Origin of the sequence: Methylocaldum sp. GT1BB (assembly GCF_051027545.1) — a bacterium.
In the GTDB taxonomy this organism is placed as follows: Bacteria; Pseudomonadota; Gammaproteobacteria; order Methylococcales; family Methylococcaceae; genus Methylocaldum.
This window is the reverse complement of sequence record NZ_CP194902.1, coordinates 3671401-3727736: the sequence shown is the minus strand read 5'-3', so window position 1 is coordinate 3727736 and position 56336 is coordinate 3671401. Positions and strand designations below refer to the sequence as shown.

Genomic DNA, 56336 nt, shown 5'->3' with positions numbered 1-56336 from the left:
CAGGAAGGACTGGGAGAACGCATCCTATGGATGACCGATAAAGGTCTGCAGACGGCCGAAATCAGGCTCAATCCTGCACACTTAGGACCTCTGGAAATCCGTATCCAGATCGATCAAGACCAAGCGACGGTCCATTTCGCGACCCATCACGCTTCAGTTCGGGAGGCCATCGAGGCCGCTGTACCCAAGCTACGCGAAATGCTCGGCGCTCAGGAGATTGCGCTGGCCGACATCAATGTAACGGCTCCGTCGGGATTGTCCGATGAAAGAGGGCAGCCCTTCGATTTCAATCAACAGTCAAGTTTTGGCGATCGGAGCCAGCCTTTTTCGGAGCATGTTTCGACTCAAGAGGAAAATGGCCCCACAGACTCAGATCGAGCCACGGCGGTTAACGGCTTACTCAACTTATACGCATGAATCTTATTGTGCCTTTGCCGTTACGCAACAAAGAAGGCCGAGTGTCGGTTGTGGGGACGTCGGCTCGGCTCAGAAAAATGTCGAGAATCCGATCCGCGATGCCGATCGATTCAAAGTATATTCACGGCTATCGTTCTCTCTCACAGCAATTCATTGACTTGTAAGCTCACGGCGATCGCATTACAATCGCTGATTCTGGTTGGCAGCTCAAAAGGCCGCCACTCCTTGCCTTACCGTCGTGTGCGGAAGGCTGTTTAACCCATAAGGAGCATACATGCGACATTATGAGATCGTTTTTATGGTTCATCCGGACCAAAGCGCGCAAGTCCCCGCCATGCTGGATCGTTATCGCACCATGATCGAGTCCAGTGATGGAAAAATCCATCGCCTGGAAGACTGGGGGCGTCGCCAATTGGCCTATCCCATCAATAAGGTTCATAAAGCACACTATGTGTTGATGAACATCGAATGCGACCAGCAGACCCTTGATGAACTGGAGAGCGGGTTCCGCTTTAATGATGCCGTTTTGCGCAGCTTGACGGTTCGTCGTGAAGAGCCGGTAACCGAACCCTCGCCGATGGCAAAAGCCGGCCAGTCCGAACCCGAAGCGGAACGAGGCGAAGAAGTCGCCGCGAACGCCGACGAAGAGGGTGGCGACGAAGCCGAGGCTTCATCGGATACCTGAGGCTGCAAGCCAGTTTCAGGTCGCGTACGACAACCTTAATCAAGAAATAGGTCTTCTATGGTTCGCCAATTCAAGCGTAAGAAATATTGCAGATTTACCGCCGAGGGCGTTAAAGAGATCGATTACAAAGATCTCGACGTACTGAGGGAATATATCTCGGAGACAGGCAAAATCGTCCCGAGTCGGATTACGGGAACAAAGGGAAAATACCAAAGGCAACTCGCCACTGCTATCAAGCGGGCTCGTTTTTTGGCGCTGTTGCCGTATACCGACGCCCACAAATAAGTGAGTTTAGTTCCGGCGGAAGCGCGGCCTGATTATGCGCACGTTGGCCGCTTTTATCATGAGAGGAAGGGTGCAAGCCGTATTTGCGGCCTGCACCCTGGCTCTCGTATCTTGGGTCGTTCCGTTTCTTAGCCTATTAGCTGCGGCAGCCGTAGGCCTCCCCACACTGCGAAAAGGCGTATACGAGGGTGGCCTTATAATGGCGGCATCCATCGTGGTTTTGGGTGCTCTAGGCGGGGCTCTTATCGGCAGCATGGCCGATGCGGTTGGTTACGGGCTTCTCCTTTGGGTTCCGATGTGGCTAACAGCAGCGATTCTCCGAGAATCGGGCAAGCTATCGACCGCTTTGGGATTTGTGTCGATCATGGGCATTCTCATGGTGACCGCGGTCTATTGGCTTCATCCGGATCCTTCGTCCATTTGGATGGAAGGTTTGGAACGGTTTTTCAAACCGTTGATGGATGGCGCTTCTCCGGACTTGGATGCGGATCAGCTCTGGAACGACTTCTCGGCGGTGGCCGCACGTTACATGACCGGGATCGTGTCCGCTAGCCTGGTGATTAGCCTGATGCTGGGTTTATTGATCGCCCGATGGTGGCAATCAGCGCTTTTTAATCCGGGCGGATTCCGTTCAGAATTCATAGAACTCCGTATGCACGCGGCATTTCCCTATTCCGGGATAGGGGCGCTGATAGTCGCTGTTACGGCGAATGGAGGAATGGCGGAGCTCGCTTTGAATTTGAGCCTTCCGCTTTTCGCGCTATTTCTGTTGGTTGGCTTTTCGGTGCTTCACGCATTGGTATCCCGCAGCAAATCGTGGAAAGCTTGGCTAGTCGGAACTTATGTAGCGCTGTTATTCATTCCTTATATTATCGTGCCAATCGCATTAGTCGGGTTGAGCGACCTTTGGTTTGATTGGCGAGAAAGGCTATCGCCAAGCTGAGCTGAACTATTGCTGTCATTATTAGAACGCTAAAAACTATCGAGGCATTCGACGATGGAAATTATTCTTTTAGAAAAGATTGCGGGTCTAGGGAATCTCGGCGACAAAGTTGCCGTCAGACCCGGTTATGGCCGGAATTATTTGATTCCACAGGGCAAGGCGGTCGCGGCTACTGCCGAAAAATTGGCTGAGTTCGAGAAAAGACGTGCCGAGCTCGAGAAGAAAGCCGCTGCGGACTTGGCTGCGGCTCAAGCTCGAGCCGAGGCTATTGGTAAACTAGCCGTAAAGATCGCTCAGAAAGCGGGCGAAGAAGGACGGCTATATGGCTCCGTCGGCACAAAAGATATCGCCGAAGCAGTGACGGCCGCCGGCGTGAGCATTCAGAAACACGAAGTACGCTTACCGTCGGGCCCTATCCGCCAAGCGGGCGATTACGAGATCACCGTGCAGCTGCACGGCGATGTCGTAGCCAGTGTGGCGCTCTCGATTGTCCCTGAATAAAGCCGAAGCGCGTCCACATGGCCTGTAAAGCCATGTGGACCCTCGCCCCCTGCTAGCCTAGTGAGGCTAATCTACTCAGCGCTGTTCTATTTCCTTGCGCCAGCCATCCTTGCGCGCCTCTTCTGGCGGGCCCGTAAGGAGTCAACTTACTCCCAGCGCTGGCTCGAAAGGCTGGCCGTCTATGATTCCGAGCCGGAATCCGGCGTGATTTGGTTCCACGCCGTTTCCGTCGGCGAGGCCGAAGCCGCGTTTCCTCTGATTCGTGCGGTTAAAGATCGTTTTCCGGCAAGTACCATACTCGTTACGGCGACAACACCGACGGGTTCCGCGCGAATAAAAGATGTTTTAGGCGAAACAGCAAAGCATGTTTATTTGCCTTATGACTTACCCGATTGCGTAAATCGGTTTATCCGGCATTACAGTCCGATACTCGCGGTCGTGTTGGAGACGGAAATCTGGCCGAATCTATATCGCGTCTGCGGACTGCGAGACATACCCCTCGCCATTGTTAACGGTCGCCTATCCGAAAAGTCGGCGCGCGGTTACCTCAGGCTTCGTTCCCTAACGCGCGAAAGTTTATCTCACGTCCGGTTGATCGCCGCTCAGACACCGGAGGACGCCAGACGATACGTGGCGATCGGTGCCGATCCGAATTCCGTTGCCGTAACCGGCAACATCAAATTCGACACGGAACTCCCGACCGAAGCGCAAGATCGAGCCAAAGCTCTGCGAGACACGCTTTTCGGTAAACGCCCGATTTTTATCGCGGGTAGTACACACCCCGGCGAAGAAAGCCAAATTCTAAGCGCTTTCGACAGGCTTCGTAGCCAATTCCCTGAACTGTTACTGGTGCTCGCGCCACGACATCCCCACCGCATCGCCGATGTCGTTGCGGAGTGTGAAAAGATGGGCCTGGGGATCCGGCTCAGGAGTGAGAGTGAGCCTTGTGACGAATCCATCGACGTCTTCTTGCTCGACACACTGGGGGAATTGCGCGTTTTTTACGCCGCTTCCGATGTTGCCTTCGTCGGTGGCAGCTTGGCGCCCATCGGTGGCCACAATGTGCTCGAACCGGCCATTGCAGGGGTGCCGGTCTTGTTCGGCCCACACATGTTTAATTTCGCCGATATCGCTTGCAAGCTCAAAGAGAGCGGCGGAGGAATCGAAGTGAAGAACATTGAAGAGTTAGCCCTTTGGACAGAGCGCCTGCTAACTGACGAATGTCTTCGTAGCGAGGTCGGCGAAAATGGGAAACGCTTCGTTTCGTCGAATCAGGGAGCTGTGGATCGAATAGTCGAACAACTCGGTTTGTTGATCAGCAATCCTTAGTTCAATCGCCCGCCAGCGGTGCCGGGCGCCCGATAAAATAGCCCTGTGCCATATCGACGCCCAACTCGCCGAGTGCAACAAGAGTAGCTTCGTTCTCCACGCCTTCGGCGATCACCTCGATATCGTTCCCATGGGCAAGTGTCGTGATAGCCGAGACGAAGGCTCGATCCTGCGGGTTATCGATTAGGTTGGTCACATAACTCTTGTCGATCTTCACGAATTTCACCGGTAGATGTCTCAAATAAGAGAAAGAAGCGAACCCCGCGCCGAAGTCGTCTATCGCGAAACGGAAGCCCAGAGTGGCGAGATCTTCCATGATTTCTTTTGCTGTACCGAAGTCGGCGATGGCGGCCGTCTCGGTGATCTCGAAGATTAATTGCTCGGGCTTTAACACATTGTTTTTTAGGGCCGATTTTAAAGCCACAGTCCAATCGCGATTGGTCAACGCGGAGCCTGAAAGATTCACATGGACAGCTCCTGCGGGAGCCCGTTCAGCAAATTCGGTTAGCAATCGTATGTTTGCTTCAACGGCATAGCGGTCGATTTCGTTGATTAGACCCGTAAGCTGAGCGAATTCGAGAAACTCTGCTGGCGCGACCAATGAGCCGTCAATCCGTTTCAGACGTATTAATGATTCGAAAAAACGGATTTCACGCCCCTTGATGACGGCAATCGGTTGATAATGAAATACGAGCCGGCGCGCCGTAAGCGCTTCCTGGATGGCCTGTTTCCACAACGTCCGTTCGCTGATACGCTGCTTGGATTGATCGTCATAAGAAAATAAATGGACCCGGCCGCGACCGCGATCTTTCGCTTGATACATCGCGAGATCGGCATTCGCCATGACCTCGTCCATCACGGTTCCATGCTCGGGAATCATGGCGATACCGATGCTTGCCGAAATCCGGAAGATTTTTTGCTGGATTTTGAGCGGTTGTTCGGTGAGTCTTTGATTCAGAAGATTGGCGAATGCCAATGCACCTTCCGCGGTCTGACTAGGCATGAGAATGGCGAACTCATCGCCTCCCAGTCTCGCTGCGATATCAGTCTTGCGCACGCGATTTTTCAGTTCCTGCGCGATTTTTCGAAGTAGGGCGTCACCGGCGAGATGCCCGCTGGTGTCATTGATGTCCTTGAAGTGGTCAAGATCAAAAAGAAGGATGGCGGCTCGCGTGCTGTTTCTATCCGCTTCGATAAATTGACGCTCTAATTCCTGTTGGAAACGGTGACGATTATATAGGCCGGTCAACGGGTCATGGTTCGCGAGCCAAATCATACGGTTTTCCGCTTCGACTCTATCCGTAACGTCGAGACCGACCGACAGAATCGCAATGCCCTCCGGGTTATTTTCATGGAGCCGGGTGTGCACCCAGACCACGAAGCGGCGCGTCCCGTCTTTACACAGTAATTCCGCCTCGTGCTGCAGACGTTTCCGTTGCCCATTCCATAATCCGAGCAGTGCCTGCTCCAAATCGTCCCCGATTTTGCTTTCCAAAATTAAGGAAAGAAAATCCTTGCCGCTAAGGTCGCTTTGGCTATAACCGGTAATCTGTATGACAAAGTCGTTAGCAGTAAGAATTCGCCCTTGACTTGTTTGGGTCAGGATAATGACCTGCGCAGTGTCCAATAGCCCTTGAACGAAATCGCGCTCGGCGGCCAGTTCGGTGGTCTTGTGCGTTATTGCCTGTGCTTGCTCCTCAAGTTGGTGGGACAGAGTCAATGCTGTTGCACTCAGAATCGTGATTTCATCGTTGAGTCCGGATGCCCGATGGGCAAGCCGCTGTCGAGCTTCCTTATAGGCGCCTTGTGCCAACATCGGTAGGGTGTCGGCCAGCCGGCGAAGCTGACGGATCGGCAGGCGCATTAATAGAAGCAACAGCAGCTCAGCCGTTAAGAGGCTCAAACCGCTCAGCAAAATACCGTCACGGGCAGCTCGCCTAATGTGACTCACCTGAGCGGTGACGTCGCTTATCATCAGAACCGATCCTTCCGCTTGAAGCAGATTCTTCAACGGCATGACATCGATCGCATAGTAGCGTCCTTTCCAAGTATGAATGTCCTCACTCGCCATAACCGGATTAGGTAAACGCTCGGACAGCTGCTTCAGAAATGGAGCGAGGAGGTCCAAGTGGGTGAGGGCGGCTATCCTCATAGACCACTTAGGGATAGAGTAGGCATTGTCTTCCGTGCCATTCGCGATCAAGATCCCCAGGTCTGAACCGGTCAATGAGCGGTGTTCGACTACGAGCTGCGCGATAGATTGGGTAAGACTGAACACGCCAACGACCTGTCCCTGGGACAAAACCGGTTGGTATGCGTTTAGAGTGCAATGTTGGGCGCACGACAACAACGACAAGGGCTTTTCTTCCTTGAATACCTGTAAAACCGTAGCTTGCTCTTCTGGACGCGGCGCCTGCGCCGGCGCAGGAGTACCCCCCCATTGCCAGAATCGCTGTGCATTCGGCTTAAACAATGCAAGACGCTCGATGTCCAGATCGTACTGAAAATCGTTGAAAACGTTAGCGGCTTGCCGTAATCCCGCATAGTCCTCTCCGGTCAAAGCAGAAGCAAAGCCGCCGACCGAGGCTAGCAAAGAGCCGATTTGCTGCAAACGGGAAGTCGAACGGTCCAGCAAGTCTTGAACTTGTCTGCTTAGCAAACGTCTATCGAGTTGGCGCTGCTCCTGAAATTGGTACTCGAGATAGAAATAATTCAGAATGGCGAAGGCGCTGCCAATTCCGACGATCATGATGCTGAGAAACAAAAAACCTTTCCAAAAAAGGCTCAGGAAGGGTGATCGTGGTTTGGAACTAGCCCGAGCCTGCCCAGCCGAAAGACGCGCCGGATATGATTTCGGTCTGGCAGTACTACCGAATTCGGGTCCGTTGAAAATTTTTCGAAGTGCCAAGATTTTGAACTGAATTGAGAGAACGGGCTTAGGCGTTTATCCGGATAACCTTTTTTCAGTATAACCCATGTAATGATAATCAATCGTTTGCCGCCTCGCTCTTTCGTGACGAATGGAAGTACAAGTCACCTGTGAGCAACTGGGATGGCTAGGATTCAGCCGCCTCGTTTATACTCTTGTACTGATCAGACGATTTTTACGGAAAGCTCATGAAGATATCTGTTCAGGCTGTGGTTTTATCTGGAGGGGCCGGTACTCGATTATGGCCATTTTCACGGGAAGCTTACCCAAAACAATTCCTCCCGCTTGTCGGAGATAAAAGTCTCTTTCAGGAAACGATTTATCGGGTCATTAGCATGGGCGCTCAGGAGGGCCAGTTAGAGTTACTGTCGCCCTTGGTCGTCTGCAACGAAATGCACCGGTTTATCGTGGCAGAGCAGCTTAGACAGATGGGCTTGGACCGAAGCGCTATTCTTCTTGAGCCTATCGGAAAAAATACCGCGCCGGCAGTGACTCTTGCAGCTTTGTACGCTTTAGAGGATGAGTGCGATCCCGTTTTGGTGGTATTACCCTCCGATCATCACGTAGAAAATGTCGCAGAATTTCAGGCGCGAATGTCGAAAGCCGTGGAACTGGCTGCCAAAGGTGACATCGTCACGTTCGGCATAGTGGCTCAAAAGCCGGAAACAGGCTTTGGTTATATTCGGCGCGGGGCTGACATTGAGCAGGGCGTATTCGTTCTAGATGGGTTTACGGAAAAACCGGATGCCAAAACGGCTGCCGATTATCTCGCGTCCGGCCGCTATTTCTGGAACAGTGGGATATTTATCATGCGGGCCGGAATCTGGCTTGACCAAATTAGTCGTTGCCAGCCTGCAATCTTTGACGCTTGCAAGGCGGCATTGTCGGCCAGCAAACGTGACGGTGATTTCATACGTGTCGACAAGGACGCATTTGCACAATGTCCTAGTGACTCGATCGATTACGCTGTCATGGAAAAGCTGAACACCGCGGCGGAGGAGGTGCCTAGAGGCGTCGTATTGGCGCTGGACGCGGGTTGGTCGGATCTTGGATCGTGGCCGGCGCTCAGCGAAGTGAAGCCTGCGGATGATTCCGGCAACGTCGCGATCGGCGATGTCTTTCTCAAAGATACGAGAAACTCGTTGCTGTATTCGCAGAACCGTTTTTTGGCCACGGTCGGTATAGAAGACGTTGTAGTGATCGAAACCACGGATGCCGTTTTAGTGGCCCACAAAGATAGAGCTCAGGATGTTAAGTCGATCACGGAGTATCTCAAGAAAGCCAATAGATCGGAGCACGTGTTCCACGCGAAAGTTCACAGGCCCTGGGGTGATTATGAGTCGATCGATAACGGCTCTCGTTATCAGGTAAAACGCCTTACGATTAAGCCTGGCGCGACTCTCTCGCTACAGATGCATCACCATCGCGCGGAACATTGGATCGTCGTCAAAGGCACGGCGCAAGTGACGCGCGGTGAAGATACCTTTCTTCTCACCGAAAACGAGTCCACTTATATCCCGCTCGGCATTAGGCATCGCCTTGAAAATCCGGGCACAATTCCTTTGGAAATCATTGAAGTACAATCCGGAAGTTATCTCGGCGAGGACGATATCGTTCGGTTCGAAGACCGATACCATCGCCTCGAATCTTAAATACTACAGACTCTATAAATTATTCACGTATGACGCTTCACTGCGGAATCGTGGGTTTGCCGAACGTCGGCAAATCCACCTTGTTTAATGCACTGACAAAAGCAGCCATTGCGGCGGAAAATTATCCTTTTTGTACCATCGACCCAAACGTCGGCGTGGTTCCCGTACCGGATCCCCGATTGGACGCACTGGCCGAAATTGTAAAGCCGGAGCGCGTTGTACCGACGACCATCGAATTTGTCGATATTGCAGGCCTGGTAGCCGGCGCGTCTAAAGGGGAGGGGTTGGGAAACCAATTCCTCGCGCACATTCGAGAGACCGATGCCATTGCCCATGTCGTCCGCTGCTTCGAAGACGAAGATGTTGTGCATGTGGCAGGAAAAGTCGACCCCATTTCGGATATCGAAATCATCAACACAGAGCTGACTTTGGCCGATCTAGCTACGGCCGATAAAGCTTTGCAGCGTGTATCGAAATCGGCGAAATCCGGAAGCAAGGAAGATTTAGCAAAGAAGCAGCTGATTGAGAAATTGCTGGAACATCTCGATTCCGGTCAACCGGCACGAACTCTGCCGATGGAGGAAGAGGCCAGAGCGTTTGTTCGCGACCTGCATCTTCTTACGATGAAGCCGACGATGTACATCGCCAATGTACGCGAGGATGGATTCGAAAATAATCCCTACTTAGACCAAGTACGCGCCTTCGCAGAAAAGGAGGGGGCTGTGGTCGTGCCGGTTTGTGCAGCTTTCGAAGCTGAAATAGCGCAACTGGAAGATGATGAGAAAGGAGACTTTTTAAAGGAAATGGGATTGGAAGAACCGGGCTTGAACCGTGTCATTAGAGCCGCGTATCGACTGCTCAACCTGGCGACTTACTTTACGGCCGGAGTTAAGGAGGTACGGGCTTGGACCATCCCGATCGGAGCGACGGCTCCCCAAGCTGCGGGTGTAATTCACACGGATTTCGAACGCGGCTTCATTCGCGCCGAAGTCATTGCATACGATGACTTCATCGGCCATCGAGGCGAACAAGGCGCCAAAGATGCTGGAAAGTGGCGCCTCGAGGGAAAGGACTACGTCATGCACGATGGTGATGTAGTTCATTTCCGCTTCAACGTTTGAGTCTTAATTTAGTAAACGGCATTAGTCATCGAGGCACGCGATAGCAGTGTCGATCGATCTGTTTGTTGGAAGCGGTTCAGAAATGGGAGCCGCTTTCAACACTATGTATTTAGCCCGTGGTTTCTGATTTAACATAATATACATTATGCGCTATTGCCGTCATTTCATGGCCAGGCCAGCGTTACCACAATCCGCGCCGCGAAGCAGTGAGCTAGTTCACTGCGCCACCCAAAGCACACCTTCATATCTCGCATGCTCCTTCAATCCAGGAGCATGCATTCCAATGAGAAGAAAAAGAAACTCCGAGTTCTACCGGCTGCGCGGGTATTTGTTTTTGGACATCCCAACCGCCGCACGCTGGTTCGAGGTCACGGAACGGACCATCCGCAATTGGGACCAGAAAGGTGCACCGCGTCTGGTCATGCGGCTATTACAGGAACAGGACCGCCGGCTATCGAGCTGGCATCCCGATTGCGAGGTTTCCGGATCCGCCCGGGACGGGAAACTCTAACCCGAAAAAACGGCTGAAACCAATTTTGTCGGGCTTTGTCCGAAACTGAATCGCCTGCACAGCGATCTTGTGCAACTAGCTTTTCCAGTTTTTTGGCCCAGAGAGCCAATTGACACCTAACGCTGGAATGATTTGTTCAGCGTCAAAATGGCGGTAACGTAGTATGAGCACCGAGTCATTGAGTAATCGGCGGTTAGCACTCTCTAAGGAATGTGCTAAGACCTTCCACAAACAACAATGCCAGGCTATAGAGTTCATATATTTCCTCCAGTGTCTTCTCTAGAGAAAATGATGCGAAGTCCTGATGCACAAGCTTATTTCGCTCGTTGCCAACCTCAAGAAAGGCGCGAACGGATCTCTTAAGTTCTTCAGATTCCTTGATCCGATCGACCATCTTCTGCTTAAAGTCGCTACCGAACAGGCCGAAAAATTGGTTCGCATTTGTGTCATCCCATTTGAACCACGTATGGTACTGACGGGATACAGCTTTATTCTTCACAAAGGCCACCACAAGGCCTGATCCATTCGCACGCTCATCCACAAACTCCAACACGCATGACGAAACACGATGCTCGAAGTAGCTAGCGGCAGCCAGGATAAGAGCTTTTCGAAAGCTATCTCCTGCAGCAACGGCGAGCGATGGCTCACTTATCCCAAGGGTGTGGATAACAGAAACCGACTCGTCGTAAAGACGATCAACAGGCGTCGAAGAACCCATAAATTAAAATTCCCCAAGAATCTGGGAAGCCCGATCAAGTCTGGCTTTTACATTCTTGGTTTGCGTCGTTCCTTCGATCATTGCGTCAAGGAATGCTTTATCACTCTCTAAATTCGCCAATCGATCTGGCGACAGCTTTTCCGAAAGCATCCTGTTTTCCGAAAAGGCTTTACTACAAACTGCAGCGAAGGTTGCCTCATAAAGTGCGACATTGAACCGTCCGCTTTTCTTGTTTAAGAAAGCGTTATCTGATAGATCAGCGCAAGCGCCAATAGACGATACCAAGAGGTCAGAAAGGAACTTATTTTGCGTCTCATTATAGCTTCTTGCCTTCCGAGAGAACTGGTTTAGAAATTTGACCATGGAAGGTGCATAGTTATGGCGGTCTATCAGGAACGCGAAACCTCGCAGCAAAACTTCAACATCTTTCATGTGAAGATCTGGGTTTTTGTTACCAAGCAGGCGTCGCCACTCAGAAAGTGAGTTTGAGCGATAAAGCATCTCGAAGCGATTCGCTCAATTTCAATCGGAAGTTTTCAAAGTAATTGTCATCATGGATGATGCTTTCCGGTATTTTCCCGTGCTCATCAAAGATCACTCGAAGCTCTGCCCGTCTATCCTTTCTTGGAAATCGCTGCTTGATGAAATAATAAATCGACATAGTGATTCAATCAGCTTAGAGGCTCGGCCGATATCCCATACATAGTTGCGCTGAAAGCCGGGTATACGGACGGCCCCAGACTCAAGGAAGCTTTGTATGGTTAGGACATTGAAGTCATTTGGTGCGGCTGTAATGTCATATTCCTCCACTTGCAGATCATCCGCATCCTCCACGTAGTCTTCAAACCAAGTGGAATTGTTCATGTCCGACATTTAGTTCTCCTGGTGTAGTAAACGACATAATCATATCCGGGCTGCGTAATAGTTTATCCGCGAAATTATTACCAGCTGAGTTTCTTGACGCCCAACATCAAGTCGATATCGAAAACGCGGTCGAATCCAGATCAAAAATAGGCAGCATCTTTCATGGCGTCAAATTATGCCCAAAGGAAGACATTCCTCATTTATCGCCGCCGCGGTGACCAACCACCACCCTCATCCAAAACCTAAAAAGTCCCCCCATGGGACAAAGTGCCCGTGTTACAAGCATGGGCACTTCAAAAATGGTTCACGGGCATCCGGGGCGATCGATACTAAATAAAGGTAAGCCGTAGCAGGCGACGTCACCTATCGGCTCATCGGAAAGGCGGGGCTGGGAGGTGGCTCTTCAAACATTTTCGGTCGGACTTGTCGGCGGGTCCCAATTCCACGCTGATGTAAATCTCGTCGCCGGTTGGATCTTTAGTCCATGGAACATCGTCGGCCAGGTCTTTCTGACCAGATTCCATACGAAATCAACTGAACCGACAGAGGAAACTGACCAAGCCCGCCAATCGATCCCGTCATGGAGTAAATTCTTGGTCGCCAACGGAAGTTCGTCATAACCAACGATCGGCCGTTAATTTTGAGTTACGTAACGATTCGACTTCAGGTTGGAAATCTCAAGTCCCGCATCATTCAACAGCTTAATTACATCCGCCAACTCGCTTTGAACCTGGATCAGTTCCCGCTGCACCGATTCAAGCTCGGCTTTCATCCGCTCAACTTCATGCCCACCAGTCCCCTTCCCTTTTTCGTCACGTAACGCCTGTAATTCGGCCTGCCTCTTGGCTCGCCATTCCGCCTGTCGCTGCGCATTGGTTTTTGCTTGACCAGTTGCAGGACGCCCCCGTCGACGTTGCAAGGGGGCACTTTTAACGGGCTGCTTATCAGTCTGGTCTTTCATTTCTCGTTACTAACGGCATTTAGCGAAGGCAGTTCTATTATAGTTACGTAACGACTAATTTCAAATATTTTTCATTACGTAACACCTATCGTTTACCGCAGTTGCGACGTCGGACAGGAAGAGACGAAATGCGCCGATATCCAGCCCGAGCAGTAGAACTCGGAGCGTGAAGCCTTGTTGTGACAGCAAGAAAATCGGAGAAACTCCAATGCCAGGAAAAATCCGATCGGGAGCGGAGGAGGCGCCGGTTAAAACGTTTTTTAGTGAGAGGGACAGCTTGGATGCTCGAAGCGCGGAACTCCCCCGCAAATCGAGTGGGCGTTCGTTATCGGCAAATCCCGATGACGCCACGCTCCGAAAGCGATCGCAGGATCTCAGCGCCATGGCAGGCTAAAGCTTGAGGATCTGAATGCCCGATTTCCGCTGCCAACTTGAAGAGGCAATCGATCCCCCGCATCTCTTCTTCTTGTTGAAGAATCTGCAGGAGCCGGCACGTTACGGGGCTAATTTCCAAGAATTTCACCGTATCGGCACGGTCGCGATACACGACAAGACAAGTGGGCTGGTCCGGAGGTTCGCTCGGCTGCTGCCCCGGGCCGATTTTGTGTACGGGGAATTGGTAAACCAAGGGCCAGGCAAGTTCCGACAGGTGGAACGTTTGCTCCAGCGGGTCATCAGCCGAGTCGATATTTCCTTGTGGCACCTCGCCTTCAGCGATGACTAAAGCCAACTCGGTCCACTCGTAATGCGCGAGTTCCAGCAAATATGGCGGATCGCTAGGGCGGCTTATGTATTCATTCTGGAGATAATCCAGAAATTCTTCGGCTATTTCGGCAAAGTATGGCGTTTTACTTCGATGCCTTGCATAGAACGCCTGAACTAAAGCAAGCCAATCAGTCTTGCTCAAGATACTCTTGAGCACCGGAAAACCAGTTGCGAGAAAGTTCTCGATGTTGTTGAAGAACAGTTCTCGGTAAACCTTCATCCGTTCCGGCGCGGGTCCGCACGGAGGTGGATTTTGATGTGGTTCACGAATATATGCGGCAAACGCATATTGTATCTGTTGGAATGGAGCGATCTCGTTAGCCATAACGCCGAACAGGTTGCGACGATGCAGCCGTCTGAAGCGCTCGAATCCGTTGAACTTCAGAAAGAAGTTCGGATAAAGCAGGAATGTTGAAATCCCGCTCTAAAAGAGTCGGAAACACGCCGAATTTCTCATAAGCCATGCTCAGCAATCGCCAAACCGGGTCTATAACGGTCGCGCCGTGGGTGTCGACCAGAAAATCAACCGCCTCGACGTAGTGCCCCGCTACATGGGCATAGGCGATACGATGCGCCGGTATCGCGCTCAAAAACGCTTCCGCATCGTAGCCGTGGTTAACGCTGTTGACATAAATATTATTGATGTCGAGCAGCAGGTCGCAGTCAGCTTCTTCAAGCACCGCGTTGAGGAAATCGATTTCTTCGAGCTCTTTGCCCGGTGCGGCGTAATAGGAAATGTTTTCGATCGCTATCCGCCGCTCGAGAATCTCTTGAGTTCTGATGATGCGCTCAGCTGTGTATTTGACCGCTTCTTCCGTAAATGGAATCGGCATGAGGTCGTACAGATGGCCGTCATCTCCACAGTAACTCAGATGTTCGCTGTACAGGCGAATATGATGCCGGTCGAGGAAAGTCTTGAGCTCGGTGAGAAATTCTTCGTCAAGCGGCGCAGGACCACCCAGCGACAGGGATAATCCGTGACAGACGAAGGGAAACCGCTCGGTTAAGGTTCGTAGCTGTTTTCCGAGCTTCCCCCCTATTCTCATCCAATTTTCCGGTGCGATTTCGTAAAAATCGACCGATTCCGGCAGATGCTCGGTAAGCGGGCCAATGAAGGCCCGCCTAAGACCGAGCCCGGCGCCTTGGATGGCGAAATTCTTCATGTTCCCCGGAGGGTGGCAACACGAAGTCGCTTATTGTGGTTTCGTTTCCGTGCTGGGAGGCTGCGCTTGATCCGTTTTCATACCTGCACATTTGCCTTCCATTGCTTTTTTCTCCTGCTCCTGGCTTTGTTTTTTCATGGCGCCGCAATTCATTTCCTGGGATTTCATCATTTGCCCGCCGCATTTCCCCTCGCCGCATACCATTTCTTTTTGCTCCTTGCCGGCCTCTGCCACCTGCAGATAGCCACTATCCAAGTCTTTAATTCCAAATGGGTTTTCGGACGCATTAGCGACAGCGGACAAGGATGTTACGACAGCGGCTCCCATTACGGTTTTTAATACTCTTTTGCTCATTGCCTCTTATTCCTCTCAATCGATTTCGAATTGTCGAGCGCCACGCGCGCCAAACTGTTAGACATCAGGATTCAACAAAGCGGCAGGTCATTCTCCAGGACGGCACGTGCCGGGACGATATCTCCGTGTCAGACTTTGTTAAGTCCGTTATTCTCACACAATAAGCGAAAATTGTGCACTCTATCAGCCCTGAACCGCCGCCTTTTTCCTAAGCTGACGGTGCCAATTGGCCATCACGTTTCTCAGTTGCTGATGAAAATCTCGAAGTAATAAAGGGAACTGTGGCCGGAATGATATGGTCAGCAACTGAGCATTGAGCTATTCTCTCGATTCCATAATTCTCGATAAAGCAGACGCCTTAAAGAAGTTAAAGGCGCTTTCTGACAGGTAGACATAAAGACAAGTTCTGGGGCATGTATGTATTGTCAACATTGCGGAAAAGAGATTAAAGACAAAGCAGTGGTTTGTACGGGGTGTGGCCATCCGGTCGACAGCGTCGGAGACGTCGAAGGCAAAACCGTGGCAGGCGAGCCTTGGAATCTCTTGATGATGAGCGGTTTGATTGTTGCCACCTTGTTTGTGCCTCCGGTTGGCCTCGTCTTTGGGATAATGGGCCTGATGGATGAGGCGAAGAAGGTTCAAGGGGCGATTCTCACGACTATAGGCGTTTTCATGACCCTCCTTATGGTCGCGATCATTCTCGGTTTGTAGGTGTTCGGTAAGCCGCGAAAATAATTTCGCCAGATTATCTCGGCGCTTTTAATTCAATACATCGATTTTCGATCCGTCTGCCAGAACTCATTCGACCGGCTAACTTATTCTTGAACCCTGCTTTGATTATCCTGTCATAAATCTACGCGAAGGGCCTTGGGGTGTTCCGCCAAAAGAACTTCCTGGTTGTCGATGATAATGAGATCAACCGCATTCTCCTGACAACGCAGCTTTCCGATTTGGGCGCGCATGTCATCGAAGCAGGCAGCGGCATCAAGGCAGTCGAGAAAATCCGGACACACTATTTCGACTTGATTTTTCTCGATCTGCGCATGCCGGGAGTAAGTGGCTTCGACGTAATACAAGCCATTCGGATGGACGCTGAGTTTTTTAATCGAAATACGCCGATAATCGCAGTTACCGCCCATGCGCTTCCTCAACAGCGAAAGGAGATTCTCGAAGCTGGATTTTGCGACTGTCTGATCAAACCCATCTTGGAAGACCAGCTTTTGAGAGTCATCGACACCTGGCTGGGCGTCAGTGCAGGCCCATCACCTCGCACCACCCTACCCTCTGCCGATTCGTATGATCTTTATCTCGATGCGATCATCGAAAAAACCGGTGGTGACCGGGCACTAGCCGAAAAGCTCATGCTTAGACTGGCTCAAGAACTGCCTGAACAGCTAGCCGACGTGGAAAAAGCACTCTGTGATGATAATTACCGCCAAGCCAGAGAAATTACCCACAAGATCAACGGATCAGCGAGCTTCTGTGGTTTGTTTGGCATCAGAAAGGCAGCTAGCGAATTAGAAACCGCTCTGGTGGCATCACCGTCGCGTGACACCCTTCGCGAGTATCTCCGGGCAATGGAATGCGAGATCGGAGCGTTTCTCTCAAAGAAAATGGGTCTCGTAGGTGCATTGAATAATTCGTGAAGAGATTTTTCTCGGCACAAGCATTTGTAAATCCAACGGCGGGGAATATGCCTCAAAGCTTAAAGAGGTATTTCCGGTAGTATTGGAGTTCTGCAATCGATTCCAAAATATCGTCGAGAGCCCGATGCGAATTCTTTTTTCTAAATCCTTCTTTGAGATGTGGTGCCCAGCGCCCCGCCAACTCCTTCAGAGTCGATACATCGAGATTACGATAATGGAAATAAGCTTCCAATTCCGGCATCCATCGTGCGAGGAACCGCCGGTCCTGACAGATACTGTTGCCGCACATCGGCGATGCTCCGGCGGGTACCCACTGTTGCAGAAATGAGAGCGTAAGCTTTTCGGCATCCGATTCGGCCGTGCGGCTCTCCCGGACCCGATCGATTAATCCGGATTCCCCATGGTGTTTCTTGTTCCAATCGTCCATGCGAGCAAGCGCTTCATCGCTTTGAAAAATCGCCAATACCGGCCCCTCAGCCAAAACATTCAAATCTTTGTCGGTCACCACCGTCGCAATCTCGATAATATGGTCAGTTTGAGTGTCGAGGCCGGTCATCTCCAAGTCTACCCAGATGAGGTTTTGTGAATCTTGTGCCATGAACGTTCCTTTATTATGGAGGGAATGATGGTGATGGGACTCATCGCAGTTATGCTCTAAGCTCCGCGTGAAAACGGCGAGCTAAGGGAGTCATTAACCGAGAAATCTTGTCAGGGATTTTACCAAAGGCTAAGCTGTAAAGCCGATATAGAGAAACCAAGCCCCTAATCCGATGAACATGTTCACTGTCCTATTTCTCGTGACGCTCGCCCTTGCCTTTGCTATCGAGTGGTGGCTGTCGCATCGGCAGTTGGCTTACGTCCGCACTCATAGGGATGCGGTTCCCGACGCGTTCAAAGACACCATTTCGCTAGAGGCGCATCGGAAAGCGGCAGATTACACGATAGATAAAGCGCGCTTGGCAAACGTCGATCGAATAGTCGGCTTGGTGATCTTGTTGCTGTTTACACTCGGTGGCGGCATCGACGTCGTGAATCGATTTTGGGCAGGCTTCGAGTTGTCCCCCCTCGTTACGGGGATCGCCGTGATTCTCTCAACGATGCTTTTGATCAACCTGTTCGAGCTGCCCATAAGCCTCTATCAAACTTTCGTGATCGAGGAGCGCTACGGCTTTAACCGCAATACGCCCAAACAGTTCATCACCGATCTATTGCTCCAAACCGGGTTAAGTTTGGCTATCGGCGGACCTTTGCTCGCTTTGATACTGTGGATCATGCAGAGCGTGGGAAATTATTGGTGGCTCTTGGCGTGGTCGATCGTGATGGGGTTTTCCATTCTGATGAGTTGGGCCTTTCCTACTTTCATCGCACCTTTGTTTAACAAGTTCACGCCGCTCGAAGATGAGACGCTGAAAAAGCGCATCGAAACTTTGCTGGACCGGTGCGGCTTTCAAAGCAAGGGTATCTTTGTAATGGACGGCTCACGTCGGTCCGGGCATGGAAACGCCTATTTCACTGGAATTGGAGACAGCAAGCGTATCGTTTTCTTCGACACCCTGATCAATTCTCTAAATCATGATGAGTTGGAGGCGGTATTGGCTCACGAGTTAGGCCATTTTCGGCGTAAGCACGTATTGAAAATGCTTGTTGCGAGCGCGCTGATTACACTTACCGGCTTCGCCCTGCTGGGGTGGCTAAGTGGACAGGACTGGTTTTACAGTGGCCTTGGGGTAAGCAGCCAATCGAATGCTCTTGCGCTTCTTCTATTTATGCTGATCGCACCGGTATTCGCCACGTTTTTGCAACCGATCATCGCTTATTTTCAACGACGCCATGAGTTCGAAGCAGACGACTTCGCGGCTTATTACACCAGGCCGATCTATCTCATCAATGCCCTCGTCAAGCTCTATCGCGACAACGCCAGTACCTTGACGCCGGACCCCTTGTATTCTGCCTTCCATTACAGCCATCCCCCCGCGTCGATTCGTATCGCTAACTTGTCGGCCAAGTCTTCATAAGACTGCAGATGAATAGAGGGCGGAATAGCAGAACCGTTACGTCAAAATCTGCTGCTCCGGGCTCTCCGTTCCGTGAGGGGCTCGTGATCGCTCACCTAGGCCAAGGCTTGGCCGTCGAAGGATCACCGGGTGACATAATCCTTTGCCACACCCGGAGGCGCTTGGGCTTCGCCACAGTGGGAGATCGTGTGTTGTGGGAGCCGAGCGAAGGGAATCTAGGGCGGGTTGTGGAAATTCTACCCCGCCGAAACGTACTGACCCGCCCTGGCCATAACGAAACCATACGTCCGGTGGCCGCCAATCTCGATCGGGTTTTCGTGGTCGTTGCCGCCGAACCGGAACCCGATTGGTTATTGGTCGATCAATATCTGGCCGCTTGCGAGCGCCGAGATCTCCGCGCAGCATTTATCTTCAATAAAGTCGACCTACTCCCGAGCCAGGCGGTGGGGGAAGGCTTATTGGCTGATTATCACGGAATCGGCTATGACTCCTTTCTAGTCAGCGTCAGGACCGGCGAAAGGCTCTCCGAGTTGCGAAAAGAGCTTATCGGACAATGCAGCATGCTGGTCGGACAATCGGGCGTAGGCAAATCATCGCTCACGAATGCGCTATTACCGGATAAGCAACTCCAGACACGAACGCTTTCGGAAAAGACGAGTTTGGGTCGGCACACGACGACCACGGCAACCCTTTACCATCTTCCAGATGGGGGAGACCTCATCGATAGTCCGGGAGTCTCGGTCTTCGGTCTGGCTGAAATGAGCATTCGTGACCTGGCATCGGGCTTTCGGGAGTTTCGTCCGTGGATACCCCGTTGCCGGTTCAACGATTGCAGGCATATCAATGATAAAGGCTGCGCCGTGCGGGAAGCAGCGGAGACCGGCGCCCTGCCCTATGCTCGCTATGAGCGCTATCTAAAGCTCATTGAAAAGCTTCCGCCATCGCAAAGACCATAGCGGAAGTCGAAAACTGCCTGTAACTTGGGGCTCTTACGCGTTCGGATGTTCAGGCATTTTTTGAGGGGTATCGTCGATCGATTAGCCGCAAGGCCTTTACTGTGCCGCGTGGAAGCGTGACCGAGTCCAAAACGACAATTATCCTTGCTGGAGGAGACTGCGCAAGTCGATAGTCGCGGCGTTGGCTCTAGCAATGTAGTTAGCCAAAGTGAGTGAATAATTGGCGAATAAGCCAAAACCGCCACCGTTTAGAATGACCGGGCTCAAATATGTGGCTTGGCCATCCTCGAGTTCATGAGTAATTTGCTGCAGCGTCACCGAAGCGGTTTTATTGCCGAGAATGTCCCTGAAATCGAACTCGATGGCTTTGAGAATATGCATCGCCGCCCAAGTATAGCCGCGTGCTTCGAAGAAAACGTCGTCGATAATCAGCCAAGGCGTCCTGGTGACGACGGTACGACGCTCATCGGCACTGACTTGCCTGGTGTCGCCCGCACTGGCACTTAAACGATTGGAAAGGCTACCCAACCGTTTTTCCAACACCTCTAAATATTGGCGCAGATTGTCGGCACGGGAATAAAAGTTCGCGTCACGTTTCATCAAACGCAAGCGGTAACTTTCAAGTGCCTCGATTCCTTTTTCGTATTCCGACTCGGATGAAGGCAGCTGCCACGATTTGTGATCGAAATAGAAAAAAGGCTCGGCTCTTGCCAGATCCGGATCTTCTCGTGACTGGGTTTGAGCCCGTGCGATATGGTTACGGAGTGCCGTGGTCGCGTCGCGCAACGCCGTAAGAGCGCCGTACTCCCAGGAAGGAATGTTGTCCAACAAAACCCCGGGTGGAAAGACGTCGTTAACCAAAAGACCGCCCGGTTTCCTTAGCAACGTGTCCCCGATTTGCACAAGAGCGGAGGCATACGTGTATCCGAGAGGCAATTCTTTTGGATTCTTGACATTCCCGTGCCTTGCGGCTATTTCGAGTACGTCGAACTTACTGGGTTCTTTACTCCAGTACCATGAAACGGCGACGAAAATCAGCACGACCACAACCGCTAACGCACCGATTACCCAAATGAGCCCTTTTTCGGTCGTCGTTTTGGGGGTGAATACTCCCTTAATTCGCGAACCGAGTGATTCCGGCCGACTTTCGGTTTGTTCTGGCACTGACATGAATAAAGCCCTTTAGCGGTTCCCCGAATCAAACCATTATAGCGTAAAGGTTCTGCTTAAGTCACAGAAGAACCCGGACGCCGCCTTTTCGCACGAGGATGTGACTGATCGTATACGGCCGCCAAATGCTGAAAATCGAGATGGGTGTATATCTGCGTGGTACTGAGATTGGCATGTCCAAGTAATTCCTGCACGGCCCGCAAGTCTCCGCTGGACTCCAGTATGTGGCTCGCGAACGAATGTCTGAGCATGTGCGGATGCACGTGTTCAGGCAAGCCCAGCTTGCGTTGCCAGCGTTCAAGGCGCAACTGAACCGTTCGACCGGCGATTCGGTTCCCTCTCTTGCTGACGAACAACGCCTTCTCTCCGGCGTGCGCGTAGCGAGATCGCAAGACCAGCCAGCGCTCGATGGCTTGGCAAGCGCATTGACCGACCGGTAGGATGCGAGACTTCTGTCCCTTACCGTGCCTAACCAGCATGGATCCAGCGTTCAAATCCAGATCTTGAATTTCGAGCGAAACCAGTTCGCTCAATCGTAGGCCCGAGGAGTAGAAAAGCTCCCACATGGCCACATCGCGAATCTCCAGTTCGTCATCTTGCTCACCTTCCAAGAGCCCCGTCATTTGATCGGCATCCAATAGCGCCGGCAGTTTCCGCGGCGATTTGGGAGGACGTATTCCGCGTGCGACGTTGTCCGGAACTTGGCGTCGTTTCACCAAAAAATTGAGGAAGCTGCGGATCGCCGACAGTTCTCGTTGAAGGCTCCGGCTGCTCAGCCCCTCGATATGACGGGAAGCGATATGGTCCCGAACATGCCGAGGGATTAAAGCGTCCCAGCACGGTATGCCATGAACGTCGCAGTATCGCTTTAGCTGCACTAGGTCGCGTGAATAATTGGCCAAAGTATGTGGGGATACCCGCTGCTGAAATCGCAGAACATCGAGAAAATCGGTAACCTGCTGTTCCGCGTCTTTTTGCATCAAGATTACGTCGCTTCGCTAAGCAAAGATGCCAGTCGGGCGGAAACGACCTCCCCCAACTGCCCGAGAAAATGTAGTCCCATACCGGTTTGGAATCGGCTTGCGTCACGGCTGCCGATAGCGAGCAATCCCTTAAGTCCTGCATGTTGCAGGGGTATCAGTGCGTATGAGAGCACGCCGGAGGCGTTGTTGCCGAACATGTATTTGGCATGAACCGGGTCCGGCTTTCCGCAGTAGGGTTTTCCAGTCTCCAAGACCGATGCGAAAAGAACTAGCCCAACGTCGTCGGAGGGCACGTAAAGGCCGGCGATTGGGCTTTCGATGGATGGCTGCACAATTTTTACCGTGACGAAGTCGGCTTGAAAATACTCGTGCAGGCACCACGTCAGACTGCCTAAAGTGTCGTCTAGAGTCGCAGCATCGAGTAACGTCAGCGTCAATTGATGAATCCGCTGATGCAAGGCATCGTTATCGCGGGCGATTTGCAAGATATCGTTCAACTGTGATTGAAGTTGCCGATTGCTGTCCCGCAATAGCGAAATTTGGCGCGCCACCAGGGAAACTGCCTCCCCGCAGGGATGCGGCACCTTCAGCATTTCCAGCAAATCCAATTGATCGTAAAAAAAATCGGGATGTTGGCGCAAATAGGCCTCCACTTCGTCAGCGGAGATAGTCGTTTCTTTATGACGCTTTGGCGCCTTTGGAGTAATCAAGCTCATAATTCGATTTCGCCCTCGAACACGCGAACGGCCGGTCCAGTCATGAACACCGGCCTCCCCCGTCCTTCCCAAGTTATATTAAGGGACCCGCCAGGGAGATCAACTTGCACCGGACTGCTCAAATCTCCCTGCTCTATGCCAACAACTGTTGCGGCGCAAGCTCCACTGCCGCAAGCCAAGGTTTCTCCGGAACCGCGCTCAAAAACTCGGAGCCTAATGTGATGTCGGTTGATGATCTGGACAAAGCCGATGTTTGCGCGTTGCGGAAAAATCGGATGGTTTTCCAATAGCGGTCCTACGGTTTCGACCGGCGCACGATCTACATCACCGACCTTGAGCACGGCGTGCGGATTGCCCATCGATACAGCGCCGAACAGCCGCGGGTTTCCACCCACCATCACCTCATAAAGAACGGCCTCATCCGGAATGTCCAGCGGGATTTCGGCAGGAGCATGCCTGGGAACTCCCATGTTAACGGTCACGAGTCCATTATCTCGAAGGAGCAAGCACAATTGACCGGCGTCCGTATCGACTACGATTTCGCTTTTGTCGCACATGCCGTGATCGTGAACGAATTGTGCAAAGCAGCGGGCACCGTTTCCGCATTGCGCTACTTCGGAGCCATCCGCATTGAAGATTCGATAGCGAAAATCGGCGTTTGAATTGATCGGGGCTTCAACGACCAACACCTGATCGCAGCCGATTCCAAAGTGTCGGTCTGCAATATGACGGACCTTTTCCGGCGTCAATGAAACGCTCTGCCGCACGCCATCGATAACAACGAAGTCGTTGCCTAGCCCATGCATTTTGGTGAATTTCAGTGCCATCAGTCTACTACGTGCTCGCCCTGAAAAAGTTGCGCGGTGGTCTCCCGCTCTCGGATCAGGTGAGTCCGGCCTCCATCCACCATGACTTCGGCGGGCCGGGGGCGGGAATTGTAATTTGAACTCATGCTGAATCCGTACGCGCCTGCGGAACGGACTGCCAGCAGATCGCCCTCGGCGATCGAAAGCTCGCGCTCTTTGCCGAGAAAATCGCCGGTTTCGCAAACGGGTCCGACGATATCGTAGCGTTTTTTGTCCACGCTGCTTGCCGTTCGGACCGGCACGACTTCCTGCCACGAATCGTAGAGCGCTGGTCTAATGAGGTCATTCATAGCGGCATCGACGATGGCGAAGTTTTTCTCCTGATTGGATTTCAGGTATTCCACGCGGGTCAGCAAAACGCCGGCATTGCCGATAATCGCGCGGCCGGGTTCGATGAGAATCTCGTAATCCGTTTGCGCGAGCCGTCCCAACAGCGCAGACGCGTATTCGCGAGGCTCGGGCGGCTGCTCATCGCGGTAGCGTATGCCTAGACCTCCCCCTAAATCCAAGTGATGGAGGTTGATCCCCTGCTCTTTCAAGGTATCGACAAGCGCCAGAACTCGATCGAGAGCATCGAGGAAGGGCCTGACAGACGTCAGCTGAGAACCAATGTGGCAGTCGATGCCGGTAATTTCGAGATGCGGCATATCGGCTGCACGCCGATATTGATGCAGTGCTTCGCTGACGTCGATGCCGAATTTGTTTTCCCGAAGCCCGGTAGAAATGTACGGATGCGTAAGAGCGTCCACGTCCGGATTCACGCGCAGCGAGATCGGAGCTTTTACACCGAGTTCTCCGGCGATTCGATTTAACCGATCCAGTTCGCCCGGAACTTCAACGTTGAAGCAACGGATACCGACTTCCAGAGCGCGGCGTAGTTCATCTTCGCGCTTGCCCACTCCGGAAAAAACGATCTTCGCCGGCTCGCCGCCCGCCGCCAGTACCCGCTCCAATTCGCCGACGGATACGATATCGAAACCCGAGCCCAGGCGCGCTAAGACGTTCAGCACCGCCAGATTGGAATTGGCTTTCACCGCATAGCAGACCAAATGTGGCTCACCGGCGAAAGCGTCGTCGAAAGCCCGCCAGTGGCGTTCGATCGTGGCACGCGAATAGACGTAGCAGGGGGTCCCGTAACGCTCTGCGATGGCAGGCAGGGACACATCCTCGGCGTACAACGTACCGTCGTGATAATTGAAATAATCCATCAGCGCTGTTCTTCTTTCGAAGCAGGATCTTCGCTGGGTAGGTAAAGTGGTCCTTTCTGGCCGCAAGCGGAGAGGACGAGACTGAAAAAAATCAGCGGGAGGAGTGTTCGAAACGAAAGAGACATGATTTTTCGGTTTGCTGCGTCTTGTCGACAATAATCTTGCTTATTCTAATGGAAAAATGGGGGCGGCCCAATGCACGGACCGCCTTATATCGTTTATGCAAAGGAAGACTGACCGAAGCTTCAAGCGTCCGTTCCGGAAAAATCTGCGGACGCCTGAAATTTGAAACCAGCCGTTCAATCACTCGTCTTACACGCGTATGCAAAATGAACTATTCCGGGCGACCGTACTTGCCTGGTTCGATCGATACGGGCGCAAGCAACTGCCCTGGCAAGTCGACCGAACACCTTATCGGGTTTGGATCTCGGAAATCATGCTCCAACAGACCCAAGTCGTAACGGTCATCCCGTACTTCGAGCGTTTTGTAGGCCATTTTCCTGTTGTCGACGCGCTCGCCCAGGCATCCTTGGACGAGGTTATCGCACTTTGGGCCGGGCTCGGCTACTATGCGCGCGCTCGTAACCTACACCGGGCGGCGCGGATAATCGTGGAACAGCACGACGCACAGTTGCCCGTCACTCTCGAGGAATTGAGCGCTCTGCCCGGCATCGGACGCTCTACGGCTGGAGCGATCCTGAGTCTCGGATCGGGTATTCGTGCACCCATCCTGGATGGCAACGTCAAACGGGTTTTATGCCGATATCAGGGTATCGAAGGCTGGCCTGGAGACACCCAGATTCTCGCGAGATTATGGCAACTCAGCGAAGAATTGACGCCTTCGCTCCGTATCGCCGACTACAACCAAGCCATGATGGATCTGGGAGCAACCGTGTGCACCAAACGGAAACCGGTTTGTTCCGCCTGTCCGATCAGCGCGAACTGCGTGGCACTTCAGTCGGGGCGAGTCGACGCCATCCCAGCGCCGAAACCAAAACAAACCCTACCTGTCCGACAATGTTTTATGTTGGTGTTAAGAAACGCCTGTGGCGAGCTTTACCTGGAAAAGCGCCCGAATACCGGCATTTGGGGAGGTCTTTGGAGCTTGCCGGAGTTCGATAGCGAAGAGGACGTATATGCTTGGTGCACGAAACAGCATATCGATTGTTTTGAGCTTGAGCGTCTCCCGCAGCGCCGGCATACTTTTTCCCATTATCACCTTGATTTTGTTCCGCTGGTGGCTCGCACACATTCCGAGTACTACGGAATCAGCGAACCATCGCTCTATCGATGGCTTACACCGGATAAAACGATCGGGCTCCCGGCGCCGGTACTGAAACTGGTAAACGAGATTGCCGGCCAGGATCGATAGCTGCGAATTCAAGCGAATTCAATGGGCGCGGATGGTGCGGAACGAGTCGAATTGGGTTTCTATAGTGCTGATCATTACGAGGTAACTGATGACGCGACGAGTTAAATGTGCACGTTTGGGAGTCGAGGCCGAAGGCTTGGAGAAACCGCCCTTCCCTGGAGTAGAAGGGCAGCGGATTTTCGACCATATCTCCGCTCAGGCATGGCAGGATTGGCTCAAACTCCAGACCATGCTGATCAATGAGCACCGGCTCACACCATTCGAGCCCGAAGCACGACGATTCCTGGCGAAGGAGCGCGAGAAATTTCTATTCGGCGGCGGAGCTCAGATGCCTGAAGGCTACGTGCCGCCCAAAGTCTGAATCGGCTCCGGAATCGGCTCAGACGGTTTGGAGATAGCGACCGGAATACCAGTTGGCTGCTGCAGCGCTTGCTTTAGCGCTGCGCCATCGAGAATGATCTCGCGGCCCTTCGTTTTCTTCTCAATCAAATCCATAGCCGAGTCGAGCAACTGTTCGTAAGTCATGCGGTCTTCGTCCAACGGCTGATGGACTTCCATATATAAAATCCCTGCCGACCAGCCCAGCTTGACCGGCTGGTTGACCAGATGGACCGGGGTACCGACATTGACGAGCGGAAAAAGCCGCTCGATATCTTCTGGATACATTCGAATGCATCCGTGAGTGACTCGCATTCCGATGCCGTAGGCCTTGTCAGTGCCGGTGCCGTGGATAAGGTAGCCCGGAACGCCAAGCCGCATGGCGAAGCGGCCGAGCGGATTCAGAGGTCCCGCTGGGACCACGTCCGGTAAAATATCCCCGTCCCGGGCGTGTTCTTGCTTGATGGTTTCCGGAGGTACCCAAACCGGGTCCTTTACTTTCTGCGCGATTTTGGTGGCGCCCAAGGGAGTGCGCCAATCCATTCGGCCGATGCTCACCGGATAGCTAACGACTTGTGTCGCTTTCGCTTTCCGCTGAGCCGGATAGTAGTAAAGGCGCATTTCCGGAATATTGATGACAACGCCGGAACGTGGCGCATCGGGAAGGATAAATTGGCGTGGGATCAATACATCCTTACCGTCACCAGGCAACCAGCGGTCGACGGTCGGATTGGCCATGACGATTTCGTCCTGACCGACGCTGAACTCCCGCGCAATATCGATGAGCGTATCTTCATGCTTCGCCTTCGTATACCGAATCTCGCCGATTAGATCGCTACCGTCCGTCGGAAGTGCGAACACCTCCGCTGTAGAATTGAGCGGGGCAGCAAGCATGAGCGCGATCGCTAGCCAGGCCGCCCCCCGTCTCTTGATGCGCGCCAATTCGATTGTTTTCAGCAACATTGCGTTTTTCCTACACCACAGGTTGTTTCGTTTGAAGGTTTTCGCCGCCAAAGAGCTCGATGAAGCGTGGCAAGAATGTCGCTAACTCGAGGCTCATGATTGCAAAATCCGCGTCGAAGCGTTCTACCGGATCGGACGTTTCGATATCCGCCGCCTCTTCCTGTACCAGGTCCAGAAAACGGAGTTTCTTGATGCCAAACGCCTCGTCGAGAACAAAGCTTAGACGGTCATTCCAAGTGATAGCCAATTTGATGACCTCTTTACCGGCCTCAATGTGATTTTGAATCTCCGGTGCGCTCAGATCGTGGCGGCGGCAGCGCACGATACCGCCGTCTTCTTCCGGAGATCGCAACTCGCATTCGCTTTCCAGAGTGATATCCGACGGCAAGTCGGCATCCATAACCCAGTGGGTCATGATAGCACTGGGCCGCTCACGGGTCGCAGGAGGAACCACTGGCAAAGAACCAAGACACTGACGCAGCAGCGAAGCAATTTCCTCGGTTTTCTTAGCGCTGGCGCTATCTGCAACAAGCCAGCCGCCCTTCGGGTCAATGTAGGCATAGGTGCGCCGGCTGTGGCTAAAGGCGCGAGGCAGTAAATCCTGCATCACCTCATCGCGTAGCGCGTCCCGCTCTTTCCGTCGCATCGGCCGGCCTTGCCGGTCTTCGACTTCGGCTACCCGCTCCGAGAGGATTTCGTTAACTACCGAGGCAGGAACGATTTTTTCCTCCTTTTGAACACACACCATCGCAAATCCGTTGGTGACGTGGACCAGGGGAAAAGTATCCTTGCCGAGCGGTGCGCACCAGCCGTAACTGACGGGCTCTAGACTCCCGCAAGGACGAAAGCGGCGTTGATCGAGCTTTTGCTCGAACTCTGCGACGTCAAGATCGAAAGGTTCTGTAAAACGTAATAAAGATAAGTTCTTAAACCACATAATTCGGAAGCGGCAACCAAAAGGGGCGAATTATGGCGATTGGCGCGTTTTTTGTCATCAATACCGTTTAATCGCCATTTAAATCAGTCTGAAAACTCGACCTAAAGTATATTCGCTACATGTAGAGCGGAAGATCAGGCCTGTCATTGGATGTCAGAATCTTCATTATCATTCGTCGCACTACATTATGATTGATGAAAATGTCCTCGGAATCGGCTTGTCAAATTCGGGAATTAATTGACGCCATCCAGTCCTAACTATTTTGTGAGTTCCATGCTGATCTTTGTTCGAGAATTCTAGCTTTCCGGAATCAGTTGGAAAAATCGGCATTTAAATCATCTCGGATTCATGCTGAGCCATGAGTGATTGCCGGCCTTATTGAAATATCCGACTATTTTTTCGACCATCCTTTTGAAGAGTTGAGTAATTCTATGGGCTACTACCGACAGTCTCTTCCAGCGAGCGTTCTCTACAAAGCGTGCGATCCACAGGAATTCGACTTCTCCACCACTGACGAGTTGGCCGATATCGGTGTCGTGATAGGCCAAGAGCGAGCGCTGGATGCAATTCAGTTCGGCATTTCCATCGTCCAGAAGGGCTACAACATTTTCGCTCTAGGTCCGAGCGGATCCGGGAAGCTGGCGGCGGTTAAGGAAATCGTCGGCCGCGAAGCTGAAAACCGGCCGGTACCCGACGACTGGTGCTACGTCAACAACTTCGGCGAAGCTTCGAAGCCCAAGGCCTTGAGATTGCCGGCCGGTCAGGGGCGCCGCTTCGCCCGGGACATGGAGCAAGTCATCGAGGAACTCAGTACCGTCATTCCGGCGACGTTCGAGGGTGAAGAATACCGCGGTCGCGCAGAAGAAATCGAGGAGGAAGCGAAGGAGCGCGAGATCAATGCTCTAAATGAGTTACGCCGAAAATCTTTGCAGCACGGCATCGCTTTAATCGAAACGCCTACCGGATTTGCGTTTGCTCCGGTGGACGAAAAAGGCGAAGTGCTCGGACCCGAGCAATTTCAAAAGCTTTCGGAGCATCAGCAGGAACAGATTCAGGAGGCGGTAACGGATTTGCGTCAGCAGTTGCAAAAGCTGTTGAAGCAATTTCCGGTGTGGCGCAAGGAAGCAAAGGAAAAGCTGAAAACGCTGAATCGAGAAATTGCCGAGTTTGCCGTCAACCATTTGATGGACGATTTGAAAGCCCGTTACGAAGCCATTCCCGGAGTCGTTCAGTATCTGAATGAAGCTCAACGGGAAATCATCGATCACGCGGAAGATTTTTTCCCGAAGCAGGAAGGTGGCATAGCGACGTTGATCGGGCATGCGCCGCGGCCAAGTCCTTTTCTGCGCTATAAGGTGAACCTATTGGTCGACAATAGCGAGTGCAAATATGCCCCAGTCGTCTTCGAGAGCTTGCCGAGTCACAACAATCTGGTGGGACGGGTTGAATACCAAGCCTACATGGGCGCTCTGGTCACCGATTTCACAATGATCAAACCAGGCGCCTTGCATATCGCCAACGGCGGCTATTTGATCCTGGACGCTCGCAAAGTGCTGATGCAGCCGTTCGCTTGGGACAGCCTGAAACGCATTCTTCAGTCGCGCGAAATCCGTATCGAATCTTTGGAGCGTGCGCTAAGCGTAATCAGTACCTCGAGCCTGGAGCCGGAACCGATTCCGCTGGATATCAAGATCATTTTGATCGGGGATCGCGTTCTTTATTATTTGCTCAATGTTTACGATCCTGAATTTCGCGAGCTTTTCAAAGTTTCGGCGGATTTCGAAGAAACGATCGATCGAGATGCCGACGGCAATGCACTATACGCTCGGCTTATCGCCAGCCTGGCGCGGAGAAACCAGTTGCGCCCGCTGGACAAGGAAGCGGTAATCCGGGTAGTGGAACATGCGGCTCGCTTGGTGGAAGATTCGGAGAAATTATCCACCCATTTGCGCAGCCTGGACGATCTTCTCAAGGAAGCCGACCACTGGGCGGCACAGGTACAGCGCGCGATCATCACTCGGGACGACGTGCAGGCCGCCATCGATCACCAGATCCGTAGGGCTGACCGGCTCCGCGAGCGAGTTTATGAAAACATTCGACGCGGAACGATTTTCATCGACACTGAAGGCGCGGTGGTTGGCCAGGTCAACGGCTTGTCCGTAATCAGCTTGGGTGATTTTTCATTCGGCCAGCCGTCCCGCATTACCGCCACCACTCGGTTGGGCAGCGGCAAAATTCTTGACATCGAGCGGGAAAGCGAACTGGGCGGCGCCATTCACAGCAAAGGTGTGATGATTTTGTCCGGTTTCCTAGCACATCGTTATGCTAAGACCCGGCCGTTTTCAGTGACCGCCAGCCTCGTCTTCGAACAATCCTACGGCCAGGTCGAGGGCGACAGTGCGTCCTTGGCGGAACTCAGTGCGATTTTATCGTCACTGGCCGATTTACCGATTCGCCAGTCGCTGGCGGTAACCGGTTCGGTCAATCAAAATGGACAAGTTCAACCTATTGGCGGGGTCAACGAAAAGATCGAAGGCTTTTTTGACATTTGCGCCTCGATTGGCCTAAGCGGAAAACAGGGAGTGATCATTCCCCGTGCCAACGTCAAACACCTCATGCTGCGGCAGGATGTAGTCAAAGCCGCGGAATCGGGCAAATTTCACGTCTACGCGGTGGACACGGTAGATCAGGCTTTAGAGCTGCTCATGGATAAGCCGGCCGGCGAACGTGACGTGACAGGCGCATTCCCGCCAGATAGCATTAACGGGCGTATCGAACAACGCCTCAGGGAGTGGATCGATATCCAGAAGGAGTTCAGGAGTCAAGAAAGAGCCGGAGAGAATCAAAGCTATGGCTGAAGACGCTCCCATCTCCGAACGAGTCGTGGTTGCTTTGAACGTGCTGCGCCATGATATCGGTATTCTCGAATTGGCGGCGCATCTCGCCGCACGAAAGCAGGCGCAGTTGATTGCAGTTTATGTGGAAGAGACGAACTTAATCAATTTGGCCGAGCTTCCGTTCGCGATAGAGATTGATCGCATCTGCGCGGCCGAGCGTAAAGTCGATTTGCCACGCCTGATGCGCACCCTGCGCTCCAGCACCGAACAAATTCAGCAAACGTTGTACCGGCTGAATCAACGCCTGCGAATTGACGTAAGTTTCCGGACAGTGCGCGGACATCTCGTTTCCGCCGTCATGTCACAGATCGAGCAGGTTGACGTCGTTTTCCTTCCCAAGAGAACCGAGCCGTATAAAAGCGGCGTTAAGAAGAAGATCTCTACATTCCCTATCTGGGTTGTATTCGACGGATCTATGGAAGCTAAGCGCGCCTTACGGATGGCTGTCGAGTTGGCCGAGCTCGAATCAAGCCGACTTAATGTTGCCCTTCCGGCAGAGACTGAGGCCGAATCCGAGGCATTAAAAAGGTTGGCGTTGGAAAGCTGTGTTCAAAGCGCAGCCGCGCAGTTTGTTTCCGTCCGCCCGCTTGATGCTCCAAATTTACTGCGTTCGATGCAGCGCACTGGCTGCCGCTTATTGGTAGTCAAACGTCAAAACGGCGATTTCAGCAAAGCCATTTCGGAGATCGTCGCTTGCCCCGTCGTCCTGGTTTGAATCGCGGCTATGCCGGTAGTATAAAGATGCAAATTACGAGCGGTCGCGATTCCATTTCGCGACCGCTCGTTCAGTGATTGCCCGTTACGATTCACTATCCAAGCTTCACGTATGCCAAGCATGTACCCGTGCTGCACCGGCAAATCCAAAATACGCGGCTACCGCTGCGCTCAATAGGTGCAACCAGGCGTCGATACCGTATATTGGAGCCAACCCGAACAGTGTGTTCGTTGCCGGAATAATCCCCAACAGGAATAACACACCGAAGAGGATCGCATTGGCTCGCGCGAAGGTCACGGCCCTAGGAATACTCCGGGCGGCAAGAATACCCCAGACTCCAACGCCGATATGTACCAAGTTGTGAATCAGATTAACCGGAAAGAGGCCAAACAATCTGCCGTAGCCAGCTTCTATAGCCAATGGAGGACCTCCTACTATCGGCTGTACAAGGCCCGGGATAAAGCCAAGAATACCGATTATCAGGTACACAATGCCAAACACTTTCGCGAAAGTCTGAACCATGACACATCTCCTTCAATATCAGGATAAAACACTCGCTACCTTACTTATCCTCGGACATAAAATATTGCCTCTCTGAAAGGCGGCAGCGCGGTATTTTTCATTTCGCACTGCTAGTCCGAGAAAAGCTTATGTTGTCAATTAGAGCCTTCGAAAAATCGCTAGTTCAGGCTTTAAGGCGTGTCTTTTGACCATTTGAAGACCGAGACGGCAGCTTGCGTACTCTTACCTATTCAAAAGTGAATCTCATGGCAGCATCCTATTTTGAACTACACCGTTAACTCGAAGTTTGAGAGGTGCCGATATGCTGACTCAAGAAGCATCTTCAACTGGCTCCATGCAAGCATGTATCGAGCAGTGTCTGGATTGCCATTCTATATGCCTGGAAACGGTAACCCACTGTCTGGAAAAAGGAGGGCCGCATGCGGAAGCCGATCATATTCGACTCCTCCTGGATTGTGCCGAAATTTGCCAAACCAGTGCGAACTTCATGCTCCGCGGTTCAGAGCTTCACACGTTAACCTGCGAAGTCTGCGCAGAAACATGCGAACAGTGCGGGGACAGTTGTGAGCAATTCGAGAATGACCCCCAAATGCAGGCATGCGCGCAAACTTGCCGAAGCTGTGCTGACGCCTGTCAGGCTATGGCCGAAGAAGCAGGTGTTGAATGATGGGTTTTGGGTTTTAGATAGTCCGACTGAAATTACACCATCGGAGCCCGCATTTCCGGAGCATGCCGCTCGTCAAGCGCAATTTGTCATCATCACCGTACGAGAGCGGTAGCTAAGCGTGTGCGTAAATTGGAGAGCTTAGGCTCCTCAGCTTATGGCTCGGAGCGATTACTCTCATGCCGCTCTCGACCGACCACTGAGAAAATTCACGACCACTCACCGGTTCCTGGACGCCTATTCATGGAGGCTGACGCGTAGCGATCGTGTGTCAAGGGAGCGTCGAAAAGGAATGGACTACAACACCCGACCGATTATGAAAAAAGCCGCGCCAGGAAACAGCAACGCGGCTCCCCACCAGGTACCGGCCATCATCGCAAGAATGCTGACTGCAACCAGAATGGTGCCGATCGCCTGCAATTTTCCGCTCAAGCTGCGTATTGGAGCTGCTTTTAAAGCCCGCCCGCAATGTGGACAAGCATTGGCTTGATCGGGAATCTCCGAGTCGCACGCGGGACATTTCATGGGGGCCATAGCTATAAACTCCGTTACCTTAACAGCGTGAGATTAGCGGAGATTCAGCATGCCTACAACAGTTCGTACTATCGAAATTCGAATGTGACTCTCGGCAATTTCGAACAATGCCTGGATTGGGATAGATCAGGAAAACCTTGCTCCTAAAGCTGGAGATGCTCCAAATTACCGGTAGGACACGGCGGAGAGGTTTCAAAAATGAGGCCCGGTTAAATTCCGACAAGAGATGAGTTTTGGGAATTTTTGAAAACCCGAAAACAAAAAGGCCTGCATTACTGCAAGCCTTTGTTTTAATTGGTGGGCCATGTAGGGATCGAACCTACGACAAACGGATTAAGAGTCCGCTGCTCTACCAGCTGAGCTAATGGCCCGATATGGAGTGCTTGACGAGCTAGAAGTGGGGTGACCGATGGGGCTCGAACCCACGACAACCGGAATCACAATCCGGGGCTCTACCAACTGAGCTACGGCCACCGTCGGAAAATTACAAATAGATGGCGCGCTTGGCAGGACTCGAACCTGCGACCCTCGGCTTAGAAGGCCGATGCTCTATCCGGCTGAGCTACAAGCGCTTGGTCGGGGTAGAGGGATTCGAACCCCCGACATTCTGCTCCCAAAGCAGACGCGCTACCAGACTGCGCTATACCCCGGACGACCTTCTTTAACGAGAAGCCGTTCGGCTAACCATCAAGACTCACAATAATACCCATGTCGTTACAGATCGTCAATCGGTATGCTGCATACCTCTGTCGTCAATGATAACAAGCGCTTGCTTTACAGCTTGCTCTTGACGGTCTGGAAAATTTCCTCATTCAGGAGATCCATTCCGCTCAAAATCCCGTTCAATTCCGCTAAGCGGGAAGATACGAATTTTTCATCCTTTATAGCACCGGCGTTCACATAAACATTTAGCGCGGCGCTTTTCAGCGCAGCGTAACCTGCCACGACGGCAACGCCGGCATCACTGACTACGTTTCGATTCCCTTTTTCCGCTACGATTTTGCTCAACCTGATCACTTCGGCACAGGCTTTCGCGCACGCGATCGGTACATCGGTCGCCTCCTGCAAAGCCGATTGTATCTGCTGGCTTCTGGCGGTCTTCTGTTCTTGCGTTTCTTTTGGTAAACCGTAGGCGCCCATGACCTTATCAAATACTTCGACATCGGCTCTAACCATGTCCATCAGCTGCGCACGCAAGCTTTCCGCTTTCGTCAGCAGCTCTTTCATCTCTGGTTCGACGGCCTCATAATTTTTTTTTCCTATGGTGAGATTACAAACCATGCTCACCAAAGCGGCGCCCATAGCTCCCATAATGGCCGCTGCGCTGCCGCCACCGGGAGTTGCCGACTTGCTGGCCAAGTCGTCCAAAAATTGATGGATTGTTTTGTCTTTGATCATGCCATTCGCTCCATCAGGTTCATAGTATGAAAAATGGCCGGAAAGTATAAAACACAAGGCGTTACGGGTTAAAATTTTCCGTTTTTTCGGATTGGCGATATCTCGCCGGTTCGATGACGAATCGGAAAAATCCGCCAAACCCGCTCAAGGTTAAGTGCCATTCCAAGGAAAAAGAATGAAGAAGCTTTTGTTCCAATTCGATACCGATTTTTACCCATCTGTGTTCGACACCGTTGTCGCCTATGATGGCGGCGCGGATCATGTAATCGGCCACGGTGGCCTGACGCCGGAGAACGTTGGGGCATTGGTGGACGGCACAATTTTTACAAGAGCGCCCAAGGATAAAAAAAATACGGCAATCTTCATCGGGGGCAGCGATTTGATGGCCGGACAAGAGCTATTGAAGGCGGTCAAGAAAAAGTTTTTCGGAGGTTTTCGAGTCTCCGTAATGCTGGATAGCAACGGCAGCAACACCACGGCCGCAGCGGGCGTCGCCAAACTCGCAGCGAGCGGAGCAATTGCCGGAAAACGGGCTGTCGTTCTTGCAGGTACCGGGCCTGTGGGCCAGCGGGCGGCGGTAATGCTGGCCAAAGAAGGCGCTCGGGTCTCGATCACATCACGCCAGATGGCTCGCGCCGAGAAAGCTTGCCAAGACATGAAACAGCGGTTCGGCGTCGAACTGACCCCTATTGAGGCTCATGATAACGACGCGCGCGGGAAATCCATAGAGCAAGCGCATATAGTGTTTGCGGCCGGCGCAGCCGGTGTAGAACTGTTGGAAGAACGTCATTGGCAGGATAATCCGTCGATCGAGCTGGTGGCGGATGCCAACGCGACTCCTCCAATCGGTATCGGCGGGACCGATATGATGGACCGTGGAACAGACCGAAACGGAAAAATCGTTTGGGGAGCCATTGGCTTCGGTACGCTGAAACTGGCACTGCACCGTGCCTGTATCGCTAAGCTTTTCGAGAGTAACGATCAAATTCTGGATGCCGAAGAAATTTTCGAAATCGCGAAGACAATGGCCTGAAGGACACAGGCGCGATTCGAACAGGGCGGCCGCTGACATTTTCGCTTGACCTCGGAGAGCGCCTAAATTTCCAAGATTTTTCTTGGGTCGAATTCGCTTACGAGCTGATTTGGGAAATAGCCTCGGGGATTGCAGAGAATTCGCGTGCCAGAGCACCGATAGTCGGAGACGGCATGGGTATGGCCATGGAACCAGGCTGCGATTTCGAAACTGTGCAGGACTTCTCTCAGGTCATTGCAGTAGGCATGGCGTTTGATCTGACTGGGGCTGTCCCGCCAGCTCCAAGGCGTCGGAGCGTGATGGGTGACCACCACGGTTTTCCCGGGAAACGGTTTTGCGAGCTCGGCAAAGAGCCATTCGCGGGATTCCCAATGCAATTGGCGATAGCTTTTCGCATTCAAAGCATCTGTGCGGTATCGAATCTTTCGGAAATCATTGACGATAGAAACCAGTTCCTCCAGCTGATCGTTATCGTCGCCCCCGAGATCGCTCCACAGGGAACAACCCAAAAATCTCACTCCGTCATACACCCACGCGCGTTGTTCCAGGAACTGCACATTGGTTCCGCTAGCGGCACTAGTTAGGTTTGCCAGGGTGAAGAGATATTCTTGGCCGTAAAACTCGTGGTTACCCGCTACATATATGACAGGCTTTCCAAATGATTTAAGCCAGTCCAAAGCTTGCAGGCCAACACCGATATCTCCGGCTGCGACGACGACGTCCGCATCGGTCGCCGTCGTCTCCAAAGATCCGAATTCGAGATGTATGTCCGAAAAATACTGAATACGCACGGTGTAATGTGATCCTTGGCCGGAGCATCCTTCGAGGGCTTATTATTCCGGCACACGCTGTAAGTTCCATAATTATAACTTGACACCCAAGTAAAGAACTCGGAAATTACCGCAAGCCTACGATAGGCTTGAGCTGTGTCATTGATAAAATAGCGGACTCGCGAAGTATCCCAGTAGGTTTTTAAGCATGATGAATAGAAGAGATTCGGTCGGTGTAAAAGTCGGTGAGATCCAGATCGGCGGCAACGCGCCGGTGGTCGTCCAATCCATGACCAACACCGATACCGCGGATGTAAAAAGCACCGTCAGACAGGTGATGGATCTGGCCAAGGCCGGTTCCGAATTGGTCCGCATTACCGTAAACAATGAAGAATCAGCACAGGCCGTATCTCAGATACGCGAAGAATTGGACAAGAATGGCTGCTTCGTTCCTCTAATCGGCGATTTCCATTTCAACGGTCATAAGCTGCTGGACAAGTTTCCCGGTTGCGCCGAAGCACTGGCGAAATACCGTATCAACCCCGGCAACGTGGGCCGCGGATCCAAGCGCGATCCCCAATTCGCCCAGATGATCGAATTTGCCTGCCGCTACGAAAAACCCGTGCGGATCGGGGTCAACTGGGGAAGCCTCGATCAATCCGTGCTGGCACGCCTGCTTGATGAGAACGCGCAGCTTAGTGACCCAAGACCACTCGCCGAAGTGATGCGCGAGGCGGTCATCACCTCGGCTTTGGAAAGCGCCGAGCGTGCCGTGTCATTAGGATTGCCCAAAAACCGCATCGTACTGTCGTGCAAGATGAGCGGCGTTCAAGAGCTGATTGCCGTTTATCAAGCGCTCGCCGAACGCTGCGATTACGCTCTGCACTTGGGGCTTACCGAAGCCGGCATGGGATCCAAGGGCATCGTGGCGTCTACGGCCGCATTGGCGGTACTGCTGCAGCAAGGCATCGGCGATACCATCCGTATTTCCTTGACCCCCGAGCCGGGCGCCGATCGCACTCACGAAGTCATCGTCGCCCAGGAGATTCTCCAAACCATGGGCATCCGCTCGTTCACGCCGATGGTGATCTCCTGCCCCGGTTGCGGCCGTACGACCAGCGACTATTTTCAGAAGCTGGCTCAGCAGATTCAGAGCCATCTCCGTCACAAGATGCCGGAATGGCGCAAGAAATATTCGGGTGTCGAGGACATGCACGTGGCCGTGATGGGCTGTGTGGTCAACGGCCCGGGCGAGAGCAAGAACGCCAATATCGGAATCAGCTTGCCCGGCACGGGTGAGCAACCGGTCGCCCCGGTCTTCGAGGATGGCGTAAAGACGGTAACACTGAAGGGCGATCGTATCGCCGAAGACTTTCAGGAATTGGTCGAGCGTTATGTCGTGTCCCACTACGGCCCGAATCAGGAACATCAAGCCATCGCCGAGTAAGGAATCGAAAGCTCCCCGGCCCGCGGCTCCTCAGTCCGGGCGGGCCGGACTTTCGCTAGCCATCCCCTTCAAACGCTGCAACTCCAGATCGCTAAATCCCGCCGCTCGGCGCAATTCGATATTGAACGGACCGCGGACAGCCCCCCGAAGATAGCGTTCGACAAGATCGAAATATTCCGTTACGGGATCGATTCCCTGTTCGTTGCACACGTATTGAAACCAACGAGTACCTCGCGCCACATGGCCAACCTCGTCCCTCAGGATAATCCTGAGGATATTCGCGGTTGCGTCATCGCCTAAGGCATCGAGCTTGTCAATCATTGCCGGGGTGACGTCCAATCCCCTCGCTTCCATCACGCGCGGAACCAACGCCAGGCGGGCTTTCACGTCGTGCGCCGTGTCCTCGGCTAATTCCCATAATCCTCTATGTGCCGGAAGTTGGCCGTAGTCGGCATTAAAGTCTTTTAGCCTTCCTCGAACCAGAGAAAAGTGATAAGCCTCCTCGATGGCTACTTCCAGCCAATCGTCATAAAACGCCGATGGCATTTCGCGAAACCGATAAACCATATCCCATGCGAGCTGAATCGCGGTGAATTCGATGTGGGCAACCGCATGCAGAAACGCGATCTTCCCGGCAGGGGTCGTGAGTTTCCGCCGCGGCAAATGCCTCGGGTCCACCAGCTCCGGACGCTCCGGGAAGCGGACTTCCGATGCCGGCTTGGGCGGCAAGCGATCATCCAGGGAAAAGCCTTCTCCCCGGAAGGCCAGCGCAGCCCGCTCGGTCGCTTCCAGTTTGGCTTCCACGGATGGCGTGTATAGGCACGATTCCGCAATCTCGAATAAATTGGACGACATGAGTTTCGTAATCGTTTCGGAATAAGAACAACAGGCCGCCACTTGCCGATGCCTCGTCGGGTGCGGCAAGCGGCGCTGTCGCACTTGGCATGTCAAGCCGTGGCGTCTAAAGCGACTTGTTCCGCCTTTCTGACGTAGTCGGGAATCTGATCGAAATTCAGATATCGATAGGTATCCGTTGCGTCCTTTTCCAGAGACTGAACGAAAGCCATGTATTCTTCGTACGACGGGATGCGCCCTAAACTCGAACATACGGCCGCGAGTTCTGCCGAGGCCAGAAACACATTGGCACCCGCTCCCATCCGATTGGGAAAGTTTCGCGTCGAGGTCGATACCACGGTGGCATGGTCCGCCACCCGTGCCTGATTGCCCATGCACAATGAACATCCGGGCATTTCGGTCCGAGCGCCCACTTTGCCGTAGATGCCGTAATACCCTTCCTCGGTCAATTCCAACTGATCCATACGGGTCGGCGGAGCGATCCATAAACGCCCTGGAACTTGCGTCCCGAAGTGCTCCAGGATTTTTCCGGCCGCACGGAAATGGCCGATGTTCGTCATGCAGGAACCGAGAAAGACCTCGTCGATCTGAGTGCCGGCAAGGGCAGACAAGGGTTTTACGTCGTCAGGATCGTTCGGGCAACACAAGAGCGGCTCTTTAATCTCGCTCAGGTCGATCTCGATCACTTCGTGATATTCGGCATCGGCATCGGGCTCCAGGAGCATGGGATCAGCCAGCCAATCCTCCATGGCCGCGATTCGCCGGATTAAGGTTCGTACGTCGCCATAACCTTGCTCGATCATCCATTTGAGCAAAACGATATTGGACCGCAAATATTCCTCGATCGGCTCTTTGTTCAGGCGTACGGTACAGGCGGCGGCGGACCGCTCGGCGGAAGCATCCGCCAGCTCGAATGCCTGCTCTACCTTTAGAGTCGGCAGTCCTTCGATTTCCAAGATGCGTCCTGAAAAAACGTTCTTCTTGCCCTTTTTCTCGAGAGTCAAAAGCCCGCGCTGCATCGCCGCATAAGGAATGGCATGCACCAGGTCCCTGAGCGTGATGCCCGGCTGCATTTCGCCCTTGAACCTGACCAGTACCGATTCCGGCATGTCCAAAGGCATCACACCGGTGGCGGCAGCGAAAGCGACCAGGCCGGAACCCGCGGGAAACGATATCCCGATAGGGAAGCGGGTATGCGAATCGCCGCCGGTTCCGACGGTATCCGGAATCAGCATGCGGTTGAGCCATGAATGGATGATGCCGTCGCCGGGACGAAGCGAAACGCCGCCGCGATTCATGATGAAATCGGGCAAAGTGTGGTGGACATCGATGTCTACGGGCTTGGGATAGGCCGCCGTGTGACAGAAGGACTGCATCACCAAATCTGCAGAAAACCCCAAGCAAGCTAAATCCTTGAGCTCGTCGCGCGTCATCGGGCCCGTAGTGTCTTGAGATCCTACCGTCGTCATATGAGGCTCGCAGTAGGTGCCGGGACGTACACCCTTTACCCCGCAGGCTTTTCCGACCATCTTTTGGGCGAGGGTATATCCCTTGCCGCTGTCCAGTTTAGATTCCGGACGTCGGAATACCGGCGAGATGTCGAGACCCAGTGCCTTGCGGGCACGATCGGTAAGGCCGCGTCCGATGATGAGCGAGATCCTCCCCCCGGCCTGCACCTCGTCCAGCAGAATATCGTTCTTCAAGGCGAAAGTGCAAAGCAGCTCGCCGGTATCGTGGCGCTTGATCTCGCCTTTGTAAGGGTAGACGTCGATAACGTCGCCGGTATGCAAGTTCGAGACATCGCACTCGATAGGCAGGGCACCGGAATCTTCCATGGTGTTGAAGAAGATGGGAGCGATCTTTCCTCCGATGCACATGCCTCCCGCCCGTTTGTTCGGAACACATGGAATATTCTCGCCGATATACCACAGCACCGAGTTGGTCGCGGATTTCCGAGAAGAACCCGTACCTACGACGTCGCCCACGAATGCGACCGGCCAGCCTTTTGTCTTGAGTTCCGCTATCTGCGCCTCGGCATCGGTGACGCCTTCGCGCGGCACTTTCAGCATGGCTTTGGCGTGCAGCGGAATATCGGGCCGCGACCAAGCATCCTGGGCGGGCGACAAATCGTCGGTGTTGATCTCACCCGGCACCTTGAATACGGTCACCGTAATGACGTCAGGCACCTTCGGCCGGCTCGTGAACCATTCGGCTTCGGCCCAAGCCCGCATGACCGCCTGTGCGTTCGCATTGCCGGCTTCGGCCTTCTCGCAAACATCGTGGAACGCATCGAACATCAGCAAGGTATGCGACAAGCCCTTTGCGGCCAGCGTTCCCAACGCCGGATGGTCGAGCAGTTCGATCAGCGGGGCTACGTTGTAGCCGCCCAGCATAGTGCCGAGAAGCTCGGTCGCAAGGCGCGGATCCAATATCGGCGAGACGGTTTCACCTTTCGCGACAGCTGCCAGAAAACCTGCCTTGACGTAGGCCGCTTCATCCACGCCTGCCGGCACGCGGTTGGTCAACAGGTCGAGCAAGAATTCTTCCTCGCCTTGAGGCGGATTTTTGATGAGCGATATCAGAGCCGTGGTCATTTCCGCGCTCAGAGGTTTCGGCACAAGCCCTTGTGCCGCTCGCTCGGCAACGTGTCTGCGATATTCTTCCAGCATGGTTTCCCCTAAAGTTTGCAATTCTGTTCGACTCGAGCCCCACGCACGATTCGAAACGGTTTCATTTGTCGTATAAAACGACCGCCGTTTTCCATTCCCGAGAACGAGTCATCGATCATTGGTCCAAATACCGGGGAACGATCAATCATCAAACCGTATCGGTTCTATTCCAACGGCAATACTCGGGTATTATATGGATCACTCATACGTTTATCACGCCGGATGCTCGTCATGACTACGATTTGCTTCAGTCATCGGAGTTTCTTGGAACACGACACCGGCCTTGGGCATCCGGAAAACGCGGAGCGCTTGCGTTCGATCGAGCGCGCACTTAGTCGACCCGATTTTTCCGGTCTCGATCGACGGGAAGCGCCGCGCGGTACCCGCGAACAGATTCGTTTAATCCACACCGATCGGCACATCGATTACGTCTTGGGAGCCGTGCCCAAACTGGGTTTTGCTTACCTCGACGGCGATACGGTCGTGTCGCCCGGTTCGGGCGAAGCGGCTTTGCATGCCGTAGGTGCCGCATGTGCCGCGGTGGATGCCGTTTTTGCCAAGGAGTCCACGAACGCTTTCTGCGCTGTCCGGCCGCCGGGACATCATGCCGAACCCGACGCGGCCATGGGGTTCTGCTTGTTCAACAATATCGCCATTGCCGCCGAATATGCCCGCAAACACCATGGAATCGAACGGGTCGCCATCATGGATTTCGACGTGCACCATGGAAACGGTACCCAACGAGCATTCGAAACGAATAAGGACGTCTTATATGCATCGACTCACCAGTTCCCTTGGTATCCCGGGACCGGGAGGTCCGGCGAAACCGGTGCGGGCAATATGATCAATGTGCCTCTGGCAGCCGGCAGCGGGTCCCATGAATTTCGCTTGGCCGTGGCGGACAAGATTCTGCCCGCTATCAATCGTTTTACGCCGGAGCTTGTCTTGATTTCCGCCGGCTTCGATGCCCATCGGGACGATCCCCTGGCCGATCTGAATTTGGTCGAGGACGATTATGCTTGGGTAACTTCGGAACTGGTGAAATTGGCGAAAGAACACGCACGAGGCCGACTAGTATCCGTTTTGGAAGGTGGATACAACCTGGAGGCTTTAGGAAAGAGTGTGGCCGCGCATGTACGTGCGCTGATGAAGAGCTGATGGCTGGAAAAGAGGGGGCGCCGAGCGCCCCCGCTATTCTAATCAGGCTAAGGACGCGCCCCGCCCAATGCCGAAATAATCAAATCCCATCATTTTCATCCGGGCCGGATCATAAAGATTCCGACCGTCGAAGATGACGGGATGCGACAGTTCGGCCTTGATCGTATCAAAGTCGGGGCTGCGGAATACATTCCATTCAGTGACGATAATCAAGCCGTCAGCACCTTTCAAGGTAGCTTCGGGGCTGTCGCAAAGCGCGAGATCGGACCTATGCCCATATAATCGCCCGGCTTCGTGCGTCGCGACCGGATCGAACGCTTGTACCCTGGCGCCCGCCTCCCAAAGGGCTTCGATGATCACCCGGCTGGAAGCTTCGCGCATGTCGTCCGTATTCGGCTTGAATGCCAACCCCCAGAGAGCGAGTGTCTTTCCTTTTAGATCGTCCTTAAAATAATCCTTAACTTTTTCGTAAAGTCTCAGTTTCTGCCGGTCATTGACATCCTCGACCGCCCGCAGCAACTGGGCCTGATATCCGACGTCCCGCGCGGTGCGCTCGAGTGCTTTAACGTCTTTCGGGAAGCACGAACCGCCGTATCCGCAGCCGGGATAAATGAAGTGGTAACCGATCCGCGGATCGGACCCGATGCCCACCCTCACCTTCTCGATATCCGCGCCCAGACATTCGGCGAGATTCGCCAATTCGTTCATGAAGCTGATTTTCGTCGCCAGCATGGCATTGGCCGCGTACTTGGTCAGCTCGGCCGAGCGGATATCCATGCAGACCAGGCGGTCGTGATTGCGATTGAATGGCGCGTACAAGGCCCGTAGAAGTTCGGTAGTGCGGGGATTGTCGGTGCCCACCACGATACGATCCGGCTTCATGAAATCCTCGATGGCTGCCCCCTCTTTCAGGAATTCCGGATTTGAAACCACATCGAATTCACATGGCTTCTGCCGGTCGTTGAGCACCGTATTTATCGCCTGGCGGACTTTATCCGCCGTGCCGACGGGCACGGTCGACTTGTTGACTACAACGCGATAATCCTCCATGCGTTCGCCAATGCTGCGCGCGACGGCCAACACATATTGCAGGTCGGCCGACCCATCCTCGTCGGGAGGCGTGCCGACTGCGATGAACTGGAATAAACCATGCTGAACCGCCAGGTCCACATCGGTGGTGAAATGCAGACGTTTCGCGGCCATGTTGCGTTCGATGATGCTATCCAGACCAGGCTCGTAAATCGGAACCTCGCCTTGATTGAGCCGGGCAATCTTGCCCTCGTCGATATCTAAGCATACCACCTCATTGCCTACCTCGGCCAGACAGGCTCCGGTAACGAGGCCGACATAACCCGAACCAAAGACGGTGACTTTCATGACTGTTCCTTTTTGTTACGAATGAGATTCTGCACGCGGAGGTCGATACGACCAATCCGATCTTATGCAAAGGCGCGAAGCAAATCGCGCCTGATGTCATCGATATTTTCAAGCCCCACGGCGATACGGACCAAACCCTCGCTGATACCGGCAGCGGCACGTTCGTTCTCGCTCAGCCTGCCATGAGTCGTGGTTGCGGGATGGGTGATGGTCGTTTTGACATCCCCTAGATTCGCAGTGATGGATAGCAGGCGGGTCGAGTCGATCAGGTTCCAGGCCCCTTCCCGGCCCCCTTCGACCTCGAAACTCACGATGCCGCCGCCCGCAAATTGTTGCCGCACGGCTAACTCATGTTGGGGGTGGGACGGCAGTCCCGGATAATACACGCGCTTGACCCAAGACTGGGCTTCCAGCCACTCCGCAAGATTCAGGGCATTCTCGCTATGCGCGCGCATGCGTATCGCCAAGGTTTCCAGCCCCTTGAGAAATACCCAGGCATTGAACGGACTCATGGAAGGGCCACCCGTCCTTAGAAAGGGATAGATTTCCTTATCCAATAACTCCTGCCGGCCAACGATCGCGCCTCCGACGCATCTCCCCTGCCCGTCCAGGTACTTGGTTGCCGAATGAACGACGATATCCGCTCCCAAATCCAGAGGCTTCTGCAAAGCGGGCGTACAGAAACAGTTATCGACCACCAGAAGGCTCCCATTTTGCCTGGCTATCGTTGCAATGCGATGAATATCCGCAATTTCGGTCAGCGGATTTGAGGGAGTCTCGAGAAAAAGAAAGCGCGTTTCGGGCCTGACGGCTGTTTCCCAGGCCGCATAATCGGTCATATCCACGAAAGTGGTCGTGACGCCGAATTTGCTCAGGTAATTCTGGAACAGCAGAACTGTGTTGCCGAACACGCTCCGGGAGCACACGACATGGTCTCCGGCCTTTAACAATCCGAAGGCCGTCGTAGCGATAGCGGCCATTCCCGAAGCCACCGCAATGCAGCGTTCTCCGCTTTCCAGGGCGGCGAGCCGTTCCTCGAAAGCTCGAACGGTGGGATTGGTGAAGCGCGAATAGATATTGCCGGGAATCTTACCGGAAAACCTCGCGGCGGCATCCTCGGCGCTGTCGAACACGTAACTGGACGTCGCAAAGATCGGATCGGAATGTTCCTGTTCGGACGTCCGTCGCTGCCCGGCGCGTATCGCCTGAGTTTCGATGGCATACTGCTGCCATTCCCAATCGGTCATGTGGTCTACCTCGCAAAAAGCGTCCGTGATACTAGCCCGCGTTGTGCAACTCGATGATCGAACCATCGGCCGAGCGTCTGGCCTTGGACTGATCGTTACGGTGCTTGCTGAGCCGATCGAGGTATTCCTGATTGATATCCCCGGTGACATAGTCATCGTTGAAACACGATGTGTCAAACCGCCCGATGGAAGGATTTCCTCTCTGCACGGCCTCGATCAAATCGCTCAAGTCCTGATAAATCAACCAATCCGCGCCAAGCTCATCCTGCACCTCCTGTTCGCTGCGCCCATGGGCGATCAATTCATGCGCCGCAGGCATGTCGATGCCGTATACATTAGGATAGCGTACCGGCGGAGACGCGGACGCGAAGTAAACTTTGCGCGCTCCGGCATCCCGCGCCATTTGAATGATTTGCATGGACGTAGTGCCTCGGACGATTGAATCGTCGACCAGCAAAACGTTCTTGTCCTTGAATTCGAGGTCGATCGCGTTCAGTTTCTGTCTGACCGACTTCTTGCGAAGCTGTTGTCCGGGCATGATGAACGTACGTCCGATGTAGCGATTCTTGATAAAGCCCTCCCGGTATTTCACGCCTAACCGGTTGGCGAGCTGCAACGCCGCAGTCCGGCTCGTATCCGGAATGGGGATCACGACATCGATGTCGTGATCCGGGCGCAGCCGCATAATTTTCTCGGCCAGTTTATCGCCCATGCGAAGCCGGGCCTTGTAGACCGAGATATTGTCGATGATGGAGTCGGGACGCGCGAAGTAAACGAATTCGAATATGCACGGCGAATAAAGCACTTTTTCGGCGCATCGACGCGTATGTAGCGTACCGTTCTTTTCGATGATCACGGCCTCGCCAGGCTGCACATCCCTAATCAGCTTGAATCCCAACACGTCCAGGGCGACGCTCTCCGATGCGATCATGTAGTCGGTGCCCTTGGCGGTCTTGCGTTCGCCGAACACCAAGGGGCGAATGCCGTAAGGGTCCCGGAAACCGATGATACCGAAACCGGTGATCATCGCCACCACCGAGTAAGCGCCCCGGCAGCGCTGGTGTACGGCCGCCACGGCACGGAACACATCTTCGGGGCCGACCCGAAGTTTCCCCAGTTCCTGGAGTTCATGAGCAAAGACGTTAAGGAGAACCTCGGAGTCGGAATCGGTGTTGATGTGTCGTTGATCTTGGGCGAACAGATCTTCCTTCAGCACCTCGGCATTGGTCAGATTACCGTTATGCGCCAGACTGATGCCGTAAGGAGAATTGACGTAAAACGGCTGGGCTTCGGCCGAGCTCGTGCAACCGGCGGTGGGATAACGGACGTGGGCGATGCCCATCTTTCCCCTGAGGTTCACCATGTGGCGAGTATGAAATACGTCCCGTACCAAACCGCTGTCCTTGCGCAAGTTAAAGCGATCGTGTTCGCAGGTGACGATACCCGCGGCATCCTGTCCCCGATGCTGCAATACGGTCAGGGCTTCATACAGCTCCTGATTGACTTCGTCACTGGAAACGATGCCGGCAATACCACACATAGGTCAACTCACTTAACAATGAAAAATCATCGAAACTTGACATAACTGCCGAAGTCCGACGGAAGTTGGTCGCGAAGCCATAAAGCTAACGACTGAAATGGCGGAATCAAGGCAGATTCTTTCCACCAAGGGTCTGCCGGAAGAGGTGTCGCTCCGGCCAAAAGAACCAGCACTGAAACGATGACGACTCCGCGGCCGATACCGAATACCATTCCGGCAAGACGATCGGTCCCCGTCAACCCGGTACTTTTCACCAGCATGTGCAGCAAAAAAGTAACCAGGCTGGCCAATATCAAACTGGCTAAAAAGAGTATCCCAAACGATGCAGCCATCCGGGCGGAGGGAAGGGAAATGACGGAATCGAGATAAACCGAAAAATCACGGCTGAATTGCAACCCGATCCACGCTGCCGCAACCCATGCACAGAGTGAAAACACTTCGCGAATAAGACCGCGCAACAGCCCGATGAAGGCTGATAAACCAATGATTCCGGCAATACAATAATCGACCCAAACCAGATTAGACATGTCGTACTCTCGCCGACGATAGCACTGTCGTATTGATAATCGTCTGGTCAGAAATCCGGTATCCGGGAATGCCAGCGATCACGGATGCGGAACCACGATACCCTTGATACCGATAGTATTCTCAATCTGCTTCTGTATCTGCTCTGCCCGTGTCCGGTTCAACTCGGGACCTACCTGAACGCGGTAGACTGAGGTTCCGGCGTTGTTAACGACCTCCACAAATGCGGGAAAGTTCGATTTTCGCAGCTTATCGGCCAGTGACCGCGCATTGCCCTCGGTGGTAAAACTACCGGTTTGGACTACCCATGCCGCCAAGTCATCGGATGCCTCCGGTGCAGGAATTGGCGGCTCAGGAAGCTTCGCTCCCCCACCTCCAACGGCTGGTTTCGATGGGATTTCAGGAGCTTTTGAAACCGCTTCGGACGGTGCCGCCTTCGAATTATCCAATGAAGGCTTGATCTGCGCCGGTTTTTGGGGACTCACCGGAGACGACGCAGATTTAGCCGATTCGGCAGCTCTTGTCGTCTCGGACTTCTTCGATCCTTTTTCGATCGGTTTCGCGGGCGGGGCTTTTGGTTTCGCCTTAGGCAGTGCGGCGGGCTGGTCCGGCGGCATCGTATCAACGGCGCCCTCTTCCGAATTGACCGTCAGGGTTGTCGGCTCGAGTTTGCTTTTTCTGGCGAGAGCCTGTTTTGATTTGCTAACTCCGGCGGCTTTTGCCGGTTCATCGGTTTTAGCCACTTGCGCTTTGTCCGATTCAGCGGGATCGGCTGCGCGACTAGTTTGCGCATCGCCCGTGGCTTTCAAAACATCCTCATCGGCAACCGTCGGTTCACTATCCGCTATAGAAGCCGCCCGATTTTCGGGCTTTTCGCCGGACTCGGCAGAAGCGGACTGCTCGCTTTCCGCGGCGGTCGAATCGCCATCGGTCAAGGGGATTATCCGATAACCCGTACTAGTGCTTTCGCTCTCCTCCGACGGAGCAACATCGGCTGCCGAGTTCGGCAGCTCGATGGCCTTGGCTTCGACCTCTTTGGGAAGTGCCGGAATCTCGCCGGAGCCGGCAGCGCTTAGATCGTCCTGCCGTTCCTCGAACAGCATGGGCACGAAAATAACTACCAGAGAAACAATGATGATAGCGCCGATGAGACGTTGTTTCAGTTGCTGATCCATGAATACCTCGGACTCAGCTCATTTGAGCCAAATACTCGGAAACTAGAAAGAATGAGCCAAACACGAGCACGAGGTGATCGTTTTCCGCGTCCTGTTTGGCGGCACCGAATGCCGCTGCAGCATCGGCGAACCCAGACCGGACTGCTGAAACGCCAAGACTGTCGAAAATAGCTAAAAGTTGATCGGCAGTCGCTGCCCGGGGCATTTTGAGGGGAGCCAAATACCAATGCTCGACCAGGTCTTTTATGTTAGTGATAATCCCGAGAACGTCCTTGTCGCGCATAACGGCGAAGACTGCATGTATGGTTTTCCCGCCAAACCGGGAGCCCAGATATTCCGCCAATACCCTCACCGCCTGAGGATTGTGCGCCACGTCCAATAATACAGGAACACTTCCAGGGATGTACTGAAACCGTCCGGCCAAAGTGACATTTCTCAACCCATTCCGAACGGCCGCCGCTGATACGGGCATGTGGGTTTCGATCCTCTGCAAGACTTCCAACACAGCCGACGCATTGATCAATTGGTGACTACCTTGGAGCGCCGGAAACGGCAAATCGGCCAGCTGGGTGTTTCGCCCCAGCCAGTTCCATCCGTCGCCGGACACCTCATACATAAAATGCCGCCCCGCATACGAAAGCGGCACGCCACCCTCCTCGGCATATCGGACCACGGCCTCCGGCACATCGCTGTCTCCGATGACCGCGGGTCTGCCGGGTCGAAAAATACCGGCTTTCTCCAGCCCTATGGCCGTGCGGGTTTCACCCAACCAATCCTGGTGATCGAGGTCGATGCTGGCAATCAGGGCCGCATCCGCGTCGATGATATTGACGGCGTCCAGACGACCGCCCAAACCGACTTCGAGCACTTGTACGTCCAGATCGGCGGTAGCGAAGATATCGAGCGCCGCTAAGGTGCCGAACTCGAAGAAACTGAGAGTCGTCTCGTCGCGCACCCGTTCAATACGCTCGAACGCGTCGCAAATCCGGTCGTCGCTGACGGGTTCCCCGTCAATACGGATTCGCTCGTTATAGCGTAGAAGATGCGGCGACGTATATGTGCCGACCCGGTAGCCCTCCTGGCATAAAATCGCGTCCAACATCGCTACACATGAGCCTTTTCCGTTTGTGCCGCCGACGGTGATGGTGAAAGGCGGCTTTTCGCGACGACCAAGCCGTCCATGGACCATTTTGACGCGGGACAAGCCGAGGTCGATAGACTTCGGGTGCAGGGTCTCCTGCCAGGCCAGCCAATCAGCCAGCGTTTTGAAACGCATGAACTATTCGTTGCCCGTAAGTTCTTCGGCAGAAAGAGAGGTATAAGCCGCGGCAAGCATTTCGGGTCTTTCGACGCGCTTTTCGACGACGACCGCCTCGATACTGGCGGCAGCCGGCTTTTCAAAGGCCAGTATCGACAACAGGGACGCGATTTTTTCGCGCATCTCCCGACGATCGACGATCATGTCCAGAGCGCCGTGATTGAGCAAAAACTCGCTTCTCTGAAATCCTTCCGGCAGTTTTTCGCGGACCGTCTGTTCGATCACGCGCGGTCCCGCAAACCCGATCAGAGCGCCCGGCTCACCGATGTTGATGTCGCCCAGCATGGCCAAACTGGCTGATACGCCTCCCATCGTCGGATCGGTCATCACGGAAATGAAAGGAATGCCCGCATCGGCCAACCGCGCCAAGGCAGCGCTGGTTTTCGCCATTTGAAACAGGGACAACAAGGATTCCTGCATACGGGCGCCGCCGCTGGCGCTGAAGACGACCAATGGAATTCCCTGCTCCAGGCAGTGATTGACGCCCCGCACGAAGCGCTCTCCCACGACCGACCCCATGGAACCGCCCATGAATTCGAAATTGAATGCGGCAGCGACTAATGGCCGGCCTTGGAGCTGACCGGCGACGACGATCAGCGCGTCCTTTTCGCCGGTGGCTTTTTGCGCCTGAACCAAGCGATCCTTGTACTTCTTGCTGTCTTTGAACTTAAGCGGATCGACGGGCGTAAGTCCTTCGCCGATTTCCAGGCGATTGCCGGGGTCGAGAAACAGATGCAGGCGCTTGCGCCCGCTGATGCGCATGTGATGGCCGCACTTCGGGCAAACCTCCAGATTCCGTTCGACTTCCGACCGGTACAGAATTGCGTTGCAGGCCGGACATTTGCTCCACAAGCCTTCGGGGATCGCGCTTTTCGTAGACGCTTCCGTGCGGATTTTCGAAGGTACTAATTTGTGAAACCAGCTCAAGGTGATGACTCTCGCTAAAAAGATGCGTCCATCGCGGTACGCATGGATTTCAACAGATCGACGATATCGTTGAGCGCTCGCCCGGAGTCGCCCCGTGCAACCTCGATTTTCTCGACCAGCGCACTGCCCACTACCACCGCGTCGGCAAATTTGGAGATCGTGGCCGCGATCTCGGCGTTCTTGACGCCGAACCCGACGCCCAGCGGCAGATCCGTTAGCGCGCGAATTTCGGAAAGCTTACGCTCGACATCGCTCAAATCCAAATGCGAGGCGCCGGTGACACCTTTCAGAGAGACGTAATACAAATAGCCCCGCCCCAACTGGCCCATCTTGCGTATCCGCTCATCGGTACTGTTGGGGGCGAGCAAAAAGATCGGATCGATACCGGCTTGCTCCAAAAGCGACAACAGGTCGGACGATTCTTCGGGAGGCATGTCCACGGTAAGAACGCCGTCGACGCCAGCGCTCCTGGCCCTGTCGACGAACGCGCGGTACCCCATGCACTCGACCGGGTTGAGATACCCCATGAGAACGACAGGAGTCTCGCTATCGTTCGAACGGAACTTTTCCACCATGTCCAGCACGCGGCGCAGGCTCATCTTGTGCAGAAGAGCTCGCTCGCTGGCCTTTTGGATGACCGGACCATCCGCCATCGGATCGGAGAAAGGCACGCCCAGTTCGATGATGTCGGCCCCGGCCTCCACCATCGCGTGCATCGCCGGAACCGTGAAATCCGGATGGGGATCGCCCGCCGTGATGAAAGGAATGAGAGCTTTCCGGTTGGCTTGTTTTAAAGTCTGGAACTTGGCGGTCAAACGGCTCACAGGGTAATTCCTTCGCGCCTTGCAATGGTGTTGATGTCTTTGTCCCCGCGTCCCGATAGGTTGACCAGGATTTTTTGATCCTTGCTCATGGTGGGCGCGAGCTTCATGGCGTAAGCCACGGCGTGGCTGGATTCCAGCGCCGGAATGATGCCTTCGATCCGGGTCAGCGTGTGAAAGGCCTCCATCGCCTCGTCATCGGTGATGCTGACGTATGCGGCCCGACCGCTGTCCTTTAACCAGGAATGCTCCGGACCCACGCCGGGGTAATCGAGGCCGGCTGAAATCGAATGGGTTTCGATGATCTCGCCATCCTCGTCCTCCATGAGATAGGTGCGATTGCCGTGCAGAACGCCTGGTTTGCCGGCGCTCAGAGGAGCCGAGTGGCGACCGGTCGCAATGCCCTCGCCCGCCGCCTCGACACCGTACATCGATACGCCGTGTTCGTCTATGAAGGGATAGAACAGGCCTATGGCGTTCGAACCGCCTCCGACGCAAGCTACCAGCGCGTCCGGCAAGCTACCGGTGAGTTCCTTCATCTGCTGTCTGGCTTCGCGGCCTATGACCGCCTGAAAATCGCGAACCATGGCCGGATAAGGATGAGGACCGGCCACTGTGCCGATGATATAAAAGGTATTGTCCACATTCGTAACCCAATCGCGCATGGCCTCGTTGAGCGCGTCCTTTAGGGTTTTCGAACCGGATTCCACCGGCACCACGGTCGCGCCGAGCAACTTCATGCGGAACACATTGAGGGCCTGGCGCTCGACGTCGACAGCCCCCATATAAACCACGCACTCCATTCCCAAGCGGGCGGCGACTGTAGCGGTAGCCACGCCGTGCTGTCCGGCGCCGGTCTCGGCTATAACGCGCTGTTTGCCCATACGTTTGGCGAGCAAAGCTTGTCCTACGGTATTGTTGACCTTATGGGCACCGGTGTGATTGAGATCCTCGCGTTTGAAGAAAACTTGCGCGCCACCCAGCATTGAACTAAGGCGCTCCGCGTAATAGATCGGCGAAGGGCGCCCCACGTAATGCTTGAGATCGTAATCTAATTCCGCAAGGAACTCGGGATCTTTCATGTAGCGATAATACGCGTCCCTCAACTCCTGAATCGGATACATCAAGGTTTCGGCAACGAATACGCCGCCATAGGGCCCGAAGTGGCCCCGCTCGTCGGGCAGGTTGTACGATTCAGTCGATGTGTACTCTATGGTCATATTCGTGTACCTGTTCTAGAAACGCCGCCATTTTATCGGCATCCTTGATGCCCTTGCCTGCTTCTACACCGCTGGATACGTCGACGGCATAAGGCTGCACCGTCCGCAAGGCTTCCACGACGTTATCAGGAGCAAGCCCTCCGGCCAAGATCACCGATCGGCGGAGTTCCTTCGGAATCAAGTCCCAGTCGAAGCGATGCCCGGTCCCCCCCTTGGCATCCGAATGCCATGCGTCCAACAGAAAACCTGCAGCATCCGGATAAGTGTCCACAATTGTCGTCAGATCTGTTTCCGACCGCATCCTTACGGCCTTGATATAGGGTTTTCCGAAACGGCGGCAGTAATCCGGGCTTTCATCACCGTGAAACTGAATCAGATCGATACGTACCTGTTGCAAAATCTCGCGGACGACAACCTCGTCTTCATCGACGAACAACCCGACCACCGTGGCGAATGGCGGCAAAGCAGACACGATGCTTTGCGCCGTCTCGACGTCGAGATTTCGTGGACTTGGCGGATAAAAAACCAAACCGACGGCGTCGGCGCCCAGTTGAACAGCTATCAAGGCGTCGTCCGGGCGGGTGAAGCCGCAGATTTTAACGCGAGTTCTACGGAAGGGATACGGAAATTTCACTCGCTTTCCGAAGGAGTATAACGACTGGCGTCTTCCGGCAGATAATCGAATATCGGATGACGGGGTAAACCGAAATGGGGAGGGTAATAAACACCGCCTAAGTATAACCCGTCGGCCGGCGCCGTAACACCGGCGCACTTTCGGTCTCGGGCCCCGAGAACCGCGGCCGCCCAATCCGGGCGCTGCTTGCCCGATCCAACCTCCATCAAGACGCCTACGATATTCCGAACCATATGATGCAGGAAAGCATTGGCGCACAGCTCGATGATCACCTTATCGTTTTCCCGGCGCACGTGGATGAAATGCATCCGGCGCATGGGACTCTTGGATTGACAGTCCTGGGCTCGGAACGAGGAAAAATCATGTTCCCCGATCAGATTGTTTGCCGCCTCCTGCATGGCTTTCTCATTGAGCGGATGAAAATGCCAGGTGACTTGTCGTCTGAAGAGCGCGGACTTCATCGGGCGATTCAGGATGACATACCGATAGAATCGAGCGATGGCGCTGTAGCGCGCATGGAAGTCATCCGGAGTCTCTTGAACCCAGAGGATGCGCACGTCTTCGGGAAGCGCCGTATTAGTCCCCATCAGCCAGGAATACGGCTTACGGTATACCTTGGTATCGAAATGGACGACTTGCTCCAAGGCATGCACGCCCGCATCCGTCCGGCCAGCACAGATGACGCGAATCGACTCGGCCGCAACGCGGCTTAGAGCGTCTTCGACCGCGCCCTGGACGGTAAGCTTCCCCTTTTGCCATTGCCAACCGGAGAAGGCTTGACCGTCATACTCGATACCCAAGGCGATACGCATCGTTTTAGAAATTATTTGTTTAACAAGATAACAGGAAAGAACGTTCCGCTATCAGTCCAATGTTACCATCTTGAAACAATCGCGGCCGAAACGGGCCTACTGAAAAGCATCGAAAAACGACTGAGCACTCTTTAGGCAGGCTAGCGTTAAATGACCGGTTGTCGTTACACTGAAACAGAAACGAGAACAAAGTCCGTATTTAGGGTTTCTTAGCATTATGGCAGACACAGCAAAGCTCGAACTGGACGGCAAACGGTTCGATATTCCCGTCGTCGTCGGTACCGAGAACGAAAAAGGGCTGGATATCACCCGGCTCCAGGCATCGACCGGTTACATCACCGTCGATCCCGGTTACGCCAATACAGGCTCCTGCACATCCGCCATCACCTACATAGACGGCGACAAAGGAATTCTCCGCTACCGCGGGATCGACATTGCCGAGCTCTGCGAGAAGTCGACGTTCATGGAAGTCTGCTATTTGCTCATTTACGGCGAGTTGCCGAACGCCGAGCAATTTACGAAATTCAAGGACAAGGTCCTTTTCCACTCGCTGATTCACGAGGACATGAAGAGCTTCTTCACCTCGTACCCCGGCCATGCCCATCCCATGGCCATTCTTTCGGCAATGGTGTGTTCCCTCTCGGTTTATCATCCGGAACTGTTGAAACCGGATCAGTCGCCGCACGAGCGGGACCAAACCATTACCCGGCTCCTGTCCAAAGTGCGTGTGCTGGCCGCCTTCGCCTACAAGCGATCGGTGGGTGAAGCTTTTGTCTACAGCCGTCCGGAACTGGACTACCTCTCCAACTTCCTGCACATGATGTTCACGACGCCGGTCAAACTGTACGAGCCGGACGAGGTGACGCGCAAGGCGCTGGACGTATTGTTCATCCTGCATGCCGACCACGAGCAGAATTGCTCCACCTCGACCGTTCGCATGGTGGGATCTTCCAAGGCCAACCTTTTTGCATCCATTTCGGCCGGCATCTGCGCCTTGTGGGGTCCGCTGCACGGCGGCGCCAACCAGGCTGTGATCGAAATGCTGGAGGCGATCGCGGCCGACGGCGGAAACTACAAGAAATTCATCGACAAGGCCAAGGATAAAAACGATCCATTTCGACTGATGGGGTTCGGACACCGAATCTACAAGAATTACGACCCCAGGGCACAGATCATCAAAAAGCACTGCGACGAAGTACTCGGAAAGCTGGGTATTCACGACCCGATTCTCGAAATCGCCAAGGGTCTAGAGGAAGTGGCGCTCACCGATCCCTACTTCATCGAGCGCAAGCTTTACCCCAATGTCGATTTCTATTCGGGAATCCTCTACCGTGCCATGCGGATTCCGACGAACATGTTTACCGTAATGTTCGCTTTGGGAAGACTGCCTGGCTGGATTGCTCACTGGAAGGAAATGATCGAGGAACCCGGCATGAGAATCGCACGGCCCCGCCAGATATACATCGGCGAACGGCAACGGGCCTATAAACCCATGAACGACAGGTAGAATCCGTCTTCGAATTATGCTTTGCTCCCGGTCCGACGGGGACATCCGAACCGGGCGCGTAGCATCGGCGCTTGCCCGCCATTGACCGCTTCCGAACGCATCGCCCACCGGCAAAGCGGCCGCTGACGTTTACCGCTTCGGACTTCTGGCTTCTTTCGATCGC

Annotated in this window: 56 protein-coding genes and 4 tRNA genes (1 of these 60 running past the window's edge); 23 read left to right on the top strand and 37 right to left on the bottom strand. The window is 53.8% G+C overall.

From position 1 onward, the window contains the following. The 6 genes from ACR2TX_RS17985 to waaA form a co-directional block, all read left to right on the top strand. On the top strand, positions 1-417 hold the final stretch of the coding sequence (locus ACR2TX_RS17985; RefSeq protein WP_434130409.1) for a flagellar hook-length control protein FliK. The gene continues 957 nt to the left of window position 1, outside the view; 417 of the gene's 1374 nt are visible here — the last part of the coding sequence; its start codon lies off the left edge, out of view; it ends in the stop codon at positions 415-417. 274 nt (positions 418-691) lie between these two features. After that, positions 692-1102, top strand: a complete 411-nt coding sequence (gene rpsF, locus ACR2TX_RS17980) for a 30S ribosomal protein S6 (RefSeq protein WP_086134757.1) — start codon at positions 692-694, stop codon at positions 1100-1102. Between the two features lie 57 nt (positions 1103-1159). Beyond that, positions 1160-1387 carry a 30S ribosomal protein S18 gene (gene rpsR / locus ACR2TX_RS17975; RefSeq protein ID WP_077732549.1) on the top strand — a complete coding sequence of 76 codons (228 nt, stop codon included), beginning with the start codon at positions 1160-1162 and terminating at the stop codon, positions 1385-1387. Positions 1388-1586: 199 nt separating this feature from the next. Next, the gene (locus ACR2TX_RS17970; protein WP_077732550.1) at positions 1587-2330 is read left to right on the top strand and encodes a hypothetical protein; all 744 of its coding nucleotides are present in this window, start codon (positions 1587-1589) and stop codon (positions 2328-2330) included. A gap of 54 nt (positions 2331-2384) precedes the next feature. Next, positions 2385-2831 (top strand): 50S ribosomal protein L9, encoded by a 447-nt coding sequence (rplI, locus tag ACR2TX_RS17965; protein ID WP_077732551.1) that lies wholly within the window; start codon positions 2385-2387, stop codon positions 2829-2831. A 60-nt stretch (positions 2832-2891) separates the two neighbouring features. Continuing rightward, positions 2892-4160, top strand: a complete 1269-nt coding sequence (waaA, locus tag ACR2TX_RS17960) for a lipid IV(A) 3-deoxy-D-manno-octulosonic acid transferase (protein ID WP_434130407.1) — start codon at positions 2892-2894, stop codon at positions 4158-4160. A 1-nt stretch (position 4161) separates the two neighbouring features. Here waaA and ACR2TX_RS17955 read toward each other — a convergent pair whose 3' ends face one another. Continuing rightward, on the bottom strand, positions 4162-6924 hold the full coding sequence (locus ACR2TX_RS17955) for a bifunctional diguanylate cyclase/phosphodiesterase (RefSeq protein ID WP_077732553.1): 2763 nt from the start codon (positions 6922-6924) through the stop codon (positions 4162-4164). 353 nt (positions 6925-7277) lie between these two features. Here ACR2TX_RS17955 and ACR2TX_RS17950 point away from each other — a divergent pair, with 353 nt between their 5' ends. The 3 genes from ACR2TX_RS17950 (at position 7278) to ACR2TX_RS17940 (ending at position 10373) form a co-directional block, all read left to right on the top strand. Next, entirely contained in the window at positions 7278-8741 is a 1464-nt protein-coding gene (locus ACR2TX_RS17950; RefSeq protein WP_086134758.1) for a mannose-1-phosphate guanylyltransferase/mannose-6-phosphate isomerase, read from the top strand. A 29-nt stretch (positions 8742-8770) separates the two neighbouring features. Continuing rightward, entirely contained in the window at positions 8771-9862 is a 1092-nt protein-coding gene (gene ychF / locus ACR2TX_RS17945) for a redox-regulated ATPase YchF (protein WP_077732554.1), read from the top strand. Positions 9863-10145: 283 nt separating this feature from the next. Next, positions 10146-10373, top strand: coding sequence for a hypothetical protein (locus ACR2TX_RS17940; protein ID WP_434130405.1), 228 nt, complete (start codon positions 10146-10148; stop codon positions 10371-10373). Positions 10374-10566: 193 nt separating this feature from the next. On the opposite strand, the gene ACR2TX_RS17935 is transcribed toward ACR2TX_RS17940, so the two are convergent. The 7 genes from ACR2TX_RS17935 to ACR2TX_RS17905 all read right to left on the bottom strand — a co-directional run bounded on the left by ACR2TX_RS17935 (position 10567) and on the right by ACR2TX_RS17905 (position 15198). Further along, positions 10567-11091, bottom strand: a complete 525-nt coding sequence (locus tag ACR2TX_RS17935) for a HEPN domain-containing protein (RefSeq protein WP_434130403.1) — start codon at positions 11089-11091, stop codon at positions 10567-10569. Positions 11092-11094: 3 nt separating this feature from the next. Then, positions 11095-11523 carry a hypothetical protein gene (locus tag ACR2TX_RS17930; protein ID WP_434130402.1) on the bottom strand — a complete coding sequence of 143 codons (429 nt, stop codon included), beginning with the start codon at positions 11521-11523 and terminating at the stop codon, positions 11095-11097. A gap of 162 nt (positions 11524-11685) precedes the next feature. After that, a complete protein-coding gene (locus tag ACR2TX_RS17925) occupies positions 11686-11955 on the bottom strand; it encodes a DUF262 domain-containing protein (RefSeq protein WP_434130400.1) in 270 nt (89 codons plus the stop codon). Positions 11956-12589: 634 nt separating this feature from the next. Then, entirely contained in the window at positions 12590-12916 is a 327-nt protein-coding gene (locus ACR2TX_RS17920; protein ID WP_133716007.1) for a hypothetical protein, read from the bottom strand. A 325-nt stretch (positions 12917-13241) separates the two neighbouring features. Continuing rightward, the gene (locus ACR2TX_RS17915; RefSeq protein WP_086134761.1) at positions 13242-14006 is read right to left on the bottom strand and encodes an HvfC family RiPP maturation protein; all 765 of its coding nucleotides are present in this window, start codon (positions 14004-14006) and stop codon (positions 13242-13244) included. Further along, a complete protein-coding gene (locus ACR2TX_RS17910; RefSeq protein ID WP_434130398.1) occupies positions 13999-14844 on the bottom strand; it encodes an HvfB family MNIO-type RiPP peptide maturase in 846 nt (281 codons plus the stop codon). The genes ACR2TX_RS17915 and ACR2TX_RS17910 overlap by 8 nt, the downstream gene beginning before the upstream one ends. A gap of 30 nt (positions 14845-14874) precedes the next feature. After that, on the bottom strand, positions 14875-15198 hold the full coding sequence (locus ACR2TX_RS17905) for an HvfA family oxazolone/thioamide-modified RiPP metallophore (RefSeq protein WP_077732560.1): 324 nt from the start codon (positions 15196-15198) through the stop codon (positions 14875-14877). Between the two features lie 417 nt (positions 15199-15615). Here ACR2TX_RS17905 and ACR2TX_RS17900 point away from each other — a divergent pair, with 417 nt between their 5' ends. Next, positions 15616-15909 carry a zinc ribbon domain-containing protein gene (locus ACR2TX_RS17900; protein ID WP_077732561.1) on the top strand — a complete coding sequence of 98 codons (294 nt, stop codon included), beginning with the start codon at positions 15616-15618 and terminating at the stop codon, positions 15907-15909. Between the two features lie 161 nt (positions 15910-16070). Beyond that, positions 16071-16844: a response regulator gene (locus tag ACR2TX_RS17895; protein WP_434130397.1), complete on the top strand. Its 774-nt coding sequence runs from the start codon at positions 16071-16073 to the stop codon at positions 16842-16844. 52 nt (positions 16845-16896) lie between these two features. Here ACR2TX_RS17895 and orn read toward each other — a convergent pair whose 3' ends face one another. Next, positions 16897-17442 (bottom strand): oligoribonuclease, encoded by a 546-nt coding sequence (orn, locus tag ACR2TX_RS17890; RefSeq protein WP_077732563.1) that lies wholly within the window; start codon positions 17440-17442, stop codon positions 16897-16899. 172 nt (positions 17443-17614) lie between these two features. Between orn and ACR2TX_RS17885 the strand changes: the two genes are divergently transcribed. Then, a complete protein-coding gene (locus ACR2TX_RS17885) occupies positions 17615-18859 on the top strand; it encodes a M48 family metallopeptidase (RefSeq protein ID WP_077732564.1) in 1245 nt (414 codons plus the stop codon). 8 nt (positions 18860-18867) lie between these two features. Continuing rightward, a complete protein-coding gene (gene rsgA / locus ACR2TX_RS17880) occupies positions 18868-19815 on the top strand; it encodes a ribosome small subunit-dependent GTPase A (RefSeq protein ID WP_434112649.1) in 948 nt (315 codons plus the stop codon). A gap of 138 nt (positions 19816-19953) precedes the next feature. Here rsgA and ACR2TX_RS17875 read toward each other — a convergent pair whose 3' ends face one another. Genes ACR2TX_RS17875 through lptM form a run of 6 tightly spaced genes read right to left on the bottom strand, consistent with a single transcriptional unit; the run spans position 19954 to position 24883 of the window. Next, positions 19954-20985, bottom strand: coding sequence for a DUF2333 family protein (locus ACR2TX_RS17875; RefSeq protein WP_077732566.1), 1032 nt, complete (start codon positions 20983-20985; stop codon positions 19954-19956). A gap of 56 nt (positions 20986-21041) precedes the next feature. Then, positions 21042-21965 carry a tyrosine recombinase XerC gene (gene xerC, locus ACR2TX_RS17870; protein ID WP_086134767.1) on the bottom strand — a complete coding sequence of 308 codons (924 nt, stop codon included), beginning with the start codon at positions 21963-21965 and terminating at the stop codon, positions 21042-21044. Positions 21966-21970: 5 nt separating this feature from the next. Then, positions 21971-22684: a DUF484 family protein gene (locus ACR2TX_RS17865; protein ID WP_077732568.1), complete on the bottom strand. Its 714-nt coding sequence runs from the start codon at positions 22682-22684 to the stop codon at positions 21971-21973. Beyond that, on the bottom strand, positions 22681-23511 hold the full coding sequence (gene dapF, locus ACR2TX_RS17860) for a diaminopimelate epimerase (protein ID WP_086134768.1): 831 nt from the start codon (positions 23509-23511) through the stop codon (positions 22681-22683). Before dapF ends, ACR2TX_RS17865 begins: the two co-directional genes overlap by 4 nt. After that, complete coding sequence (gene lysA, locus ACR2TX_RS17855) at positions 23511-24758, bottom strand: diaminopimelate decarboxylase (protein ID WP_077732570.1); 1248 nt, start codon at positions 24756-24758, stop codon at positions 23511-23513. Before lysA ends, dapF begins: the two co-directional genes overlap by 1 nt. Next, positions 24758-24883 carry an LPS translocon maturation chaperone LptM gene (gene lptM, locus ACR2TX_RS17850; RefSeq protein WP_086134769.1) on the bottom strand — a complete coding sequence of 42 codons (126 nt, stop codon included), beginning with the start codon at positions 24881-24883 and terminating at the stop codon, positions 24758-24760. Before lptM ends, lysA begins: the two co-directional genes overlap by 1 nt. Before the next feature lie 197 nt (positions 24884-25080). Here lptM and mutY point away from each other — a divergent pair, with 197 nt between their 5' ends. Both mutY and ACR2TX_RS17840 read left to right on the top strand, forming a co-directional pair. Beyond that, positions 25081-26130 carry an A/G-specific adenine glycosylase gene (gene mutY, locus ACR2TX_RS17845; RefSeq protein ID WP_086134770.1) on the top strand — a complete coding sequence of 350 codons (1050 nt, stop codon included), beginning with the start codon at positions 25081-25083 and terminating at the stop codon, positions 26128-26130. Between the two features lie 88 nt (positions 26131-26218). Next, on the top strand, positions 26219-26491 hold the full coding sequence (locus ACR2TX_RS17840) for an oxidative damage protection protein (RefSeq protein WP_077732573.1): 273 nt from the start codon (positions 26219-26221) through the stop codon (positions 26489-26491). Here ACR2TX_RS17840 and ACR2TX_RS17835 read toward each other — a convergent pair. Next, positions 26470-27471: a L,D-transpeptidase family protein gene (locus ACR2TX_RS17835; RefSeq protein ID WP_347257472.1), complete on the bottom strand. Its 1002-nt coding sequence runs from the start codon at positions 27469-27471 to the stop codon at positions 26470-26472. The two genes, ACR2TX_RS17840 and ACR2TX_RS17835, sit on opposite strands and share 22 nt — an antisense overlap. Before the next feature lie 10 nt (positions 27472-27481). After that, positions 27482-28408 (bottom strand): recombination-associated protein RdgC, encoded by a 927-nt coding sequence (gene rdgC / locus ACR2TX_RS17830; RefSeq protein WP_086134771.1) that lies wholly within the window; start codon positions 28406-28408, stop codon positions 27482-27484. Between the two features lie 431 nt (positions 28409-28839). Here rdgC and ACR2TX_RS17825 point away from each other — a divergent pair, with 431 nt between their 5' ends. Both ACR2TX_RS17825 and ACR2TX_RS17820 read left to right on the top strand, forming a co-directional pair. Next, the gene (locus tag ACR2TX_RS17825; protein WP_077732575.1) at positions 28840-31266 is read left to right on the top strand and encodes a Lon protease family protein; all 2427 of its coding nucleotides are present in this window, start codon (positions 28840-28842) and stop codon (positions 31264-31266) included. Continuing rightward, the gene (locus ACR2TX_RS17820) at positions 31259-32020 is read left to right on the top strand and encodes a universal stress protein (RefSeq protein WP_086134773.1); all 762 of its coding nucleotides are present in this window, start codon (positions 31259-31261) and stop codon (positions 32018-32020) included. Before ACR2TX_RS17825 ends, ACR2TX_RS17820 begins: the two co-directional genes overlap by 8 nt. Before the next feature lie 105 nt (positions 32021-32125). Here the strand turns inward: ACR2TX_RS17820 and ACR2TX_RS17815 are convergent, their stop codons facing one another. Continuing rightward, a complete protein-coding gene (locus ACR2TX_RS17815) occupies positions 32126-32542 on the bottom strand; it encodes a DUF4383 domain-containing protein (RefSeq protein WP_077729495.1) in 417 nt (138 codons plus the stop codon). A gap of 301 nt (positions 32543-32843) precedes the next feature. Between ACR2TX_RS17815 and ACR2TX_RS17810 the strand changes: the two genes are divergently transcribed. Both ACR2TX_RS17810 and ACR2TX_RS17805 read left to right on the top strand, forming a co-directional pair. Next, positions 32844-33209 (top strand): four-helix bundle copper-binding protein, encoded by a 366-nt coding sequence (locus ACR2TX_RS17810; protein WP_077729496.1) that lies wholly within the window; start codon positions 32844-32846, stop codon positions 33207-33209. Positions 33210-33498: 289 nt separating this feature from the next. Beyond that, entirely contained in the window at positions 33499-33696 is a 198-nt protein-coding gene (locus ACR2TX_RS17805) for a hypothetical protein (RefSeq protein ID WP_240502448.1), read from the top strand. 339 nt (positions 33697-34035) lie between these two features. Here the strand turns inward: ACR2TX_RS17805 and ACR2TX_RS17800 are convergent. The 5 genes from ACR2TX_RS17800 to fchA all read right to left on the bottom strand — a co-directional run bounded on the left by ACR2TX_RS17800 (position 34036) and on the right by fchA (position 35138). Continuing rightward, positions 34036-34111 (bottom strand) — tRNA-Lys (locus tag ACR2TX_RS17800). A 27-nt stretch (positions 34112-34138) separates the two neighbouring features. After that, positions 34139-34214, bottom strand: a tRNA-His gene (locus ACR2TX_RS17795). Between the two features lie 21 nt (positions 34215-34235). Then, positions 34236-34312, bottom strand: a tRNA-Arg gene (locus ACR2TX_RS17790). 1 nt (position 34313) lies between these two features. Then, a tRNA-Pro gene (locus ACR2TX_RS17785) sits at positions 34314-34390 on the bottom strand. A gap of 124 nt (positions 34391-34514) precedes the next feature. Then, the gene (gene fchA, locus ACR2TX_RS17780; protein WP_077729636.1) at positions 34515-35138 is read right to left on the bottom strand and encodes a methenyltetrahydrofolate cyclohydrolase; all 624 of its coding nucleotides are present in this window, start codon (positions 35136-35138) and stop codon (positions 34515-34517) included. A gap of 175 nt (positions 35139-35313) precedes the next feature. Here fchA and ACR2TX_RS17775 point away from each other — a divergent pair, with 175 nt between their 5' ends. Next, the gene (locus ACR2TX_RS17775) at positions 35314-36171 is read left to right on the top strand and encodes an NADP-dependent methylenetetrahydromethanopterin/methylenetetrahydrofolate dehydrogenase (protein ID WP_077729515.1); all 858 of its coding nucleotides are present in this window, start codon (positions 35314-35316) and stop codon (positions 36169-36171) included. Positions 36172-36233: 62 nt separating this feature from the next. Here the strand turns inward: ACR2TX_RS17775 and ACR2TX_RS17770 are convergent, their stop codons facing one another. Continuing rightward, positions 36234-36962: a metallophosphoesterase gene (locus ACR2TX_RS17770; RefSeq protein WP_434130391.1), complete on the bottom strand. Its 729-nt coding sequence runs from the start codon at positions 36960-36962 to the stop codon at positions 36234-36236. Positions 36963-37149: 187 nt separating this feature from the next. On the opposite strand from ACR2TX_RS17770, the gene ispG reads away from it, so the two are divergent. Further along, positions 37150-38388, top strand: coding sequence for a flavodoxin-dependent (E)-4-hydroxy-3-methylbut-2-enyl-diphosphate synthase (ispG, locus tag ACR2TX_RS17765; RefSeq protein WP_434130389.1), 1239 nt, complete (start codon positions 37150-37152; stop codon positions 38386-38388). A gap of 30 nt (positions 38389-38418) precedes the next feature. Here the strand turns inward: ispG and ACR2TX_RS17760 are convergent, their stop codons facing one another. Further along, positions 38419-39243 (bottom strand): ferritin-like domain-containing protein, encoded by an 825-nt coding sequence (locus ACR2TX_RS17760; protein ID WP_156881198.1) that lies wholly within the window; start codon positions 39241-39243, stop codon positions 38419-38421. Positions 39244-39335: 92 nt separating this feature from the next. Beyond that, on the bottom strand, positions 39336-41912 hold the full coding sequence (gene acnB, locus ACR2TX_RS17755) for a bifunctional aconitate hydratase 2/2-methylisocitrate dehydratase (protein WP_434130387.1): 2577 nt from the start codon (positions 41910-41912) through the stop codon (positions 39336-39338). A 231-nt stretch (positions 41913-42143) separates the two neighbouring features. Between acnB and ACR2TX_RS17750 the strand changes: the two genes are divergently transcribed. Continuing rightward, the gene (locus ACR2TX_RS17750) at positions 42144-43070 is read left to right on the top strand and encodes a histone deacetylase family protein (RefSeq protein WP_086134821.1); all 927 of its coding nucleotides are present in this window, start codon (positions 42144-42146) and stop codon (positions 43068-43070) included. 42 nt (positions 43071-43112) lie between these two features. Here ACR2TX_RS17750 and ACR2TX_RS17745 read toward each other — a convergent pair whose 3' ends face one another. The 11 genes from ACR2TX_RS17745 to truA all read right to left on the bottom strand — a co-directional run bounded on the left by ACR2TX_RS17745 (position 43113) and on the right by truA (position 54666). Continuing rightward, positions 43113-44447: a UDP-glucose dehydrogenase family protein gene (locus ACR2TX_RS17745; RefSeq protein WP_156881200.1), complete on the bottom strand. Its 1335-nt coding sequence runs from the start codon at positions 44445-44447 to the stop codon at positions 43113-43115. 62 nt (positions 44448-44509) lie between these two features. Further along, complete coding sequence (locus tag ACR2TX_RS17740) at positions 44510-45694, bottom strand: O-succinylhomoserine sulfhydrylase (RefSeq protein ID WP_133715985.1); 1185 nt, start codon at positions 45692-45694, stop codon at positions 44510-44512. 31 nt (positions 45695-45725) lie between these two features. Then, positions 45726-47234: an amidophosphoribosyltransferase gene (gene purF, locus ACR2TX_RS17735; RefSeq protein WP_077729522.1), complete on the bottom strand. Its 1509-nt coding sequence runs from the start codon at positions 47232-47234 to the stop codon at positions 45726-45728. Between the two features lie 26 nt (positions 47235-47260). Then, entirely contained in the window at positions 47261-47761 is a 501-nt protein-coding gene (locus ACR2TX_RS17730) for a CvpA family protein (protein WP_086134776.1), read from the bottom strand. Positions 47762-47839: 78 nt separating this feature from the next. Further along, on the bottom strand, positions 47840-48934 hold the full coding sequence (locus tag ACR2TX_RS17725) for an SPOR domain-containing protein (RefSeq protein ID WP_077729524.1): 1095 nt from the start codon (positions 48932-48934) through the stop codon (positions 47840-47842). 13 nt (positions 48935-48947) lie between these two features. After that, entirely contained in the window at positions 48948-50210 is a 1263-nt protein-coding gene (folC, locus tag ACR2TX_RS17720; RefSeq protein WP_434130384.1) for a bifunctional tetrahydrofolate synthase/dihydrofolate synthase, read from the bottom strand. A 3-nt stretch (positions 50211-50213) separates the two neighbouring features. Then, entirely contained in the window at positions 50214-51185 is a 972-nt protein-coding gene (gene accD / locus ACR2TX_RS17715) for an acetyl-CoA carboxylase, carboxyltransferase subunit beta (RefSeq protein WP_077729526.1), read from the bottom strand. An 8-nt stretch (positions 51186-51193) separates the two neighbouring features. Further along, positions 51194-52003: a tryptophan synthase subunit alpha gene (gene trpA / locus ACR2TX_RS17710; protein ID WP_086134778.1), complete on the bottom strand. Its 810-nt coding sequence runs from the start codon at positions 52001-52003 to the stop codon at positions 51194-51196. After that, the gene (gene trpB / locus ACR2TX_RS17705) at positions 52000-53220 is read right to left on the bottom strand and encodes a tryptophan synthase subunit beta (RefSeq protein WP_086134779.1); all 1221 of its coding nucleotides are present in this window, start codon (positions 53218-53220) and stop codon (positions 52000-52002) included. The genes trpA and trpB overlap by 4 nt, the downstream gene beginning before the upstream one ends. Continuing rightward, a complete protein-coding gene (locus tag ACR2TX_RS17700; RefSeq protein WP_077729529.1) occupies positions 53195-53854 on the bottom strand; it encodes a phosphoribosylanthranilate isomerase in 660 nt (219 codons plus the stop codon). Before ACR2TX_RS17700 ends, trpB begins: the two co-directional genes overlap by 26 nt. Further along, entirely contained in the window at positions 53851-54666 is an 816-nt protein-coding gene (gene truA / locus ACR2TX_RS17695; protein ID WP_434130381.1) for a tRNA pseudouridine(38-40) synthase TruA, read from the bottom strand. The genes ACR2TX_RS17700 and truA overlap by 4 nt, the downstream gene beginning before the upstream one ends. A 217-nt stretch (positions 54667-54883) precedes the next feature. Between truA and ACR2TX_RS17690 the strand changes: the two genes are divergently transcribed. Beyond that, positions 54884-56173, top strand: a complete 1290-nt coding sequence (locus ACR2TX_RS17690) for a citrate synthase (RefSeq protein WP_086134781.1) — start codon at positions 54884-54886, stop codon at positions 56171-56173. Positions 56174-56336 lie beyond the last annotated feature (163 nt).

What these genes read in the sequence shown, in the direction of transcription:
- rsgA (WP_434112649.1), top strand. Translation starts at nt 18,868, where the DNA reads ATGAATAGAGGGCGGAATAGCAGAACCGTTACGTCAAAATCTGCTGCT.
- ACR2TX_RS17690 (WP_086134781.1), top strand. Translation starts at nt 54,884, where the DNA reads ATGGCAGACACAGCAAAGCTCGAACTGGACGGCAAACGGTTCGATATT.
- dapF (WP_086134768.1), bottom strand. Translation starts at nt 23,511, where the DNA reads ATGGCACTGAAATTCACCAAAATGCATGGGCTAGGCAACGACTTCGTT.
- ACR2TX_RS17910 (WP_434130398.1), bottom strand. Translation starts at nt 14,844, where the DNA reads ATGAAGAATTTCGCCATCCAAGGCGCCGGGCTCGGTCTTAGGCGGGCC.
- truA (WP_434130381.1), bottom strand. Translation starts at nt 54,666, where the DNA reads ATGCGTATCGCCTTGGGTATCGAGTATGACGGTCAAGCCTTCTCCGGT.
- rplI (WP_077732551.1), top strand. Translation starts at nt 2,385, where the DNA reads ATGGAAATTATTCTTTTAGAAAAGATTGCGGGTCTAGGGAATCTCGGC.
- ACR2TX_RS17825 (WP_077732575.1), top strand. Translation starts at nt 28,840, where the DNA reads ATGGGCTACTACCGACAGTCTCTTCCAGCGAGCGTTCTCTACAAAGCG.
- ACR2TX_RS17940 (WP_434130405.1), top strand. Translation starts at nt 10,146, where the DNA reads ATGAGAAGAAAAAGAAACTCCGAGTTCTACCGGCTGCGCGGGTATTTG.
- ACR2TX_RS17745 (WP_156881200.1), bottom strand. Translation starts at nt 44,447, where the DNA reads ATGAAAGTCACCGTCTTTGGTTCGGGTTATGTCGGCCTCGTTACCGGA.
- ACR2TX_RS17920 (WP_133716007.1), bottom strand. Translation starts at nt 12,916, where the DNA reads ATGAAAGACCAGACTGATAAGCAGCCCGTTAAAAGTGCCCCCTTGCAA.
- ACR2TX_RS17840 (WP_077732573.1), top strand. Translation starts at nt 26,219, where the DNA reads ATGACGCGACGAGTTAAATGTGCACGTTTGGGAGTCGAGGCCGAAGGC.
- ychF (WP_077732554.1), top strand. Translation starts at nt 8,771, where the DNA reads ATGACGCTTCACTGCGGAATCGTGGGTTTGCCGAACGTCGGCAAATCC.
- ACR2TX_RS17740 (WP_133715985.1), bottom strand. Translation starts at nt 45,694, where the DNA reads ATGACCGATTGGGAATGGCAGCAGTATGCCATCGAAACTCAGGCGATA.
- ACR2TX_RS17875 (WP_077732566.1), bottom strand. Translation starts at nt 20,985, where the DNA reads ATGTCAGTGCCAGAACAAACCGAAAGTCGGCCGGAATCACTCGGTTCG.
- ACR2TX_RS17950 (WP_086134758.1), top strand. Translation starts at nt 7,278, where the DNA reads ATGAAGATATCTGTTCAGGCTGTGGTTTTATCTGGAGGGGCCGGTACT.
- ACR2TX_RS17935 (WP_434130403.1), bottom strand. Translation starts at nt 11,091, where the DNA reads ATGGGTTCTTCGACGCCTGTTGATCGTCTTTACGACGAGTCGGTTTCT.
- ACR2TX_RS17750 (WP_086134821.1), top strand. Translation starts at nt 42,144, where the DNA reads ATGACTACGATTTGCTTCAGTCATCGGAGTTTCTTGGAACACGACACC.
- acnB (WP_434130387.1), bottom strand. Translation starts at nt 41,912, where the DNA reads ATGCTGGAAGAATATCGCAGACACGTTGCCGAGCGAGCGGCACAAGGG.
- rpsR (WP_077732549.1), top strand. Translation starts at nt 1,160, where the DNA reads ATGGTTCGCCAATTCAAGCGTAAGAAATATTGCAGATTTACCGCCGAG.
- ACR2TX_RS17900 (WP_077732561.1), top strand. Translation starts at nt 15,616, where the DNA reads ATGTATTGTCAACATTGCGGAAAAGAGATTAAAGACAAAGCAGTGGTT.
- ACR2TX_RS17725 (WP_077729524.1), bottom strand. Translation starts at nt 48,934, where the DNA reads ATGGATCAGCAACTGAAACAACGTCTCATCGGCGCTATCATCATTGTT.
- ACR2TX_RS17970 (WP_077732550.1), top strand. Translation starts at nt 1,587, where the DNA reads ATGGCGGCATCCATCGTGGTTTTGGGTGCTCTAGGCGGGGCTCTTATC.
- ACR2TX_RS17835 (WP_347257472.1), bottom strand. Translation starts at nt 27,471, where the DNA reads ATGTTGCTGAAAACAATCGAATTGGCGCGCATCAAGAGACGGGGGGCG.
- ispG (WP_434130389.1), top strand. Translation starts at nt 37,150, where the DNA reads ATGATGAATAGAAGAGATTCGGTCGGTGTAAAAGTCGGTGAGATCCAG.
- rdgC (WP_086134771.1), bottom strand. Translation starts at nt 28,408, where the DNA reads ATGTGGTTTAAGAACTTATCTTTATTACGTTTTACAGAACCTTTCGAT.
- trpB (WP_086134779.1), bottom strand. Translation starts at nt 53,220, where the DNA reads ATGACCATAGAGTACACATCGACTGAATCGTACAACCTGCCCGACGAG.
- ACR2TX_RS17865 (WP_077732568.1), bottom strand. Translation starts at nt 22,684, where the DNA reads ATGAGCTTGATTACTCCAAAGGCGCCAAAGCGTCATAAAGAAACGACT.
- purF (WP_077729522.1), bottom strand. Translation starts at nt 47,234, where the DNA reads ATGTGTGGTATTGCCGGCATCGTTTCCAGTGACGAAGTCAATCAGGAG.
- ACR2TX_RS17930 (WP_434130402.1), bottom strand. Translation starts at nt 11,523, where the DNA reads ATGAAAGATGTTGAAGTTTTGCTGCGAGGTTTCGCGTTCCTGATAGAC.
- ACR2TX_RS17820 (WP_086134773.1), top strand. Translation starts at nt 31,259, where the DNA reads ATGGCTGAAGACGCTCCCATCTCCGAACGAGTCGTGGTTGCTTTGAAC.
- ACR2TX_RS17905 (WP_077732560.1), bottom strand. Translation starts at nt 15,198, where the DNA reads ATGAGCAAAAGAGTATTAAAAACCGTAATGGGAGCCGCTGTCGTAACA.
- lysA (WP_077732570.1), bottom strand. Translation starts at nt 24,758, where the DNA reads ATGGATTATTTCAATTATCACGACGGTACGTTGTACGCCGAGGATGTG.
- ACR2TX_RS17730 (WP_086134776.1), bottom strand. Translation starts at nt 47,761, where the DNA reads ATGTCTAATCTGGTTTGGGTCGATTATTGTATTGCCGGAATCATTGGT.
- orn (WP_077732563.1), bottom strand. Translation starts at nt 17,442, where the DNA reads ATGGCACAAGATTCACAAAACCTCATCTGGGTAGACTTGGAGATGACC.
- rpsF (WP_086134757.1), top strand. Translation starts at nt 692, where the DNA reads ATGCGACATTATGAGATCGTTTTTATGGTTCATCCGGACCAAAGCGCG.
- mutY (WP_086134770.1), top strand. Translation starts at nt 25,081, where the DNA reads ATGCAAAATGAACTATTCCGGGCGACCGTACTTGCCTGGTTCGATCGA.
- ACR2TX_RS17915 (WP_086134761.1), bottom strand. Translation starts at nt 14,006, where the DNA reads ATGGCTAACGAGATCGCTCCATTCCAACAGATACAATATGCGTTTGCC.
- ACR2TX_RS17925 (WP_434130400.1), bottom strand. Translation starts at nt 11,955, where the DNA reads ATGAACAATTCCACTTGGTTTGAAGACTACGTGGAGGATGCGGATGAT.
- fchA (WP_077729636.1), bottom strand. Translation starts at nt 35,138, where the DNA reads ATGATCAAAGACAAAACAATCCATCAATTTTTGGACGACTTGGCCAGC.
- folC (WP_434130384.1), bottom strand. Translation starts at nt 50,210, where the DNA reads ATGCGTTTCAAAACGCTGGCTGATTGGCTGGCCTGGCAGGAGACCCTG.
- ACR2TX_RS17775 (WP_077729515.1), top strand. Translation starts at nt 35,314, where the DNA reads ATGAAGAAGCTTTTGTTCCAATTCGATACCGATTTTTACCCATCTGTG.
- ACR2TX_RS17810 (WP_077729496.1), top strand. Translation starts at nt 32,844, where the DNA reads ATGCTGACTCAAGAAGCATCTTCAACTGGCTCCATGCAAGCATGTATC.
- xerC (WP_086134767.1), bottom strand. Translation starts at nt 21,965, where the DNA reads ATGCAAAAAGACGCGGAACAGCAGGTTACCGATTTTCTCGATGTTCTG.
- ACR2TX_RS17885 (WP_077732564.1), top strand. Translation starts at nt 17,615, where the DNA reads ATGAACATGTTCACTGTCCTATTTCTCGTGACGCTCGCCCTTGCCTTT.
- lptM (WP_086134769.1), bottom strand. Translation starts at nt 24,883, where the DNA reads ATGTCTCTTTCGTTTCGAACACTCCTCCCGCTGATTTTTTTCAGTCTC.
- ACR2TX_RS17760 (WP_156881198.1), bottom strand. Translation starts at nt 39,243, where the DNA reads ATGTCGTCCAATTTATTCGAGATTGCGGAATCGTGCCTATACACGCCA.
- ACR2TX_RS17805 (WP_240502448.1), top strand. Translation starts at nt 33,499, where the DNA reads ATGGACTACAACACCCGACCGATTATGAAAAAAGCCGCGCCAGGAAAC.
- ACR2TX_RS17815 (WP_077729495.1), bottom strand. Translation starts at nt 32,542, where the DNA reads ATGGTTCAGACTTTCGCGAAAGTGTTTGGCATTGTGTACCTGATAATC.